Annotated in this window: 47 protein-coding genes and 1 pseudogene; 21 read left to right on the forward strand and 27 right to left on the reverse strand. The window is 71.4% G+C overall.

Annotated elements, in window-relative coordinates; genetic code table 11:
* Positions 1–226: 226 nt before the first annotated feature.
* Both EAO72_RS30935 and EAO72_RS30940 read right to left on the reverse strand, forming a co-directional pair.
* Positions 227–826 (reverse strand): annotated as a pseudogene (locus EAO72_RS30935) (TetR/AcrR family transcriptional regulator); the annotation flags it as partial.
* Positions 827–998: 172 nt separating this feature from the next.
* Entirely contained in the window at positions 999–2,753 is a 1,755-nt protein-coding gene (locus tag EAO72_RS30940) for an acetyl/propionyl/methylcrotonyl-CoA carboxylase subunit alpha (protein WP_148020386.1), read from the reverse strand.
* A gap of 393 nt (positions 2,754–3,146) precedes the next feature.
* Here EAO72_RS30940 and EAO72_RS30945 point away from each other — a divergent pair, with 393 nt between their 5' ends.
* On the forward strand, positions 3,147–3,605 hold the full coding sequence (locus EAO72_RS30945) for a hypothetical protein (RefSeq protein WP_148020387.1): 459 nt from the start codon (positions 3,147–3,149) through the stop codon (positions 3,603–3,605).
* A 10-nt stretch (positions 3,606–3,615) separates the two neighbouring features.
* On the opposite strand, the gene EAO72_RS30950 is transcribed toward EAO72_RS30945, so the two are convergent.
* The 4 genes from EAO72_RS30950 to EAO72_RS30960 form a co-directional block, all read right to left on the reverse strand.
* Positions 3,616–4,233 carry a Maf family protein gene (locus tag EAO72_RS30950; RefSeq protein ID WP_148020388.1) on the reverse strand — a complete coding sequence of 206 codons (618 nt, stop codon included), beginning with the start codon at positions 4,231–4,233 and terminating at the stop codon, positions 3,616–3,618.
* A gap of 33 nt (positions 4,234–4,266) precedes the next feature.
* Positions 4,267–4,395 carry a morphogenic membrane protein MmpB gene (gene mmpB, locus EAO72_RS43435; RefSeq protein ID WP_261991678.1) on the reverse strand — a complete coding sequence of 43 codons (129 nt, stop codon included), beginning with the start codon at positions 4,393–4,395 and terminating at the stop codon, positions 4,267–4,269.
* Between the two features lie 82 nt (positions 4,396–4,477).
* Positions 4,478–4,684, reverse strand: coding sequence for an acyl-CoA carboxylase epsilon subunit (locus EAO72_RS30955; protein WP_148020389.1), 207 nt, complete (start codon positions 4,682–4,684; stop codon positions 4,478–4,480).
* Between the two features lie 14 nt (positions 4,685–4,698).
* Positions 4,699–6,282, reverse strand: coding sequence for an acyl-CoA carboxylase subunit beta (locus EAO72_RS30960; RefSeq protein ID WP_148020390.1), 1,584 nt, complete (start codon positions 6,280–6,282; stop codon positions 4,699–4,701).
* Between the two features lie 157 nt (positions 6,283–6,439).
* Here EAO72_RS30960 and EAO72_RS30965 point away from each other — a divergent pair, with 157 nt between their 5' ends.
* The 5 genes from EAO72_RS30965 to hutH all read left to right on the forward strand — a co-directional run bounded on the left by EAO72_RS30965 (position 6,440) and on the right by hutH (position 12,533).
* Positions 6,440–7,342, forward strand: coding sequence for a biotin--[acetyl-CoA-carboxylase] ligase (locus EAO72_RS30965; RefSeq protein ID WP_148020391.1), 903 nt, complete (start codon positions 6,440–6,442; stop codon positions 7,340–7,342).
* A gap of 142 nt (positions 7,343–7,484) precedes the next feature.
* Entirely contained in the window at positions 7,485–8,654 is a 1,170-nt protein-coding gene (locus EAO72_RS30970; protein ID WP_148020392.1) for an adenylate/guanylate cyclase domain-containing protein, read from the forward strand.
* Positions 8,655–8,808: 154 nt separating this feature from the next.
* Positions 8,809–9,621 carry an enoyl-CoA hydratase/isomerase family protein gene (locus tag EAO72_RS30975; RefSeq protein ID WP_148020393.1) on the forward strand — a complete coding sequence of 271 codons (813 nt, stop codon included), beginning with the start codon at positions 8,809–8,811 and terminating at the stop codon, positions 9,619–9,621.
* A gap of 96 nt (positions 9,622–9,717) precedes the next feature.
* Complete coding sequence (locus tag EAO72_RS30980) at positions 9,718–10,947, forward strand: GGDEF domain-containing protein (RefSeq protein WP_148020394.1); 1,230 nt, start codon at positions 9,718–9,720, stop codon at positions 10,945–10,947.
* Positions 10,948–10,982: 35 nt separating this feature from the next.
* Positions 10,983–12,533, forward strand: a complete 1,551-nt coding sequence (hutH, locus tag EAO72_RS30985; RefSeq protein WP_148020395.1) for a histidine ammonia-lyase — start codon at positions 10,983–10,985, stop codon at positions 12,531–12,533.
* Positions 12,534–12,593: 60 nt separating this feature from the next.
* On the opposite strand, the gene EAO72_RS30990 is transcribed toward hutH, so the two are convergent.
* Positions 12,594–12,881, reverse strand: a complete 288-nt coding sequence (locus tag EAO72_RS30990; protein ID WP_148020396.1) for an LPXTG cell wall anchor domain-containing protein — start codon at positions 12,879–12,881, stop codon at positions 12,594–12,596.
* Positions 12,882–13,064: 183 nt separating this feature from the next.
* Here EAO72_RS30990 and EAO72_RS30995 point away from each other — a divergent pair, with 183 nt between their 5' ends.
* The 4 genes from EAO72_RS30995 to EAO72_RS31010 all read left to right on the forward strand — a co-directional run bounded on the left by EAO72_RS30995 (position 13,065) and on the right by EAO72_RS31010 (position 17,442).
* Positions 13,065–13,469, forward strand: coding sequence for a hypothetical protein (locus EAO72_RS30995; RefSeq protein ID WP_261991679.1), 405 nt, complete (start codon positions 13,065–13,067; stop codon positions 13,467–13,469).
* Between the two features lie 285 nt (positions 13,470–13,754).
* A complete protein-coding gene (locus tag EAO72_RS31000) occupies positions 13,755–15,026 on the forward strand; it encodes a L,D-transpeptidase (RefSeq protein WP_148020398.1) in 1,272 nt (423 codons plus the stop codon).
* A 152-nt stretch (positions 15,027–15,178) separates the two neighbouring features.
* Positions 15,179–16,636: an ABC transporter permease gene (locus tag EAO72_RS31005; protein WP_148020399.1), complete on the forward strand. Its 1,458-nt coding sequence runs from the start codon at positions 15,179–15,181 to the stop codon at positions 16,634–16,636.
* Positions 16,637–16,758: 122 nt separating this feature from the next.
* On the forward strand, positions 16,759–17,442 hold the full coding sequence (locus EAO72_RS31010; RefSeq protein WP_148020400.1) for an ABC transporter ATP-binding protein: 684 nt from the start codon (positions 16,759–16,761) through the stop codon (positions 17,440–17,442).
* A gap of 275 nt (positions 17,443–17,717) precedes the next feature.
* Here EAO72_RS31010 and EAO72_RS31015 read toward each other — a convergent pair whose 3' ends face one another.
* Positions 17,718–18,341 (reverse strand): RDD family protein, encoded by a 624-nt coding sequence (locus tag EAO72_RS31015; RefSeq protein WP_315986318.1) that lies wholly within the window; start codon positions 18,339–18,341, stop codon positions 17,718–17,720.
* A 201-nt stretch (positions 18,342–18,542) separates the two neighbouring features.
* Here EAO72_RS31015 and EAO72_RS42260 point away from each other — a divergent pair, with 201 nt between their 5' ends.
* Both EAO72_RS42260 and gdhA read left to right on the forward strand, forming a co-directional pair.
* Positions 18,543–18,713, forward strand: coding sequence for a hypothetical protein (locus EAO72_RS42260; protein WP_187285287.1), 171 nt, complete (start codon positions 18,543–18,545; stop codon positions 18,711–18,713).
* 339 nt (positions 18,714–19,052) lie between these two features.
* Positions 19,053–20,426 (forward strand): NADP-specific glutamate dehydrogenase, encoded by a 1,374-nt coding sequence (gdhA, locus tag EAO72_RS31020; protein WP_148020401.1) that lies wholly within the window; start codon positions 19,053–19,055, stop codon positions 20,424–20,426.
* A 57-nt stretch (positions 20,427–20,483) separates the two neighbouring features.
* On the opposite strand, the gene EAO72_RS31025 is transcribed toward gdhA, so the two are convergent.
* From EAO72_RS31025 to EAO72_RS31035, 4 genes are all read right to left on the reverse strand, one after another.
* Positions 20,484–20,885, reverse strand: a complete 402-nt coding sequence (locus tag EAO72_RS31025; RefSeq protein ID WP_261991680.1) for a YrdB family protein — start codon at positions 20,883–20,885, stop codon at positions 20,484–20,486.
* Between the two features lie 47 nt (positions 20,886–20,932).
* Positions 20,933–21,598: a peptide-methionine (S)-S-oxide reductase MsrA gene (gene msrA, locus EAO72_RS31030; RefSeq protein ID WP_148020402.1), complete on the reverse strand. Its 666-nt coding sequence runs from the start codon at positions 21,596–21,598 to the stop codon at positions 20,933–20,935.
* 74 nt (positions 21,599–21,672) lie between these two features.
* Complete coding sequence (locus EAO72_RS43440; protein WP_261991681.1) at positions 21,673–21,795, reverse strand: hypothetical protein; 123 nt, start codon at positions 21,793–21,795, stop codon at positions 21,673–21,675.
* Positions 21,796–21,866: 71 nt separating this feature from the next.
* Positions 21,867–22,970 carry a hypothetical protein gene (locus EAO72_RS31035; protein WP_148020403.1) on the reverse strand — a complete coding sequence of 368 codons (1,104 nt, stop codon included), beginning with the start codon at positions 22,968–22,970 and terminating at the stop codon, positions 21,867–21,869.
* Positions 22,971–23,038: 68 nt separating this feature from the next.
* On the opposite strand from EAO72_RS31035, the gene EAO72_RS31040 reads away from it, so the two are divergent.
* Entirely contained in the window at positions 23,039–24,184 is a 1,146-nt protein-coding gene (locus EAO72_RS31040; RefSeq protein WP_148020404.1) for a cystathionine gamma-synthase, read from the forward strand.
* A 92-nt stretch (positions 24,185–24,276) separates the two neighbouring features.
* Here EAO72_RS31040 and EAO72_RS31045 read toward each other — a convergent pair whose 3' ends face one another.
* From EAO72_RS31045 to EAO72_RS31075, 7 genes are all read right to left on the reverse strand, one after another.
* On the reverse strand, positions 24,277–24,468 hold the full coding sequence (locus EAO72_RS31045; RefSeq protein ID WP_148020405.1) for a DUF1059 domain-containing protein: 192 nt from the start codon (positions 24,466–24,468) through the stop codon (positions 24,277–24,279).
* A gap of 86 nt (positions 24,469–24,554) precedes the next feature.
* On the reverse strand, positions 24,555–25,700 hold the full coding sequence (locus tag EAO72_RS31050; RefSeq protein ID WP_148022142.1) for an RNA polymerase sigma factor: 1,146 nt from the start codon (positions 25,698–25,700) through the stop codon (positions 24,555–24,557).
* A gap of 17 nt (positions 25,701–25,717) precedes the next feature.
* Positions 25,718–26,125 carry a YciI family protein gene (locus EAO72_RS31055; RefSeq protein WP_148020406.1) on the reverse strand — a complete coding sequence of 136 codons (408 nt, stop codon included), beginning with the start codon at positions 26,123–26,125 and terminating at the stop codon, positions 25,718–25,720.
* Between the two features lie 158 nt (positions 26,126–26,283).
* Positions 26,284–26,496 (reverse strand): hypothetical protein, encoded by a 213-nt coding sequence (locus EAO72_RS31060; protein ID WP_187285288.1) that lies wholly within the window; start codon positions 26,494–26,496, stop codon positions 26,284–26,286.
* Positions 26,497–26,531: 35 nt separating this feature from the next.
* On the reverse strand, positions 26,532–26,831 hold the full coding sequence (locus EAO72_RS31065; protein ID WP_261991682.1) for a sigma factor-like helix-turn-helix DNA-binding protein: 300 nt from the start codon (positions 26,829–26,831) through the stop codon (positions 26,532–26,534).
* 38 nt (positions 26,832–26,869) lie between these two features.
* A complete protein-coding gene (locus tag EAO72_RS31070) occupies positions 26,870–27,325 on the reverse strand; it encodes a sigma factor-like helix-turn-helix DNA-binding protein (RefSeq protein ID WP_148020408.1) in 456 nt (151 codons plus the stop codon).
* A 60-nt stretch (positions 27,326–27,385) separates the two neighbouring features.
* A complete protein-coding gene (locus EAO72_RS31075) occupies positions 27,386–27,916 on the reverse strand; it encodes a MarR family winged helix-turn-helix transcriptional regulator (protein WP_148020409.1) in 531 nt (176 codons plus the stop codon).
* Between the two features lie 156 nt (positions 27,917–28,072).
* Here EAO72_RS31075 and ilvA point away from each other — a divergent pair, with 156 nt between their 5' ends.
* From ilvA to EAO72_RS31090, 3 genes are all read left to right on the forward strand, one after another.
* The gene (gene ilvA, locus EAO72_RS31080) at positions 28,073–29,302 is read left to right on the forward strand and encodes a threonine ammonia-lyase (RefSeq protein WP_148020410.1); all 1,230 of its coding nucleotides are present in this window, start codon (positions 28,073–28,075) and stop codon (positions 29,300–29,302) included.
* A 151-nt stretch (positions 29,303–29,453) separates the two neighbouring features.
* Positions 29,454–30,458 carry an ATP-binding cassette domain-containing protein gene (locus tag EAO72_RS31085; RefSeq protein ID WP_148020411.1) on the forward strand — a complete coding sequence of 335 codons (1,005 nt, stop codon included), beginning with the start codon at positions 29,454–29,456 and terminating at the stop codon, positions 30,456–30,458.
* On the forward strand, positions 30,455–31,306 hold the full coding sequence (locus tag EAO72_RS31090) for an ABC transporter permease (RefSeq protein ID WP_410090517.1): 852 nt from the start codon (positions 30,455–30,457) through the stop codon (positions 31,304–31,306). The genes EAO72_RS31085 and EAO72_RS31090 overlap by 4 nt, the downstream gene beginning before the upstream one ends.
* 90 nt (positions 31,307–31,396) lie before the next feature.
* Here the strand turns inward: EAO72_RS31090 and greA are convergent, their stop codons facing one another.
* Both greA and EAO72_RS31100 read right to left on the reverse strand, forming a co-directional pair.
* The gene (greA, locus tag EAO72_RS31095; protein WP_148020412.1) at positions 31,397–31,894 is read right to left on the reverse strand and encodes a transcription elongation factor GreA; all 498 of its coding nucleotides are present in this window, start codon (positions 31,892–31,894) and stop codon (positions 31,397–31,399) included.
* A gap of 188 nt (positions 31,895–32,082) precedes the next feature.
* On the reverse strand, positions 32,083–32,493 hold the full coding sequence (locus EAO72_RS31100; RefSeq protein WP_148020413.1) for a DUF4307 domain-containing protein: 411 nt from the start codon (positions 32,491–32,493) through the stop codon (positions 32,083–32,085).
* A 97-nt stretch (positions 32,494–32,590) separates the two neighbouring features.
* Between EAO72_RS31100 and mca the strand changes: the two genes are divergently transcribed.
* Both mca and EAO72_RS31110 read left to right on the forward strand, forming a co-directional pair.
* Positions 32,591–33,472: a mycothiol conjugate amidase Mca gene (gene mca, locus EAO72_RS31105; protein WP_148020414.1), complete on the forward strand. Its 882-nt coding sequence runs from the start codon at positions 32,591–32,593 to the stop codon at positions 33,470–33,472.
* A 1-nt stretch (position 33,473) separates the two neighbouring features.
* Positions 33,474–33,716, forward strand: coding sequence for a hypothetical protein (locus EAO72_RS31110; protein WP_148020415.1), 243 nt, complete (start codon positions 33,474–33,476; stop codon positions 33,714–33,716).
* A gap of 149 nt (positions 33,717–33,865) precedes the next feature.
* Here EAO72_RS31110 and EAO72_RS31115 read toward each other — a convergent pair whose 3' ends face one another.
* Positions 33,866–37,114: a tetratricopeptide repeat protein gene (locus EAO72_RS31115; protein ID WP_148020416.1), complete on the reverse strand. Its 3,249-nt coding sequence runs from the start codon at positions 37,112–37,114 to the stop codon at positions 33,866–33,868.
* 306 nt (positions 37,115–37,420) lie between these two features.
* On the reverse strand, positions 37,421–37,987 hold the full coding sequence (locus tag EAO72_RS31120) for a Uma2 family endonuclease (RefSeq protein ID WP_148020417.1): 567 nt from the start codon (positions 37,985–37,987) through the stop codon (positions 37,421–37,423).
* A 230-nt stretch (positions 37,988–38,217) separates the two neighbouring features.
* Between EAO72_RS31120 and EAO72_RS31125 the strand changes: the two genes are divergently transcribed.
* Positions 38,218–40,260, forward strand: coding sequence for a thioredoxin domain-containing protein (locus tag EAO72_RS31125; protein ID WP_148020418.1), 2,043 nt, complete (start codon positions 38,218–38,220; stop codon positions 40,258–40,260).
* An 18-nt stretch (positions 40,261–40,278) separates the two neighbouring features.
* Here the strand turns inward: EAO72_RS31125 and EAO72_RS31130 are convergent, their stop codons facing one another.
* Together EAO72_RS31130 and trhA are read right to left on the reverse strand one after the other, a co-directional pair.
* Entirely contained in the window at positions 40,279–40,911 is a 633-nt protein-coding gene (locus EAO72_RS31130) for a TetR/AcrR family transcriptional regulator (protein ID WP_148020419.1), read from the reverse strand.
* A 141-nt stretch (positions 40,912–41,052) separates the two neighbouring features.
* Positions 41,053–41,754 (reverse strand): PAQR family membrane homeostasis protein TrhA, encoded by a 702-nt coding sequence (gene trhA / locus EAO72_RS31135; protein WP_148020420.1) that lies wholly within the window; start codon positions 41,752–41,754, stop codon positions 41,053–41,055.
* Between the two features lie 209 nt (positions 41,755–41,963).
* Between trhA and EAO72_RS31140 the strand changes: the two genes are divergently transcribed.
* Both EAO72_RS31140 and EAO72_RS31145 read left to right on the forward strand, forming a co-directional pair.
* On the forward strand, positions 41,964–43,790 hold the full coding sequence (locus EAO72_RS31140; RefSeq protein ID WP_148020421.1) for a phosphoenolpyruvate carboxykinase (GTP): 1,827 nt from the start codon (positions 41,964–41,966) through the stop codon (positions 43,788–43,790).
* A 243-nt stretch (positions 43,791–44,033) separates the two neighbouring features.
* A complete protein-coding gene (locus tag EAO72_RS31145; RefSeq protein WP_261991683.1) occupies positions 44,034–44,555 on the forward strand; it encodes a hypothetical protein in 522 nt (173 codons plus the stop codon).
* Between the two features lie 48 nt (positions 44,556–44,603).
* On the opposite strand, the gene EAO72_RS31150 is transcribed toward EAO72_RS31145, so the two are convergent.
* Together EAO72_RS31150 and EAO72_RS31155 are read right to left on the reverse strand one after the other, a co-directional pair.
* Positions 44,604–45,020, reverse strand: coding sequence for an SCO4983 family protein (locus EAO72_RS31150; protein ID WP_148020422.1), 417 nt, complete (start codon positions 45,018–45,020; stop codon positions 44,604–44,606).
* 83 nt (positions 45,021–45,103) lie between these two features.
* Positions 45,104–46,315, reverse strand: a complete 1,212-nt coding sequence (locus EAO72_RS31155; protein WP_148020423.1) for a pyridoxal phosphate-dependent aminotransferase — start codon at positions 46,313–46,315, stop codon at positions 45,104–45,106.
* Between the last annotated feature and the right edge of the window lie 103 nt (positions 46,316–46,418).

The following is a 46,418-nucleotide window of genomic DNA, read 5'->3' on the forward strand; positions in this document are numbered from 1 at the left end:
CGGTCCCCGCGCCTCAAACGCCGGCGGGGCTGAGAGCGGCCCCACGAGCCGGGATCGAGACGGGCAACACTGAGAGCGGCCCCCAGAGCCCGGATCGAGACGGGCAACGCCGAGGGCGGCACCCGAGCCCGGATGACACCAGGCAACGCCAAGAGCGGCCCCCAAGCCCGGACCAAGACGGGCAACCCCGAGAGCGGCACCCTGGGCCCGGATCGGGACGGGGCAAGGCTGGATGGGCGGGCCGGCCCCGCAACGTCAGCGTCAGCAACCGCTCCGCCAGTGCCGGATCGTCCGGTGACTGCTCCGCGGCCAGCGCGATCGCGTTCGTCAGCTGCATCAGGTCGTCGATGGACACCTCGGCCCGTACCGCCCCGCTCGACTGCGCCCGGGCCAGCAGCACCGAACCCGCCTCGCGCAACGGCACGTTGCACGGCGACAGGGCCGAGGTCTCGTCCCGGCACGTCGACATGAGTGCCTGGGCCAGCCCCCGGTACTCACCCGCATGAGTGATGAGCGCGCCCAGCCACTCCACCAGGCCGGTGCACGGCTGCTCCGCCCCGGCCAGTTCGCGGGAGCGGGCGATCAGGGCGGCCACGGCCTCCTGGAAGACCGCGCTCATCAGCGCGTGACGGGTCGGGAAGTGCCGGTACAGGGTGCCGATGCCGACGCCCGCCCGACGCGCGACGTCCTCCAGGGAGGCGTCCGTGCCGTGCTCGGCGAAGGAGTCGCGGGCCTCGGTGAGCAGCCGGTCGTAGTTGCGGCGCGCGTCGGCGCGCATGGGCCGGTCCGGCGTGCGGACCGCTGTCCCTGCCGTACTGATCGCCATTGCGCAGTCCTCCCTGTGTCCGCCCCGGGGTCCAGGATGCCACCGGCTAACCGGAGGTGCCCTCCGTAACGCTGAACGGGCGGCTCGTTCCCCGCAATGACCGGCGCCCCGGTCACGTCCTACGACATGAGCGGGGCGCCGGTGGAACAGGTGGGAACGGCTGCCGTGCGGGTCAGTCCTTGATCTCGCAGATGACGGCGCCGGAGGAGACCGAGCTGCCGACCTCGGCGGCCAGGCCCTTGATGGTGCCGGCGCGGTGCGCGTTGAGCGGCTGTTCCATCTTCATGGCCTCCAGGACGACGATCAGGTCGCCCTCCTTGACCTCCTGGCCCTCTTCCACCGCGATCTTCACGATGGTGCCCTGCATCGGGGAGGCGAGGGTGTCGCCGGAGACGGCCGAGCCGGACTTCTTCGCCGCGCGGCGCTTGGGCTTGGCGCCCGCCGCGAGTCCCGTGCGGGCCAGGCTCATGCCGAGCGAGGAGGGCAGCGAGACCTCCAGGCGCTTGCCGCCGACCTCGACGACGACCGTCTCGCGGCCGGACTCCTCGTCCGCCTCCGTGTCGGCCGGCGCGGCGAACGGCTTGATCTCGTTGACGAACTCCGTCTCGATCCAGCGGGTGTGGATGCGGAACGGGTCGGACGTGAACGCGGGGTCGACGACGACCGCGCGGTGGAAGGGGATGGCGGTGGCCATGCCCTCGACGTTGAACTCGGCCAGGGCGCGGGCCGCGCGCTGGAGCGCCTGCTCACGTGTCGCGCCGGTCACGATCAGCTTGGCGAGCAGGGAGTCCCAGGCCGGGCCGATGACCGAGCCGGACTCCACGCCCGCGTCGAGGCGGACGCCGGGGCCGGTCGGCGGTGCGAACACGGTGACGGTGCCGGGGGCGGGCAGGAAGCCGCGGCCCGGGTCCTCGCCGTTGATGCGGAACTCGAAGGAGTGACCGCGGACGGCCGGGTCGTCGTAACCGAGCTCCTCGCCGTCGGCGATGCGGAACATCTCGCGTACGAGGTCGAGGCCGGTGACCTCCTCGGTGACCGGGTGCTCGACCTGGAGGCGGGTGTTGACCTCCAGGAAGGAGATCGTGCCGTCCGTGCCGACGAGGAACTCGACCGTGCCGGCGCCGACGTAGCCGGCCTCCTTCAGGATCGCCTTGGACGCCGCGTACAGCTCCGCGTTCTGGGCCTCGGAGAGGAAGGGCGCGGGCGCCTCCTCGACCAGCTTCTGGTGGCGGCGCTGGAGCGAGCAGTCACGGGTGGAGACGACGACCACGTTGCCGTGGGTGTCGGCCAGGCACTGGGTCTCCACGTGCCGCGGCTTGTCGAGGTAGCGCTCCACGAAGCACTCCCCGCGCCCGAACGCGGCGACGGCCTCACGGACGGCGGAGTCGTACAGCTCCGGGATCTCCTCCAGCGTGCGCGCGACCTTCAGCCCGCGTCCGCCACCGCCGAACGCGGCCTTGATCGCGATCGGCAGCCCGTGCTCCTTCGCGAAGGCCACGACCTCGGCGGAACCCTCGACCGGGTCGGGGGTGCCCGCGACGAGCGGGGCGCCGGCGCGCTGGGCGATGTGCCGGGCGGCGACCTTGTCACCGAGGTCCCGGATCGCCTGCGGCGGCGGGCCGATCCACGTGAGACCGGCGTCGAGCACGGCCTGGGCGAACTCGGCGTTCTCCGAGAGGAAGCCGTAACCCGGGTGGATCGCGTCCGCCCCGGAGTCCTTGGCCGCCTGGAGCACCTTGGCCATGTCCAGGTAGCTGGCGGCCGGGGTGTCACCGCCCAGAGCGAATGCCTCGTCGGCCGCACGCACATGCAGAGCGTCGCGGTCCGGGTCCGCGTAGACGGCCACGCTCCCGATTCCCGCGTCCCGGCAGGCACGGGCAACACGGACAGCAATTTCGCCACGGTTGGCGATGAGCACCTTGCGCACGATGGCTCCCTCCTTGAAACAAGCTGAGTTTAGGGACAACCGACACGGTCCTACGACCCGTCCCCACTGGTGAGCTTGCCCACACGGAGTGTGATTCGAGGCTTGCTCGAGTCGCGAAATCCCTTGTGGCACCACGGTACGCCGGGAACCATGACCGCACAGTAGCCACGAGGTGTGGTCCAGGTCTCTGTCGGCACGGGCACCGACTCCCGGTGTTTCTTTGTGGACTTCCTACTAACGGGCGCGTGATTCTTTGCGCGACGCACCTGGGCGCGGACAAGGGGGCGCGAAGTGGGGGCGTACGAGTGCGGGTAGGGGGCCGCCGAACCCCTTGTCCGAAGGATTACCCGTTAGTAGGGTCCGCGCTGTCGGACGTACTGCAGGTAACAGGGGGTGAGCGCCGTGGTGCGCAGGCCGGTGGCTTTCATAGCCGCGCTCGTGCTGTTCGCGGAAGCCGTGGGCATCGTGATCATCAACGTCGTCCTGGGAACGGTCGTGAAGAACCAGGACATGTCCCTGGCCGGCACCGATCCCGGTGTCATGTCCAAGGGGACCTGGGCGCTGGGCGGCGTCTCGGGACTGTTCCTGGTGCTCTGCGGCGTGCTGCTCCTGGTGGCCGGCATCCGCGACCGGGCCCCGGGCCGTGCCGCCCGGATCGTGCTCATCGGCTGCGCGGTCGTGCACGGCGTGCTGGGCGCGCTGACGGTCGGCCTGGTGGGCTGGGCGGCGTTCGCCCTCATGATGGTGGTGCTCGGACTGATCGTGCTGACCCTGGTGGCGTACGGCCCCGCCGACGGTGAACCGGCCGCCGGTGCCGAGCCCGAGCAGCCGGCGGCGCCGGCGCCGGCCTGATCCGGGCCGCTCAGACCCAGAGGTCGGTGACCTGGATCCCCAGCTCGCCCAGCAGCCGGCGCAGCAACGGCAGCGAGAGACCGATGACATTGCCCGGGTCGCCGTCGATGGAGTCGACGAACGGCGCCGAGCGCCCGTCGAGGGTGAAGGCGCCCGCGACGTGCAGCGGTTCGCCGGAGGCCACGTAGGCGGCGATCTCGGCGTCCGAGGGCTCGCCGAAACGGACCGTCGTGGACGCGGTCGCGGAGGCGGTGCGTCCGCTCGCGGTGTCGGTCAGGCAGTGGCCGGTCCGCAGGACCCCGGAGCGCCCTCGCATGGACTTCCAGCGGGCCGTGGCCTCCTCGGCGTCGGCCGGCTTGCCGAGCGCCAGGCCGTCCAGTTCGAGCACCGAGTCGCATCCGATGACCAGGGCCCCGGCGGCCTGCGGCAGCCCGGCCACCACCCCGGCCTTGGCCTCGGCCAGGACGAGCGCGAGCTCCGCCGGGGTCGGGGCGCTCAGCGCGTCCTCGTCGACCCCGCTGACGATCACCTCGGGGGCGAACCCGGCCTGCCGCAGCAGGGCGAGACGGGCGGGCGAGGCGGAGGCGAGTACGAGGCGGCGGGGCGCGGGGTCAGTCATGCGGGCCATCGTACAAATGAGCCGTACCCGCCGGAGACGGTGTCAGCGGGCGCCCAGGACGAACATCGCGATCACCATGGCCAGCGCGAGCACGAGGCCCGCGCGCCGGAGCATGTCCTGGGCGTCGCGCAGTTCCTTCGGCGGTTTGTTCTCGGGATCGGACCACAGCATGATCCGATCCTGCGGTGCGAACGGTGGCGGCGCCTGAGTACGCGTACTCAACCACCGCCCCACGCGTCGCGGAGGTGTCGCCCTACCCGGGCCAGTACGTACGCGCCCAGGCGCGCGGTCCCGGCAGCTGGCGGCCGCGCCGGGCCAGCCGGCCCGGGTCGGACCAGTGCGCGGGCAGTTCCGGCGCGCCGGACGACACGGCGGACGCCGCCGCCGCGCGCGCCTGCACCACCGCCAGAGCGGCGGCCAGCTCCTCCGGGGTCGGGTTGCCCCGTACGACCTTGATCATGGCCAGGACCCTTTCTAGAGGGGGATGTTGCCGTGCTTCTTCGGGGGCAGCGACTCCCGCTTGGTGCGCAGCTGCCGCAGACCCTTGACCACCTGGGCGCGGGTCTCGTGCGGCATGATCACCGCGTCCACGTAGCCGCGCTCGGCCGCCACGTACGGGTTGAGGAGCGCGTCCTCGTAGTCCGCCATCAGCTCGGCACGGGTCGCGTCCTGGTCCTCCGCGGCGGCGATCGTGCGGCGGTGCAGGATGTTGACGGCGCCCTGCGCGCCCATGACCGCGATCTGCGCGGTCGGCCAGGCGACGTTGATGTCGGCGCCCAGGTGCTTGGAGCCCATGACGTCGTAGGCGCCGCCGAACGCCTTGCGGGTGATCACCGTGATCAGCGGGACGGTCGCCTCGGCGTACGCGTAGATCAGCTTGGCGCCCCGGCGGATGATGCCGCCGTACTCCTGGTCGACACCCGGCAGGAAGCCCGGGACGTCGACGAAGGTCAGCACGGGCACGTTGAACGCGTCGCACGTGCGGACGAACCGGGCCGCCTTCTCGCTCGCGTTGATGTCCAGGCAGCCGGCGAACTGCATCGGCTGGTTGGCGACGATGCCGACCGGGTAGCCCTCGACGCGGCCGAAGCCGGTGAGGATGTTCGGCGCGAACAGGGCCTGGGTCTCCAGGAATTCGCCGTCGTCCAGCACGTGCTCGATCGCGGTGTGCATGTCGTACGGCTGGTTCGCCGAGTCCGGGATGAGCGTGTCGAGCTCGCGGTCCTCGTCGCTGACCGCCAGGTCCGCCTCCTCCGGGAAGGCCGGGGCCTCGGAGAGATTGTTCGACGGGAGGTAGGAGAGCAGCGACTTGACGTACTCGATGGCGTCCTTCTCGTCGCCCGCCATGTGGTGCGCCACACCCGAGGTGGTGTTGTGCGTACGGGCGCCGCCGAGCTCCTCGAAGCCGACGTCCTCGCCGGTGACCGTCTTGATGACGTCGGGCCCGGTGATGAACATGTGCGAGGTCTGGTCGACCATGACCGTGAAGTCGGTGATCGCGGGGGAGTAGACCGCGCCGCCCGCGCACGGTCCGACGATCAGCGAGATCTGCGGGATCACACCCGAGGCGTGCACGTTGCGGCGGAAGATCTCCGCGAAGAGGCCCAGCGCCGCGACACCCTCCTGGATGCGGGCGCCGCCGCCGTCGTTGATGCCGATGACCGGACAGCCGGTCTTCAGCGCGAAGTCCATCACCTTGACGATCTTCTCACCGTAGACCTCGCCGAGCGAGCCGCCGAAGATGGTGAAGTCCTGCGAGTACACGCAGACGGGGCGGCCGTCGACCGTGCCGTACCCGGTGACGACACCGTCCCCGTACGGCCGGTTCTTCTCGATGCCGAAGTTCGTCGAGCGGTGCCGGGCGAATTCGTCCAGTTCCACGAAGGAACCCTCGTCGAGCAGGAGGTCGACGCGCTCACGCGCGGTCAGCTTGCCCTTCGCGTGCTGCTTCTCCACCGCGCGCGCGGAACCCGCGTGGGTCGCCTCGTCGATACGGCGCTGCAGGTCCGCGAGCTTGCCCGCGGTGGTGTGGATGTCGATCTCTTCCGGCTCGGACATCGGGTGGCGGCTCCCTGCCTGGTCACGGGGACGACGGTGCTGCTGATCAGCGGATGAACGGCTGACGGCCCGCAGCGCTGTACGGCTACTGATCCGTAGCGTATCGGCGCGGATACCGTTCGGCAGTGCGTCGTTTGACACACCTAGGGTGGCTTGCATGACACCCTCGGATGCGCCACAGAGCCGTTGGTCGGACCTGGACCGGCCGCCCCTGAACGTTCCCGCGCTGCGCCGCGGACTGCTGCGGCCGGACGGGCTGTGGACCTCGCTCGACGTCGTCGACAGCACCGGTTCGACCAACTCCGACCTCGCGGGGCGCGCGGGCTCCCTCACCGAGGGTGCCGTCCTGGTCGCCGAGGAGCAGACCGCCGGGCGCGGCCGGCTGGACCGCACCTGGACCGCCCCGGCCCGCTCCGGCCTGTTCTTCTCGGTCTATCTGACGCCGGGCCCCGTCCCCGTCCAGCGATGGGGCTGGCTGCCGCTCCTGGCGGGGGTCGCCGTGGCGACCGGCCTGGCGCGGTCGGCCGGCGTCGACACGGCACTGAAATGGCCCAACGACCTGCTGGTCACCATCCCCGAGGACTCCGACGAGCTCCGTCCGGGGGAGACCTCATCCGGCCAGGAGCGCAAGACGGGCGGCATCCTCGCCGAGCGGGCCGGTGACGGCGTCGTCATCGGTATCGGCCTCAACGTCTCCCTGCGCGCCGACGAACTGCCCGCCCCCACCGCCGCCTCGCTCGCCCTCGCCGGAGCGGTCTCCACCGACCGGGAAACGCTGCTGCGGGGCGTACTGCGCTCACTGGAGCAGTGGTACGGGCAGTGGCGCGCGGCCGACGGCGACGCGGCGGCCAGCGGCCTCCAGGAGGCCTACGCGGCGGGCTGCGCCACGCTCGGCCGGACGGTACGGGCCCAGCTGCCCGGCGACCGCACGCTCACCGGCGAGGCGGTGGCGATCGACGGGGACGGCCGGCTGGTCCTGTCCTCGGGCGAGGGTCTGCGCGAGCCGGTCTCCGCGGGCGACATCGTGCACCTGCGCGGCGCGGAGGGTGGACTGACCTGAGAGGCGGTCCGAGCGGCACGCACGCCCCGACCCGTCGGGTAACGCCTCGGCGACGTGAGGTAGGGCACACCTGCCGTATCGTTGAGGCGATCCACCGACAGATCGGCAGGGCAGTGCGCAGGGAACGGGCAGGAGGCGGCTGGTGACCGTCGACGACACGACCTCCGGAGCGGGCGATGAGCCCTCGCCGGACTCCTCGGTCCACGCGACACCGCATCACGACGTCGACCACACGGCCGAACCGACCGACGACCCGCTCGCGATCCGGCTGGAACAGCTGATCCTGGGCGCCGACCGGCGCTACACCCCGTTCCAGGCCGCCCGGACCGCGGGCGTCTCCATGGACCTGGCGTCCCGGTTCTGGCGGGCCATGGGGTTCGCCGACATCGGCCAGGCCAAGGCGCTGACCGAGGCCGACGTCCTGGCGCTGCGGCGGCTCTCCGGTCTCGTCGAGGCGGGGCTGCTCAGCGAGCCGATGGCGATCCAGGTGGCCCGGTCGACCGGGCAGACCACCGCCCGGCTGGCGGAATGGCAGATCGATTCGTTCCTGGAGGGCCTCACCGAGCCGCCCGAGCCCGGAATGACCCGCACCGAGGTCACGTACCCCCTGATCGAACTGCTCCTGCCGGAGCTGGAGGAGTTCCTGGTCTACGTGTGGCGGCGCCAGCTCGCCGCCGCCACCGGCCGGGTCGTGCAGGCCGCGGACGACGAGGAGATGGTCGACCGGCGCCTGGCCGTCGGCTTCGCCGACCTCGTCGGGTTCACCCGGCTGACCCGCCGGCTGGAGGAGGAGGAGCTCGGCGAGCTCGTCGAGTCCTTCGAGACCACCTGCGCCGACCTCGTGGCCGCGCACGGCGGCCGGCTCATCAAGACCCTCGGCGACGAGGTGCTCTTCGCCGCCGACGACGCCGGCACGGCCTCCGAGATCGCGCTGCGCCTCATCGAGGCGATGACCCTGGACGAGACGATGCCGGCGCTGCGCGTCGGCATCGCGTTCGGCACCGTCACCACCCGGATGGGCGATGTCTTCGGCACCACGGTGAACCTCGCCAGCCGGCTGACGTCGATAGCGCCGAAGGACGCCGTCCTGGTGGACGGGGCGTTCGCCGAGGAGCTGACCCGGACCGGCGACGCTCCGGTCTCCGAGGCCCGGGCCGCGGAGGAGGCGGCTGCGGCGAAGGAGAGCGCGGACGGCGGGGAACCGGCTCCCGTGCCCAAGTACCGCTACGGGCTGCAGCCGATGTGGCAGCGCCCGGTGCGTGGTCTCGGCATCGTCGAACCGTGGCTGCTGGCCCGTCGCGGCACGTCCTGACCACCGCCCGACCGCTGCCTGGTGTCGCGGCCGGCCCGACCGAGCACTTCCTGACCTTCCGGCCGGCCCGTCCCGGCCGCCCCCTGACCTCCCGCCCCGGGAGAGCTCTAGGATCCCTCCGGTAACGCTCGTTAACCGATACAGGGGTGCAGTCATGACCGTCACGTCCGAGCAGCGGTTCGGGGAGTTCGTCGTCGTACGGGGCCACGAGGGGCTGGACCATGTCGCCGAGCTGGTCCTGGACCGGCCCAGGGCCATGAACGCGGTGTCCACGGACATGGCCCGCTCGATCGCCGCCGCCTGTGCCGCGCTCGCCGCCGACCCGGACGTCCGGGTCACCGTCCTCACCTCCAGCCACGAGCGGGCCTTCTGCGTGGGCGCGGACCTCAAGGAGCGCAACTCCTTCACGGACGCCGACCTGGTGCGCCAGCGGCCCACCGCGCGCGCCGCCTACACCGGGGTGCTGGAACTGCCCATGCCGACGATCGCCGCGGTGCACGGCTTCGCGCTGGGCGGCGGGTTCGAGCTGGCCCTGTCCTGCGATCTGATCGTGGCCGACCGGACCGCCCTGGTCGGTCTGCCGGAGGTGTCGGTCGGGGTCATCCCGGGCGGCGGCGGCACCCAGCTGCTGCCGCGCCGGATCGGGGCCGCGCGCGCCGCGGAGCTGATCTTCACCGCGCGCCGGGTGGAGGCGGCCGAGGCGCGGGAGCTGGGCCTGGTCGACGAGCTGGTCGCGGACGGTCAGGACCGGACCGAGGCGCTGGCGCTCGCCGGCCGGATCGCCGCGAACTCCCCGGTGGGGCTGCGCGCGGCCAAGCGGGCCCTGCGGCTCGGCCACGGGCTCGATCTGCGGGCCGGCCTGGAGGTCGAGGACGCCGCCTGGCGTTCGGTGGCCTTCTCCGGCGACCGGGCGGAGGGCGTGGCCGCGTTCAACGAGAAGCGGAAGCCGAACTGGCCCGGGGAGTGACCGGTGGGTGACTCCGCGCACTCGCGGTGCGACGCACCGTGTCCAAGGAAGGTCGCAAACTGATCAAATCATCGCAAATCTACATAAGCTGGTGCGATGGGTGGTGACGATGCGCGGCTGCGGGCCGTGGTTTCGCTTGCGCAGGCGATGGCGGCGGCGCACACCCCTCGGGGGTGCTGGCGGGCGGCGGCGCTGGGGGCGTGCGAGGCGCTGGGCGGCAGTTTCGCCGCGTTGTCGGTCTGGGAGCGCGGGCGCGGACGGCTGCGGGTCCTGGTCAACGCGGGCGAGCGGGCGGACGGGGAGGAGGAGTTCCCCGACGAGGAGACGTACCCCGTGCACCAGTTCCCGGAGATCACCGAGTTCCTGCACGAGCGGTGGGCCGGGGGCGGTGAGCCGGACGCCTGGGTGGAGACCGCCGACGGTCCGGTGGAGCCGGAGCCCGGGGACGCCGGTGCGGGGGGTGCGGATGTGTCGGGTGCGCATGGTTACCGGCGCGGCTACTGCCATCAGCGGGTGGCCGCGCTGCGCCGGCGCGGGCGTGGCTGCTGTGTCGTCGCGCCGATCGTGCTGCACGGGCGGGCCTGGGGCGAGCTCTATGTGGCGCGGCCGTCGGGGGAGCCGGTGTTCGACCGCCGGGACGCGGACTTCGCCACGGTCCTGGCGGCCGTCGTGGCCGCCGGGATCTCCCAGACGGAGCGCCTGGAGGAGGTGCGCAAGCTCGCCTTCACCGATCCGCTGACCGGCCTCGCCAACCGGCGGGCCGTCGACATGCGGCTGGACGAGGCGGTGGAGCGGCACCGGGAGGACGGCTCGGTGGTGAGCCTGGTGGTCTGCGATCTCAACGGCCTCAAGTGGGTCAACGACACGCACGGGCACGCCGTCGGCGACCGTCTGCTGGAACGTTTCGGCTCCGTGCTGTCACGGTGCGGGGCCATGCTGCCCGGAGCGCTCGCGGCCCGGCTCGGCGGGGACGAGTTCTGTCTGCTGGCCCTGGGTCCCGGGGCGGACGAGGTGATCGCGGTGGCCACGGAGCTCTGCGAGCGCGCCGCCGAGCTGGAGTTCGGCAACGGGGTCGCCTGCGGGATCGCGTCCACGGGGGACCCGATCGGACCGGTGGTCTCCGCCCGGCGGCTCTTCCGGCTCGCGGACGCGGCCCAGTACCGGGCGAAGGCGGCACGCTCCACGAAGCCCGTGGTGGCGGGGCGTGACGGCGAGGTCATCCGGCTGGCCGACTCCCCGCCGAAAGCCGCCCACGACCGCCGCCGGCTGCGGGGAGCGGTCCCCGGAGCGACGGACGAGGTAAGGGGTCACCCCGAGGACCACTAGTGACATGAAGGGTTTCAATCCGTACGCTTCTGAATATGGATATGCATACAGTCGTGGTGGGGACGTCCGGTACCAGCGCTCAGGACGTCATCGCCGTGGCCCGGGGCAACGCCCGTGTCGAGCTCTCCGCCGCCGCGGTGAGCGCCCTGGCCGCCGCCCGCGAGATCGTGGACGCGCTCGCCGCCAAGCCCGAGCCGGTCTACGGCGTCTCCACCGGATTCGGCGCCCTGGCCAGCCGCCACATCAGCCCGGAGCTCCGTGCGCAGCTCCAGCGCAACATCGTCCGCTCGCACGCCGCCGGCATGGGCCCGCGGGTCGAGCGCGAGGTCGTCAGGGCGCTGATGTTCCTGCGGCTGAAGACGGTCGCCTCGGGCCACACGGGCGTGCGGCCCGAGGTCGCGCAGACCATGGCCGACGTACTCAACGCCGGGATCACACCCGTCGTTCACGAGTACGGTTCCCTCGGCTGCTCCGGCGATCTGGCACCGCTCTCGCACTGCGCCCTGACCCTGATGGGTGAAGGTGACGCGGAGGGCCCCGACGGGACGGTCCGCCCGGCCGGCGAGCTCCTCGCCGCCCATGGCATCACTCCGGTCGAGCTGCGCGAGAAGGAGGGCCTCGCCCTCCTCAACGGCACCGACGGCATGCTCGGCATGCTCGTGATGGCCCTCGCCGACCTGCGCAGCCTCTACACCTCGGCCGACATCACCGCGGCCCTCTCCCTGGAGGCGCTGCTCGGTACGGACAAGGTCCTGGCCCCCGAACTGCACGCCATCCGCCCGCACCCCGGCCAGGGCGCAAGCGCCGACAACATGCTGCGGGTGCTGGCCGGTTCGGGTCTGACCGGCCATCACCAGGATGACGCGCCGCGCGTCCAGGACGCCTACTCCGTGCGCTGTGCGCCCCAGGTCAACGGCGCGGGCCGCGACACACTCGCGTACGCCGCGACCGTCGCCGACCGCGAACTGGCGTCCTCGGTCGACAACCCCGTCGTCCTCCCGGACGGTCGGGTCGAGTCCAACGGGAACTTCCACGGGGCACCGGTCGCGTACGTCCTGGACTTCCTGGCGATCGTCGCCGCCGACCTCGGCTCGATCGCCGAGCGCCGCACCGACCGGCTGCTGGACAAGAACCGTTCGCACGGCCTGCCGCCGTTCCTCGCCGACGACGCCGGTGTCGACTCCGGCCTGATGATCGCCCAGTACACGCAGGCCGCCCTGGTCAGCGAGATGAAGCGGCTCGCCGTCCCGGCCTCCGCCGACTCGATCCCGTCCTCCGCGATGCAGGAGGACCACGTCTCGATGGGCTGGTCGGCCGCGCGCAAGCTCCGTACCGCCGTCGACAACCTCGCTCGGATCGTGGCCGTCGAGCTCTACGCGGCGACCCGCGCCGTCGAACTGCGCGCCGCGCAGGGACTGACCCCGGCCCCGGCCTCGCTCGCGGCCATCGAGGCGCTGCGGGCGGCGGGCGTCGAGGGTCCGGGACCGGACCGCTTCCTGTCGCCGGACCTGGCCGCGGCGGACGCCTTCGTCCGGGCGGGCAAGCTCGTCGCGGCGGTCGAGCCGGTCACGGGGCCGCTGGCCTGACCGTACGACCTGCGCCGAGGCGGCCACCGGGTCCGCCCGGTGGCCGCCTCCGCGATCCGGTCACACGGCCGGTCGCGGGCCTCCGCGCCGGCCCGAGTAGGTCACGAAGCCCGCTCCGATCCCCAGGAACGCCATCCCGCCGATGAGGTACGGCGTCGTGTCGATGCCCGTCCCGGTGTCGGCGAGCGAGCCGGTGTCCGTCTGTGGCCCGGTGACGGCGGCGCTGCGGCCCGCCGAGCCCGGGGCCGTGGCCGCGTCGCCCGCGTTGGCGGACGGCACGAACCACAGGGCGCAGAGCAGCGTTCCCGCAGCGGTGGCGGTCAGGAGCGGGCGGCGGGTGATAGCCACGGAATCGATCCCCCTCGGGGCAGCCGTACGTACGAGGGCTTCCCGAATGCCGGGTCCCCTCAGGCCTGTTGCACCGATGCTAATGAACGCAGCGGGTCGCGGGAAAGCCATGGCGGCAGGCGGCTTACGCTCCGCCTCATGAGTACTTCTGAGTCATCACGATTCGTTCGCCTTCGTGTCGAAATGGTGTTGGAGATCACGGACCCCGAAGCCCTGAGCGGAACCGCCCTGGAAAGCCTCGCCGCGGAGTACGGCGAGCCCGGCGGGGAGTCCGCCGAAGAACGCACGCATGCCGAGGCCGCCGTACGGGAAGACGGTGCGGAGGCCCTTGCCTCGCTGATCGACCCGTTCGACCTGGTCAGCGAGGTTCCCGGGGTCGAGCTGACCCAGGCCTCCTGGAGCAGCGAGACCATCGACTACGACCCGGAGGACCCGGACGGATGGGACCTCGACGACGGCCAGGACGAGGACGGGGACGACTACGCCGACGAGGAAGCGGAAGAGGGCGACGGCGACCGGAGCACTTCCGGCGTCCCGCACAATGGGGAGAAGGACGACAAGCGCGGCAGCACGGAGCGGCGGGCCTAGCAGGTGGGAACACCGGCCCCGGCCCGCTTCGGCGGACCGGGGCCGGTGCGCGTGAGCGGCCGGTGGATCCGGATCGCGGACGTGCGGTACAACCGGGTCGTGCACCGGCTGGTACCCAGGTGACGAACAGCGGGAACCACCGCTGCCGCCACCGCGTCGATGAGTGGTGTTCCCCACATCCGAACCGGATATGGAACGGGACACCTGTTCAAGGTGTTCTTGGAGCATTGACGGGGATTGCCGGCCGACGGGCCGGCGCGGGGTTTTTCGGGGATTTCGGCAACGATGGAGAAGCGTGTGATGACGGACAGCAAACGGCGCAAGGGCCTCATGGCCGCGTCCGCACTGCTCGGCGGCGTGCTGGTGCTTTCGGCCTGCAGCGACGGCGGCGACAAGGGCGGCCCCAGCCCCGACAGCTCGAAGAAGTCACAGGCGGCCGAGGTCGACAAGGCGGCGGCCGAGGAGGCCTCCGAGGCGCAGATAGCGATCTCGCCGAAGAACGGCGCGACCAACGCGAGCATCAACAACGCCGCCAAGGTCACCGTCACCCAGGGCAAGCTGACCGTCGTCACGATGACCACGGCGGCCGGTGAGAGCGTCAAGGGCACCCTGTCCGCCGACGGCACCAGCTGGAAGCCGGACGCGCAGCTGGAGCGTTCGACCACCTACAAGATCAACGCGACGGCGCAGGACTCGAAGGGCCGCGAGGCGCACGAGAACTCCTCGTTCACCACCGTGTCGCCCGCCAACAGCTTCATCGGGAACTTCACCCCCGAGGACGGCTCCACCGTCGGCGTCGGCATGCCCGTCTCGATCAACTTCAACAAGCCGATCACGGACCAGAAGGCCGTCCAGGCCGGCATCACCGTGACGTCCAGCAGCGGCCAGCAGGTCGCCGGCCACTGGTTCAACTCCCAGCGGCTGGACCTGCGCCCCGAGGACTACTGGACGGGCGGCTCCACCGTCACGCTGAAGCTGGCGCTGGACGGCGTCGAGGGCGCGGACGGCGTCTACGGCGTGCAGCAGAAGACGGTCACCTTCAAGATCGGCCGCAACCAGGTGTCGACGGTGGACGCCAAGACGCACACGATGACCGTCACCCAGAACGGCAAGACGATCAAGACCATCCCGATCTCGGCCGGTTCGTCGGACAACCCGACGTACAACGGCCAGATGGTGATCTCCGAGAAGTTCAAGGAGACCCGGATGGACGGTTCGACGGTCGGCTTCACCGACGACGACGGCAAGGGTGAGTACGACATCAAGGACGTGCCGCACGCCATGCGGCTGTCCACGTCGGGCACCTTCATCCACGGCAACTACTGGGGCGCCAAGTCGATCTTCGGCTCCGCCAACACCAGCCACGGCTGCGTCGGCCTCGCCGACGCCAAGGGCGCAGGCGACCCCAACGCCCCCGGCGCCTGGTTCTACAACAACTCCATGATCGGCGACGTGGTCATCGTCAAGAACTCCCCGGACGCGACCATCAAGCCCGACAACGGCCTCAACGGCTGGAACATGAGCTGGGCCGAGTGGACGGCGGGCTCCCAGGCCTGAGCCGGCCGCACCCCCGCCCCGTACGCCGCAGGCGGCGGCTCCGCGATCCCCACGGATCCCGGAGCCGCCGCCCGCGGCGTTTCCGGACCGTTCTCATCCCGCTCTCATCGTGGCCTTAACCCACCATCACAAGCGGTCCCTAGCCTCGCGCCATGTTCTTCACCTACCTCCGGCGCGAGCTGCGCCGCCGCAGAAAGGCGGCGCTCGTCGTCGCCTCGGGGCTCGCCCTCGGCATTGCGCTCGTCATCATCGTCAGCTCGGTCTCCTCGGGCATGAGCAAGGCCCAGGACAAGGTCCTTCAATCGCTGTACGGCCTCGGCACGGACATGACCGTCACCAAGGCCGCCGCGGCCCCGGGCTCCGGCACGGAGCGCCCCAGGTTCGAGTTCGACGCCAAGGACGGCGACGACGACGCGACGCAGAGCACCGACCGGGTCATGGTCCAGGGCTTCCAGAGCCTGGCCGCCACCACGGTCGACAAGGTGGGCAAGCAGACCGGCGTCGCCGACGCCGTCGGCGGGCTGAGCCTGACCGTCATGAAGGTGGACGGCCAGTTCAAGCGCGGCGAGTTCAAGCAGGACGAGAGCGCCACGGCCGGAGGCGGCGGACGCGGCGGCCCCGGCGGCGGCAGCACCCAGCCGCAGGGCGAGGTGCAGGGCGGCGGAGCCTCCTTCGACGTCAACTCCTACACCGTGTACGGCACCGACGTCACCAAGCAGGACCTCGGCCCGCTCACCTCGTCGAAGATCACCACCGGACGTACGTTCAAGACGACCGAGACCAACGCGAAGGTGGCGGTCGTCGACGCCGCGTACGCGAAGGAGAAGGAACTCTCGACCGGCAAGACGGTCACGATCCACGGGACCAAGTTCTCGATCGTCGGCGTCTCGACGGCCGAGAGCGGTGACGCGGCCGCGAACCTCTACATCCCGCTCCAGCAGGCGCAGACCCTCGCCGACTCGAAGGACAAGGTCACCACGGTCTACGTCAAGGCCGCCGACTCGCAGCAGATCGACAGCGTCAAGGCCACGATCCAGAAGAACATCACGGGCACCACGGTCACCACCTCCGCCGACCTCGCGGACACCGTGTCCGGCTCCCTGTCCACCGCGTCCGACCTGGCCTCCAGCGTCGGCAAGTGGCTCTCCATCGCCGTGCTCATCGCCGCCTTCCTGGTGGCCGGACTCCTCACGTCCTCCGCGGTCAGCCGCCGCGTACGGGAGTTCGGCACGCTCAAGGCACTCGGCTGGAAGAGCGGCCGGGTCACCCGTCAGGTCATCGGCGAGGCCCTCGTCAACGGCCTGATGGGCGGCGTCCTCGGCATCGCGATCGGCCTGGCCGGCGCCTACGCCGTCACCGCCGTCAGCCCCACCCTCACCGCTCAGCTCGGCTCCACGGGCGGCGGCGCGGGACGCGGCGGCGGCATGGGCGGCCCCGGCCGGCAGACCGCGTCCAAGGCGCTCGACATCGCGCTGACCGCACCCGTCTCCCTCTCCGTCATCCTGATGGCCGTCGGCCTGGCCGTGGCGGGCGGGCTGATCGCGGGCGCCTTCGGCGGCTGGCGCGCGTCCCGGCTGCGCCCCGCCGACGCACTGCGCCGCGTCGAGTAGCCCGCACGGGATGACCGGCGACCGGGCATCCCGTACCCCGTCCCCCAGCGATCCCCGGTCCACGGGCGCCCCCCGAGGCGGTCGCCCGGGATCCGCGATCACCGCCCAGCAGGAGCTGACCCATGTACACGCTTCAAGGCGTCACCAAGCAGTACACACGCGGCAAGTCCACCGTCCACGCGCTCGCCGGCGTCGACCTGACCATCGAGGACGGCGGCCGCCTGGTCATCCAGGGCCCGACCGGCGGCGGCAAGTCCACGCTGCTGCAGATGCTCGGCGGCCTGGACCGCCCCACCGCCGGCAGCGTCGAGCTCGACGGGGTGGACCTCGCGAAGCTCAGCGAGGCCAAGCTCACCAAGGTGCGCGCCGAGAACATCGGCTTCGTCTTCCAGAGCTTCAACCTCATCCCCACGCTCACCGCCCAGGAGAACGTCGAGACCGCTCTCGTCCCGCTCGGCGTCAAGACGTCCGAGCGCCGCAGAAGAGCGGCCGAGGCACTCGACTCGGTCGGGCTCGGCGAACGCCTCGCCCACCTCCCCAGCGAGATGTCCGGCGGCCAGCAGCAGCGCGTCGCGATCGCCAGGGCCCTGGTCAAGCAGCCCAAGGTGCTGCTCGCCGACGAGCCCACCGGCAACCTCGACGAGTCCATGCGCGACGAGATCATGGAGGTGCTGGAGACCCTGTGGAAGGAGCACGGGCTGACCTTCATCATGGTCACCCACGACAGCGCGATCGCCCGCAGGGCCCCGCGCCTGGCGACCATCCGCAAGGGCAAGGTCACCATCACGGAGAACGCCGCGGCCTGACCCGGCGACACTGGGGCCCGGCGACCCACGGGCCCGGCGACCCACGGGCCCGGCGACCCACGGGCCCGGCGGCCCGGCGGCCCGGCGGCCCAGCGACCCAAGGGCCGCCGGGCCGGCCGGTTCGCGGGGTCCGGGGGCCACACGCTGTCCGGCGGCCGGTTCGCGGGGCCGGGACCCACGTGCCGCCCGGCGGGCCAGTTCGCCCGGGCCAGGTCCCCCACGCCGTCCGGCAGCCAGTCAGCAGGACCGAGGTTCCCTACGCCGTCCGGCGGCCCTCAGCCGGCCGCCCGCCCGGCCGCCACGGCCCTGCGGTGCGCCACCAGATCGGAGCGGCGGACCTGGCGGAGGCCGGCCAGGTCGCTGTACGCGGCGCCTTCCTCGCAGGCCGTTCTCGGAGCCGGACCGCTTCCGGCCGGCCGGGCGCGCAGCCCGTACCAGGGCTGCAGCGGCAGCCAGCACAGCCCGTACAGCCAGCGCCGCACCAGCCGTACGGGGCCCGGCCGCCCCACGTCCGGCACGCTCACCACCCGTATCCCCATGATCAGCTTTCCCGCTCCCGCACCCGCGATTGCGGTGAGCACCACCTGGTTGAGGAACGAGACGACGAGCACCGGCCCGATCAGCAGCCCGACGACCCGGGGAACGGCCGCCGAGTCCACGTACGGCCGGACGAGTAAGCCGCTGGTGAGCAGGCAGAGGTAGCAGTCGAGCCCCACGGCGAGATACCGGCGCATCTCACCCGCCCGGGGCGGTGTCCCCGGCGCGGGCCGCTCCGCCCGCCCGGGGACGTACGAGGGCCCAGGCTGCCCGTAACCGAGCAGTGGCCCGGCGCCCAACGGCGGTTGTCTGTACGGAGTATGGGGATCGCGGCCCTTGCGGTACCCCCGTGATGTCGTCATGACGGAATCATGTCTGATAGCCCGTCACCGCGGGCCCGGACCGCACACCTGCGGGCATCGTGGCCGCCTGCGCCGTGGTGCAGCCTGCTACACCACCGGTCCGGGAGCCCGGTCCCTCGTGCCCGGGTCCGTGCGCCGGAAGGATGGGGGACACAGCCGGGCAGGGGCCCGGCACAGCCGCCCGACCTCCTGGAGGAACCCGTGAAGCCGCTGCTCTGGACCATGCTCCTCGTCGCACTCGTCGCGAACGTCTCGCTGAACTTCATGGTGGAACAGGAAGGGCTGCACATTGCCCTGAGTGTCGTCTCGGGCGTGGTCGTGCTCGCGTCGGCGGCGGGCCTGTGGATGCTGCGCGGCCCGCGCGAGAACTGAGGGCGGACCTCACAGTCATCCGTGCGCCCTTGTGAGGTTCACCACTTCGAATGACACGCGACCTCGCCGCAAGCCCGCCGATTCTGCCCGGAACCGGCCTGGGGCGGGGCAGCGGCGGCCCTTCCGTACGCGGCACGCGGGGATCATCATGTGGATGCCCGTGGAGCATCCTGCCGCCCCACTGGGACACTCGATACGCCACAACGGTCCTGTACGTCGCTTTCGTGAGCACGGTATGCGTGATGTCGGGCGACGCCCTCAACGGCGAGGGGGGACCTGGTGCCCCTCGGGACGGGGGCGCCTTCGCGCATGAGCCGACCCATGGAAGGTCTTGATCAGATGACGGCCACCCCTGACTCCGCAACGCCGCCCGCCGCCCACCGCGTCATCGAGCCGCTGTACGCGGAGATCCTCCGCCGCAACCAGGGCGAGAAGGAGTTCCACCAGGCCGTACGCGAGGTCCTGGAGACGCTCGGCCCGGTGCTGACCCAGCGGCCGGAGTTCGTGGACGCCCGGATCATCGAGCGCATATGCGAGCCGGAGCGCCAGCTCATCTTCCGTGTGCCGTGGTCGGACGACTCCGGCGACATCCACGTCAACCGCGGCTTCCGGGTCGAGTTCTCCAGCTCGCTGGGCCCGTACAAGGGCGGGCTGCGCTTCCACCCCTCGGTCAACCTCGGCATCGTGAAGTTCCTCGGCTTCGAGCAGATCTTCAAGAACGCCCTCACCGGCATGCCCATCGGCGGCGGCAAGGGCGGCTCCGACTTCGACCCGAAGGGCCGCTCGGACGCCGAGATCATGCGGTTCTGCCAGTCGTTCATGACGGAGCTCCACCGCCACCTCGGCGAGTACACCGACGTGCCCGCCGGCGACATCGGCGTGGGCGGCCGCGAGATCGGCTACCTCTTCGGCCAGTACAAGCGGATCACCAACCGCTACGAGTCCGGCGTCCTCACCGGGAAGGGCCTCGGCTGGGGCGGCGCCCTGGTGCGTACGGAGGCGACCGGCTACGGCTGCGTCCTGTTCACCGCCGAAATGCTCCGCAGCCAGGGCGACAGCCTCGACGGCCGGCGCATCGCCGTCTCCGGCTCGGGCAACGTCGCGATCTACGCCATCGAGAAGGCCCAGCAGCTCGGCGCCACGGTGGTGACCTGCTCGGACTCCGACGGCTACGTCGTGGACGAGAAGGGCATCGACCTCGCCCTGCTCAAGGAGATCAAGGAGGCCGGCCGCGGTCGCGTCTCCGAGTACGCCGAACGCCGGCCCGAGGCCGTCTTCGTGCCCGGCACCGGCGTCTGGAACGTGCCCTGCGATGTGGCGCTTCCCTGCGCCACGCAGAACGAACTCCACGAGGCCGACGCGCTGACCCTCGTACGCAACGGTGTGAAGGCGGTCGCCGAGGGCGCCAACATGCCCACCACCCCCGAGGCCGTCCGCGTGTTCCAGGAGGCCGGGGTGGCCTTCGCCCCCGGCAAGGCGGCCAACGCGGGCGGCGTGGCCACCAGCGCTTTGGAGATGCAGCAGAACGCCTCGCGCGACTCCTGGACCTTCGCCCACACGGAGGAGCGGCTCGCGCAGATCATGCGCCACATCCACGACTCCTGCTACACCACGGCGGAGCGCTACGGCAGCCCCGGCAACTACGTGGTCGGCGCGAACATCGCCGGCTTCGAGCTGGTGGCGGACGCGATGCTGGCACAGGGCCTGATCTGACGGGAGATCCGGCGCATAGACACCGGCCCGGGACGCGGACGCGTCCCGGGCCGGTGTCTATGCCGCGGGCCGCGGACGGCGCCGGAACGTCTCCGCCAGCCCCGTGTTCACCACGACCACGACGGCCATGACCAGCGCCGCCACCGGGTGTCCCACCGCGAACAGGCCGAAGGCGCCGCCGCCCAGTACCACGGCTTTCACCGCGAGCACTCCGGCCAGCGGCGGGCGGAAGCGAGCGCGGGGTGCTGCGAACAGCCCCCACAGGGTGACGGCGATCGCCAACAGTGCGGTGCCCAGGAGCAGTTGGACGGCCAAGCCGTCCCCGAGGCTGTACCCCCACCAGAACAGGCAGGCCAGCGCCGCCAGTTCGACGAGGAACGCCAGAACCTCGTTGGCGGCCCACCAGGGCCGGCCGTTCAGTGAAGGTATCGCCGGTCCGCCCGTGCCGTTGTCATGCATGGTGCCCCCCACCCTCGGCGTTCACGTCCGGGGTGAGGGTAACCGGCTCAGCTCCCGGCCGGGGCCACGCCGATCGGGCAGGAGACCCCCGTGCCGCCGATCCCGCAGTAGCCCGCCGGGTTCTTGTCGAGGTACTGCTGGTGCGCGGGCTCCGCGGGCCAGAAGGTGCGGCCTTCGGCGGGCAGGATCTCCGTGCTGATCTCGCCGTACCCGGAGCCCGTGAGGACCTTCTGGTACGCCTCGCGGGAGGCGGCCACGGCCGCCGCCTGCTCGGGGGAGTGGGTGTAGACGGCGGAGCGGTACTGGGTGCCCACGTCATTGCCCTGGCGGAAGCCCTGGGTCGGGTCGTGGGACTCCCAGAAGACCTTCAGGAGCTGGGCGTACGTGACGGTCTTCGGGTCGTAGACCACGCGGACCGCCTCCGTGTGCCCGGTCAGGCCCGAGCAGACCTCCTCGTACGCGGGATTCTCCGTATAGCCGCCCTGGTAGCCGACGAGCGTCGTCCAGACCCCGTCGGTCTCCCAGAACTTCCGCTCGGCGCCCCAGAAACAGCCCATCGCGAAGTCCGCGACCTCCAGGCCCTCCGGGTAGGGGCCCAGCAGGGCGTTGCCCAGGACCGTGTGCCGGGACGGGACGGTGAATTCCGGGGTGGCGCGGCCGCGCAGGGCCTCCTCCGGGGTGGGGAGCTGCGGGGTGCGGCGGTGCAGGAACATGCGGGGGCTCCTCCTGGGTCGGTGTGCTGTCCGTACAACGTCCCGGGAGCGCCGCGGATTCCGCGCGCCCGCGGTCAGCGCCGGGGCGTGCCGTCCTCGGACTCGAAGGTCTCGGCGTAGTCGACGGCCCGCTTGCGGGCCCTGAGCCAGAAGTACACGCCGAGGCCGATCAGGATCAGGGGTATCAGTCGGGCCACGGGAACACCGGTCCTTGTCGTGAGGTCGGCCGCTGCTGCGCGGTATCGGTGTCTCCACGGTCGCACACCGGCTACCGGAGCAGCGTCGCCGGGCTGCCGCCGTTCGCCTCGTAGCCGGCCACCGCCAGGGCCCGGTACACGGTGTACTCGGCGGCCGGGTCGGAGTTCTCCGTCCACGGCAGCGCGCCCACGTGCCCGTCGATGTGGACCAGCTGGTTCATCGCCTCGGACCAGCGCTCCATCCGGACCAGGAACAGCACCAGGAGATGGCGGACGTGCGCGAGCATCGGGTCGTCGGCGCGGGCCGCGTGGACCGCGAACATCGCACCCTCGACCGCCCTGGTCACCACCTGGCTCCGGTAGAACCCCTGCACCAGATTGACCTCGGGCAGATGCTCGTACACCGCGAACAGCGGCAGCGCCGCCAGCAGCGAGCCCTGCGGGGCGCGGGCGGCCGCCGCGGTCGCGAAGCGGTCGGCCTCCTCGCGCGATCCGTGCCACTTCTCGCACCAGAAGTGCAGCGCCGCGATGTGCGCGCCCATGTGGGCCGGCGCCCGGTCGATGATCTTCGCCCAGAGCTGGTCGAACTCCTCGTGGGAGTAGCCCAGTCCACGGGCCACGGCCAGCTCCACGAGATACGGCACCGGGTCGCCCGGCGCCAGCAGGGCCGCCTCGCCGACCACCGTACGGGCCTCCTCCAGGATGATCCGGAAGTCGTCCGTACCGGCCGTCGACGAACGCCACGCCTGCTGGACCAGGAACTCCGCGTGCACGGCCGCGCCGCCCGCGTCCTTCGGCGCCTCGGCCCGCCACTTGCGCAGCCAGGCCCCGCCGACGCCCGGCCGCCGCATCAGCTCCAGCGAGGCGGCCCCGGCGAACGCCTGCACCCGCTGCCACCGCACCTCGCCGTCCTTCGGCGTACCGGACAGCAGCTGGGAAGCCGCCCGCCACTCCTGGGTGTGCTGGACGACATCGAGCACGTCGAGGAGATCCTGGTCGGGGCCCGGCATCCGGATGTCCAGCTCCTCCTGCCGTACGAAGCCGTACGTGTCCGGGTCGGCGGCGTCCGGGGAGCCCGGTGCCACCTGACGGATACCGCCGCGACGCCGCAGCACGAAGGGGCCGATGACCGCGGCGAGCATGCACAGCGCGAGCAGGAACCACAGAATCTCCATGCCCCCATTGTCACCGGACGGCCCGGTGCTCCGTGAGCGGCCTCGGCGGCGGACTACGCTCGGGCCCCATGAGCGACCAGCACAGCTTCGAAACTCTCGCGATCCACGCGGGGAACACCGCCGATCCCCTCACCGGCGCCGTTGTTCCGCCCATTTACCAGGTGTCCACGTACAAGCAGGACGGCGTGGGCGGGCTGCGCGGCGGCTACGAGTACAGCCGCAGCGCCAACCCGACGCGCACCGCGCTGGAGGAGAACCTCGCGGCCCTGGAGGGCGGCCGCAGGGGACTCGCCTTCGCGTCCGGCCTCGCCGCCGAGGACTGCCTGCTCCGTACGCTGCTGACCCCCGGCGACCACGTGGTCATCCCGAACGACGCCTACGGCGGCACGTTCCGGCTGTTCGCGAAGGTCGCCTCGCGCTGGGGCGTGGAGTTCTCCGTGGCCGACACCTCGGACGTGGCGGCGGTACGGGCCGCGATCACCCCGCGTACCAAGGCGATCTGGGTGGAGACCCCGTCCAACCCGCTGCTCGGCATCACCGACATCGCGGCCGTCGCTGGGGTCGCCCGCGCCGCCGGCGCACGCCTGGTCGTCGACAACACCTTCGCGAGCCCCTACCTCCAGCAGCCCCTCGCCCTCGGCGCCGATGTCGTGGTCCACTCCACCACCAAGTACATGGGCGGCCACTCGGACGTCGTCGGCGGCGCACTGATCGTCAACGACCCCGACCTGTCCGAGGAGTTGGCGTACCACCAGAACGCGATGGGCGCCGTCGCCGGGCCGTTCGACGCCTGGCTGGTGCTGCGCGGCATCAAGACGCTGGCCGTCCGGATGGACCGGCACAGCGAGAACGCCACCAAGGTCGCCGACCTGCTGACCCGCCACCCCAAGGTCACCCAGGTCCTCTACCCCGGCCTGCCCGAGCACCAGGGCCACGAGATCGCCGCCAAGCAGATGAAGGCCTTCGGCGGGATGGTGTCGTTCCGCGTCGCGGGCGGCGAGGAAGCGGCCGTCGAGGTCTGCAACCGCGCGAAGCTCTTCACGCTCGGTGAGTCGCTCGGCGGCGTCGAGTCGCTGCTGGAGCACCCGGGCCGGATGACGCACGCCTCCGCCGCCGGATCCCCGCTGGAGGTCCCGGCCGATCTGGTGCGGCTCTCCGTCGGCATCGAGAACCGCGACGACCTGCTGGCCGACCTGACGCAGGCGCTCGGCTAGTCCGCTGGTCCGTGTACGTGTGGGCGGGGCCGGCTCTGCCGGCCCCGCCCCTGGTGTGCCTGTGTTCCCTGGTGTGTCTGGTGCGGCCGCCCTCAGGCCGTGACCTTCTCGTCCTCGAGCGAGGCCCTGACCTGCTCCCGCAGCTCGGGGCTGTCGGTGTGCTCATGGACGGAGACCGCGTGCTCGGTCGCGGCCCGCACGACTTCCTCCTCCTCGCCGGAGATGGTCAGCGAGCAGTTCGACACACTCGGATACTTACGGCAGTCGGCGATCTTCCTGGTCATCACAGCCTCCTCGGCCGATGCCCTTCCAGGATAGACCGGGCCGCCCCGCGCGCCCCGGCCCGTCAGCGGCCCCGGCGGCCCTGCGGTCACTGGCCCCGGCGGGCGTTGAGCCGGGCGGCCCGGCGGGTCAGGTGGTCGCGCTCCGCGAGGTTCGGGGCCCGGTGGGCCGCCTCCGCGTACAGCAGCGCCGCCTTCTCCAGGTCACCGTCGCGCTCGTGGAGGTAGGCCGCCACCGCGGTGTGGCGGGGGAGCGAGGCGTCCAGCGCCGCGAGCGCCGCCAGACCGGCGCGCGGCCCGTCGGCCTCCCCGACCGCGACCGCGCGGTTGAGCCGGACGACCGGGCTGTCGGTCAGGCGCGCGAGCTCGTCGTACCACTCGACGATCTGCACCCAGTCGGTCTCCTCGGCGGCGGGCGCGTCCGCATGGAGCGCCGCGATGGCGGCCTGGGCCTGGAACTCGCCCAGCCGGTCGCGGGCGAGGGCCGCCTGAAGGATCCCGACGCCCTCGGCGATCGACGCCGTGTCCCACCGGCCGCGGTCCTGCTCGGCCAGCGGGACCAGGCTGCCGTCGGACGCCGTCCGGGCGGCACGCCGGGCATGGTGGAGCAGCATGAGGGCGAGCAGCCCCGCCACCTCCGGGTGGTCGACGGCGGCCGCGACCTGCCGGGTGAGCCGGATGGCCTCGGCGGCCAGGTCGACATCGCCGGAATAGCCCTCGTTGAAGACCAGGTACAGGACGCGCAGCACCGTGGCGACATCGCCCGGCCGGTCGAAACGCACACCGGAGACCGTGCGTTTGGCCCGGCTGATGCGCTGCGCCATGGTCGCCTCGGGCACCAGATACGCCGCGGCGATCTGGCGGGTGGTGAGCCCGCCGACCGCCCGCAGCGTGAGCGCGACCGCCGACGCCGGGGTCAGCGACGGGTGCGCGCACAGGAAGTACAGCTGGAGCGTGTCGTCCCCCGCGGGCGCCGGCCCGGGCACCGGCTCCTCCTCGACCCGGTCCTCACGGCGGCGGCGTGCGGTGTCGGCGCGCGTGGCGTCGAGGAACTTGCGCCAGGCCACGGTGATCAGCCAGCCCCTGGCATCCCGCGGCGGGTCGGCCTCCCAGACCCGGAGCGCCTCGACCAGGGCGTCCTGCACCGCGTCCTCGGCCGCCGCGAAGTCGGCTCCGCGGCGGACGAGGACGGTGAGCACGCCCGGGGTGAGGGTCCTGAGCAGGGCCTCGTCGATCCGGTTCATCCGGGAGATCACTCCGTGATGGTCGGGGCCTCGGTCAGGAACGGACGCAGCTCAAGCCACTCGTGGATCGGCCTGCCACCCGCGCCGGGGGCGGCCGACAGCTCCCCGGTCAGCTCGACGGCACGCTCGTAGCTGTCGACGTCGATGATCATCCAGCCGGCGATGAGGTCCTTGGTCTCGGCGAACGGTCCGTCGGTGACCGGCGGGCGCCCCTCGCCGTCGTAGCGGACCCACGCGCCCTCGGGGGCGAGCGCCTGCCCGTCGACGAACTCGCCGGTCTTCTCCAGGCGGGCCGCGAAGTCGTTCATGTACTGCACGTGGGCCGAGATCTCCTCGGGCGTCCACTGGTCCATGGACACGTCGTTGACCGGAGCCGGGGCGCCGCGGTAGTGCTTCAGCAGCAGGTACTTGGCCATGATCATTCTCCTTGGTGTTCGCTCTCGGCGACCCGTTCCGGTCGCTCTCACCCCGGGGACGGAGCCGCTCACGGGTTCTCGACATCCACGGACGAACCTTTTTCCCGGCTCCCGAACGAGCGTAGGTGAGCCGTCCCGCGCATCCCGGTTCCGCCGCCCTACCAGCCGTCCAGTGGCGGTGTCGTCCCGGCGGGCGGCGCCTGCCAGGGCTGAACCAGCACCGCCCACACCGTGAACGCCACGACCACCGCTCCCGCCGCCACCAGCCACAGCCGGCGTAGCACCCGCCGGCGGCTCACCAGCCGGGCGCCGCGCCGCGCCGCCCGCGCCGGCAGGTCCGCGGGCACCAGCGGACGGGAGGCCTCCAGCATCCGCCGAACCTCGTCATCGTTGCGCCGGACACCGTTCACGGCGCGGCCCGCGACCGCCGGATGCGCCCCCACCGCGCCGTCGGGCCCCGGGTGCCGCGCATCGTGGCCACCGAGCGGTCGCAGACCGTACGGATCCGCTCCACCGCGATCCCGAGCAGCGCCGACGCCTGCTCCTCCGGGACACCTTCGTACAGCCGAAGCACCAGAACCAGCCGCTCCTGCGGGGTCAGCCGGTCCAGCAGACCGCCGCGCGGTCGGCGGTGCCGCCACGCCTGACGGGCGAACCGGACGGAAAGGTCCTGCCGGGTGCGGACGTACGGATCCTCGCCGTGCAACTGGTCCCAGTCCGCGTAGGTCCGGGCCAGCGCGGCCGTCAGCAGCCGCTGCGCGCGCTCCTCGGTCCCGGGCGGGTGCGGTCGCAGACCGTACGGATCCGCTCCACCGCGATCCCGAGCAGCGCCGACGCCTGCTCCTCCGGGACACCTTCGTACAGCCGAAGCACCAGAACCAGCCGCTCCTGCGGGGTCAGCCGGTCCAGCAGACCGCCGCGCGGTCGGCGGTGCCGCCACGCCTGACGGGCGAACCGGACGGAAAGGTCCTGCCGGGTGCGGACGTACGGATCCTCGCCGTGCAACTGGTCCCAGTCCGCGTAGGTCCGGGCCAGCGCGGCCGTCAGCAGCCGCTGCGCGCGCTCCTCGGTCCCGGGCGGGTCCACCGGTTCAGCCGTGAGCAGGGCCGCGACGTGCAGCAGCCGGCCCGTCGCGCCCGCCGCGAAGGCCTCGAACTCCTGGGCGCGGCGCCGCTGCCGGCCCGCGTGACGCTCTCGCACGAGGTCAATCGGAGCGCTCCGCCGGTCCCGGGTCAACCCCCGGGAGCCCGGCGGTCCGCGCTATCCCGCAGGCGGGGCCTGGTGCGCCGCCTGCCGGGCCGCCAGGGCCGCGTTGAAGCGGGTGAGGAGGGCGCAGAACGTGTCCCGCTCGTCCTCGGACCACTCGTCCGTCACCTGCGACATCAGTTCGCGCCGCGAGGAGCGCACCTCGTCCAGCCGGGCCTGCCCGCGCGGGGACAGCTGGAGCACGACCGCACGGCCGTCCTCCGGATGCGAAGTGCGCTTGACCAGACCGGTGTCCACCAGCGGCGCGACCTGCCGGGTCACGGTCGAGGAGTCGATCCCCATCCCGGCGGCCAGCGCCTTGACGCCCATGGGGCCTTCCCGGTCCAGCCGGTTGAGCAGCAGATACGCGGCGCGGTCCATGGAGTTGCGCACCTGTCCGACGCCGCCGAGGCGGGTCTGCTCGGCGCGCCGGGCGAAGACCGCCACCTGGTGCTGCAGAGCGTCGAGAAGGTGGTCGTGACCCGGGTTCTCCGGGGTGGCGCCCCCGGAAGGAGACGCGGCAGTCGTCATGTCCTGAGGGGGCATGGCCGGGGGCTCTCTTCGTACGGTGTCGGATGGGTGGGGGACAGAGTACGCGGCCCCGGGGCAACGCGTACCAGTGCCGCACAAACCTGCGGACATCGGCGCATGAGGGGGCCGCCGGCAGCGGCCGCAAGCCTTTTCACCTGCAAGACTTGCGGTATGAACTTCCCGCCGCCCGGCCGATTTCCCCCGCTGATCCTCGATGACGTCCGGGGTGCGCAGAAGATGCTTTCCGGCGTCTCCCGGGTCACGCCGCTGGAAGGCAGCCGGCATCTGTCCGCGCTGGTGGGCGCACCCGTCCAGTTCAAGTGCGAGAACCTGCAGCGGACCGGCTCGTTCAAACTGCGGGGCGCGTACGTACGGATCTCGGGCCTCTCCCCCGTCGAACGGGCCGCCGGTGTCGTCGCCGCGAGCGCCGGAAACCATGCGCAGGGTGTAGCGCTCGCGTCTGCGCTGCTCGGCGTACGGTCAACGGTCTTCATGCCGGTCGGCGCGCCACTGCCCAAGATCGCCGCGACCCGTGAGTACGGAGCCGAGGTGCGGCTGCACGGCCATGTCGTCGACGAGACGCTCGCCGCGGCGCAGGAGTACGCACAGGAGACCGGCGCGGTCTTCATCCACCCCTTCGACCACCCGGACATCATCGCGGGCCAGGGCACGGTGGGCCTGGAGATCCTGGACCAGTGTCCCGAGGTACGCACGATCGTCGTCGGCATCGGCGGCGGCGGTCTCGCGGCGGGCATCGCCGTGGCGGTGAAGGCGATCCGGCCCGACGTGCGGATCGTCGGCGTGCAGGCCGCCGGCGCGGCCTGCTACCCGCCGTCGCTGGCCGCCGGCCACCCCGTGTCGATCGGCTCGCTCCAGACGATGGCGGACGGCATCAAGGTGGGACGCCCCGGCGACGTGCCGTTCGGGCTGGTCCGGGAGCTGGTCGACGAAGTCCGTACGGTCTCCGAGGACGAGCTGTCCAGCGCCCTGCTGCTCTGCCTGGAACGGGCGAAGATGGTGGTGGAACCGGCCGGTGCGAGCCCGGTGGCCGCGCTGCTCAGCGACCCGGAGTCGTTCCGCGGGCCGGTGGTGGCGCTGCTGTCCGGCGGCAACGTGGACCCGCTGCTGATGCAGCGCATCCTGACCCACGGCATGTCCGCGGCCGGCCGCTATCTGAGCCTGCGGCTGCGCCTGACGGACCGCCCCGGCGCGCTGGCGACCATGCTGGGCGTGCTCACCGTGGCCGACGCCAACGTCCTGGACGTCAGCCATGTGCGGACCGACCCCCGGCTCGGACTCACCGAGGCCGAGGTGGAACTGCACCTGGAGACCAAGGGCCCCGAACACTGCGAGGAGGTCGCGGCGGCGCTGCGCGGGGCGGGCTATCTCGTGATGGGCTGAACCGCTTGTCGGTCGCGATGTATCGCGTTACTGTGCCTGCGCCCGGCCTGTTGGCGTGCGCGCGTTCGTCTCGTGTGTTCACCGGGCGCGGCAACCCGGGCAAATCTAGGATCTGTGAGGAAGTCACCCAAACGCACTGGGGGAATCCCGTATGCCAGGCGCGATCTACGCCGAAGGTCTGGTGAAGACCTTCGGCGACGTCACCGCACTCGGCGGCGTCGACCTCGACGTGCCGCAAGGCACCGTCCTCGGACTTCTCGGCCCCAACGGAGCCGGCAAGACGACCGCCGTACGCGTCCTCACGACGCTGCTCAGGCCCGACAGCGGCAGCGCCTTCGTCGCGGGCATCGATGTACTGAAGAATCCCAACGACGTGCGGCGCTCGATCGGGCTCTCCGGCCAGTTCGCCGCGGTCGACGAGTACCTGACCGGCCGCGAGAACCTGCACATGGTCGGCCAGCTCTACCAGATGTCCTCCCGCGACGCGAAGGCCCGGGCCGGGGAGCTGCTGGATCGCTTCAACCTCGCCGACGCGGCCGACCGCACCGCGAAGACCTACTCCGGCGGCATGCGGCGCCGGCTCGACCTCGCGGCGGCGCTCGTCGTCTCCCCGCCGGTCATGTTCATGGACGAGCCGACCACGGGCCTCGACCCGCGCAACCGGCAGCAGCTCTGGGACGTCATCGAGGAACTCGTCGCCGGCGGCACGACGCTGCTGCTGACCACGCAGTACCTGGAGGAGGCCGACCGCCTCGCCCACGACATCTGCGTGATCGACCACGGCCTCGTCATCGCCCGCGGCACCTCCGACCAGCTCAAGGCCCGCACCGGCGGCGAACGCGTCGAGGTCGTCGTCCAGCAGCCCGACCAGATCGGCCCGGCCCGCGAGGTCCTCGCCCACCTGGGCAAGGGCGACGTCGCCGTCGTCCCGCACATGCGCAAACTGACCGTCCCGGTCGACGGCGGCGCCAAACTCCTGGCCGAGGTCATCCGTGACCTCGACGCCCGCGGCGTGGAAATCGACGACATCGGCATGCGCCGCCCCACCCTCGACGACGTGTTCATCTCCCTCACCGGCCACGCGGCCGAGCAGGAGAAGAACGACGAGAACGCGACGGAAGCCCCGGACACCGCCCGGACGGAGGCAGAGAAGTGAGTGCCGTAACCGAGGCGACCCCGGGTCGCGCGCCCCGAGGCAGCGGTGGAATCGGTCAGTCCGCCCGCGACTCACTGGTCATGGCCCGCCGGAATCTGATTCGGATGACCCGGATTCCAGAAGTGGTGCTTTTCGGGCTCATCCAGCCGATCATGTTCGTGGTGCTGTTCAGCTACGTGTTCGGCGGCTCCATGAACATCGGCGGGTCGACAGACCCCGTCGTCTACCGGAACTTCCTGATGGCCGGCATCTTCGCCCAGACCGTCACCTTCGCCACGGCCGGCGCGGGCGCGGGCATCGCCGACGACATGCACAAGGGCCTCGTCGACCGGTTCCGCTCGCTGCCCATGGCACGCGGCGCGGTGCTCACCGGCCGGACGCTGGCCGACCTCGTCCAGACCATGTTCACCGTGCTGGTGCTCACGATCGTCGCGCTGCTCGTCGGCTGGCGCATCCACGAGGGCGTCCCCAAGGCGCTGGGCGCCTTCGGGCTGCTCCTCCTGCTCGGATACGCCTTCTCCTGGATCGGCGCTCTGATCGGCCTGTCCGTCCGCACCCCGGAGGCGGCCACGTCGGGCGGGCTGATCTGGCTGTTCCCGGTGACGTTCATCTCCAACGCCTTCGTGGACTCCAGCCAGATGGCGGGCTGGCTCCAGCCCATCGCCGACTGGAACCCCTTCAGCGCGACCGTCCAGGCGTGCCGGGTGCTCTTCGGAAACCCGGGTGTCTCGACCTCAGATGCCTGGCCGATGCAGCATCCCGTCTGGGCCTCGCTGATCTGGTCCGTAGTGATCATCGTGGTGTTCCGGACCCTCGCGGTCCGCAAGTACCGCTCGGTCGCCGTCTGAGCGGAACAGCAGACAGCGGAACAGCAGACAGCGGAAAGCCCCGGCCGTCGCATCCGGCCGGGGCTTCCTGCTGTCTGCGGGGTGTGCGGGTCAGCCGGAGTACGGCTTCGCCGAAAGGATCTTCACCGTGGCGGTCTTGCCGTTCGGCAGCTCGTACTCGGCGCTCTCGCCCATCCGCTTGCCGTTCACGCCCACGCCGAGCGGGGACTGCGGGGAGTACGTCTCGATGTCCGAGCTCGCGTACTCGCGGGAGGCGAGAAGGAAGGTCGTCGTGTCGTCGTCATCGCCGTCGAAGGCGATCGTCACGACCATGCCGGGCTCGACCACGCCGTCGTCGGCAGGTGCCTCGCCGACCTTCGCGTGTTCCAGGAGCTGGGTCAGCTGGCGCACCCGGAGCTCCATCTTGCCCTGCTCCTCCTTGGCCGCGTGGTACCCGCCGTTCTCGCGCAGGTCGCCCTCCTCACGGGCCGCCGCGATCTTGACGGCGATCTCCGTGCGCGCGGGACCAGACAGGTACTCCAGCTCGGCCTTGAGCTGGTTGTACGCCTCCGGCGTGAGCCAGGTGACGTTTTCGCTGGTCTGGGTCACAGGGTGCTCCTCGTCGGTACTGGGAATACAAAGCATCGCCCTACCCCGAAGCATGCGCTTCCACGGGTGGGCGAAACCACGAGCCTAACAATTCGGCGGGGAAAGGGGGAGGAGGTAAACGGCTGAGAGTGTTGAGCCGCAGGTCAGGGGGTCAGGAGTCGCTCAGGTCACCCGTGCGGCGGTCAACGCTACGCCCCGCCGTCGTCCGTGCACCCCAGGAGCTCGACGGCGGTCGCCCGGGACGTCGTACGCAGGGTGAGGACCTGGTCGATCCGGTCGGTGTCCGCGTCGAAGCGGAAGTCCTTGCGGGCGACCTCCGTACCGTCCTCGCTCAGCGAGCGGAGCGTGCAGTAGCCCTTGGCGTCCCGGCCCTTCCGGACTTCCAGATGCACCTCGACGTGGTCGTCCGAGGCGACCTTGAACTTGATCATCTCGGCGCTGAGGCCCTGGCCGCCCACATAGCCGTAACCGATCCAGCCGATCACACCCAGGAGCGCGACGCCGAGGACGGAGCCGATGATCTTGAGCTTGCGGTCCGCGCGCTGGTCCGCGGAGCGGCCGTAGCGGTTCTCGGGAAGCGCCTCGCGCACCGCCGTCATGATCGTTCCTCCCGTACCGGGTATCGAGGAATTTTCCACCCCCCGGTTCGGTCACTATAGAAGTTGCACTCCGCGACCAATCACTGAGGATCGAGTCTTGACTGAGCAGCTTCGACTGATGGCCGTACACGCCCACCCCGACGACGAGTCGAGCAAGGGCGCGGCCACCATGGCCAAGTATGTGTCCGAGGGGGTGGACGTGCTGGTCGTGACCTGCACGGGAGGCGAGCGCGGCTCCATCCTCAACCCGAAACTCCAGGGGGACGCGTACATCGAGGAGCACATCCACGAGGTACGCAAGAAGGAGATGGACGAGGCCCGGGAGATCCTTGGCGTCAAGCAGGAGTGGCTCGGCTTCGTCGACTCGGGCCTGCCCGAGGGCGACCCGCTGCCCCCGCTGCCCGACGGCTGCTTCGCGCTGGAGGACGAGACCGTGGCGGCGGGGCGCCTCGTCGCGAAGATCCGCGCCTTCCGGCCGCAGGTCATCACCACGTACGACGAGAACGGGGGCTACCCGCACCCCGACCACATCATGACCCACACCATCTCGATGATCGCCTTCGAGGGCGCGGCGGACACCGAGAAGTTCCCGGAGGCCGAGTTCGGTCCCGCCTGGACGCCGCAGAAGCTCTACTACAACCAGGGCTTCAACAAGCCGCGCACGGTCGCGCTGCACGAGGCGCTGCTGGCGCGCGGCCTGGAGTCGCCCTACGGCGACTGGCTGGAGCGCTGGAAGGAGTTCGAGCGCGCCGAACGCACGCTGACCACGCACGTTCCGTGCGCGGACTTCTTCGAGATCCGCGACAAGGCGCTGATCGCGCACGCGACGCAGATCGACCCGGACGGCGGCTGGTTCCGCGTTCCGATGGACATCCAGCGGGAGGTCTGGCCGACCGAGGAGTACGAGCTGGCGAAGTCTCTCGTCGATACCTCCCTCCCCGAGAGCGACCTCTTCGCGGGCATCCGCGACAATGCCTGATATGTACGCGACTCAGGCACTGACGCACCTCGTCCCGCTCGCCGAGGAACTCGACAAGAACAAGGTGACCCCCGGGGTCCTCGGCTTCATCGTCTTCGCAGCGCTCGCCGTGGGCGTGTGGCTGCTGATGAAGTCCATGAACCGGCACATGGGGAAGGTCGACTTCGACGAAGCGCCGGACCCGGCCGCGGCGGAGGGCGTGACGGAGCCGGCGGTCTCCGCCGGCTCCGCGAAGCGGAAGTAGTGCGGTGGCGGGGCGGGGCGGAACCGGGGTGACCGGTGGCTCCCCGCCCCTGTGGGCGGCCGAGCGTGTCCTCAGCGCCGGGTGAGCCGACGGATGCCCGCGCGGGGTAGGCCGACGGCTACCCGCGCGGGGTGAGCCGTCGGATGCCCTCAAACGCCGGGCGGGCTCGACGGGGCCGGGATCGCCACGCCCATGATCTCGCGGGCATGGCGGGTCGGGATCAGTCCCAGGCGCCAGGCCTGCCAGCCGTCCTCCAGATCCACGCCGCGGTTCAGAACCACCCGGTACGCCTCCGCACAGTCCTCCAGCTTCGTGTCCCGGGTGGGGTGGCCGGCCTCGGTCAGGTCGGCCAGTTCCTGCTGGGCCACCACCGTGCCCACCTCGATGCCGCCCGGTGAGGCGTACGGCAGCAGCGTGCAGCGCAGGAAGCGGGCCCAGTCCGCGCCCCGGGCGTCGCCGTACGAGTCGAACAGCGCGGCCGCCTCGCCGCACAGCTCCAGGGCCTGCGGCGCGCGCTGGTTGCCCGCGTCGATCAGGGCCAGCTCCAGAGCCGTCCAGGCCTCCCCGTGGGCGACCCCGATGCGGCGGAAGTCGGCCCGCGCGTCGACCAGCAGCTGCCGGGCGAACCCCGAATTGCGCAGGTTGCCCGTCTGGGCGGCCCGCTGGTCGCGGGTCACGCGCCCCGAGTGATGGCGGGCGCACGCCAGCCCGTACACGTCCCGCATCCGGGAGAACATCGTGCGGGCCCGCTCCAGCTGCCGTACCGCCTGATCGGTGTCGCCGGTCTCCTCCAGGGCCTGGCCCAGGTAGTACAGCGTCCACGCCTCGCCCCGGGCGTCCTCGCTGTCGCGGTGACGGGCCAGGGCCGCGTTCAGCTGCTCGACCGCGGGCGCCGGATCGCCGTCCATCAGCCGGGCCCGGGCCAGCTGGGTCAGCGCCCATGCCTCGCCCCGCTCGTCCCGCGTCCGCCCGTACAGATCCAGGGCCGTACGCAGCGCGGTCTCGGCCCGCTCCACATCGCCGGTCCGCAGGCGCACCTGACCCAGCTGGAACTGCGTCCACGCCTCCCCGTGCAGCGACTCGCCCTCGCGATGCAGGACCAGCGCCGTGTCCAGAAGCTCCAGCGCCTCGGCCAGGTGCGCCCGGTCGCGCTCCACCGCGGCCAGCGCGTGCAGCGACCAGGCCCGGTCCTCCGCCTGGGCCGCCGACGACTGCAGCTCGATCGCCTCGCGCAGCCGCGCCGCGGCCTCCGTCAGGTTGCCCTGGTGGTGCAGGGTGATGCCGAGCGAACACAGCGCCAGCGCCGTACCCGAGTCGTTCTGCGCCTCGCGGTACAGGCCGACGACGGACGACAGCGTGGTGCGGGCCTTGTCCAGCTCGCCGAGCTGGCGGGCCGCGATCCCGGTCCGCCACTGCACCGAACGCTCCAGCAGCCCCTGGTCGACGGCCTGCGTCAACTCGCTGATCTCGCCCAGCCGGTAGAGGTCCCCGCGCAGCAGGCAGTAGTCGCACAGCGCGCCCAGGAGATCGAGTACCGCGCCCTGGTCGACGCCCTCGCTGTGCCGCAGCGCGGACGTGATGAAGCTCGACTCGTCGTCCAGCCAGCGCAGCGCCGCGTCGAGCGAGGCGAACCCGTGCGGTCCGAACTGCCCGGCCCGGGTGGACATCTTGCCGTCGACCATCCGGATGACCGCGCCCGCCAGCTCGGCGTAGTTGGCGATGAGCCGCTCCTGCGCGGCCGTCCGCTCCGCGGCCTCCTCCTCGTCGTTCAGCCGGGCCAGGGCGAAGCCCCGTACGAGATCGTGCAGCCGGTAGCGCGAGCCCCGCACATGGTCCAGCAGCCCGGCCTCCGACAGGGCGGTCAGCAGCCGTCCGGCCTCCTGCTCGTCGGCCGACAGCAGCGCGGCGGCCGCCGCGGCGCCGAGGCTGGCACGACCGGCCAGCGCGAGCCGGCGCAGCAGTCGCCGCGCCTGCTCGGACTGGTCGGTGTAGCGCAGCCACAGCGCCCGCTCGACCGGCGGGACCGGTCCGTACGCGGCCAGGTCGGCCGCCAGCGCGCCCGGGGTACGCGCCCCGAGCGAGGAGCCCGCGACCCGCAGCGCCAGCGGCAGCCCGCCGCACAGCTCGGTGATCGCCTCGCCGGCCGGGTAGTCGTACAGCCCCTCCCCGTCCTCCTGGGACACCTCCCGCAGCAGCTCCTCCGCGCCCGCCGGGTCGAGCGCCCCGACCTCCAGCTGATGGACCCGGGCCGGCAGGGACTCCGGCAGTCCGAGCGGTTCACGCGCGGTGACCAGGACGAGGCTGTCCGAGCGTTCCGGTATCAGGGTACGGACCTGCTCGGCATCGCTCGCGTCGTCGAGCACGACCGTCACCGGGGTGCCGGTCAGGTGCTGGTGGTACAGCTCGCTGAGCCGGCGCACCTGCTGCTCGGCGGAGGAGCTGTCGCGGAACAGCAACTGCTCGCGGGGGGCGCCGAGCCGGTTCAGCAGGTGCAGCAGCGCGTCCCGGGTCGGCAGTGGCGGCTCGTCGTCGGCGCCGCCCCGCAGATCGACCACGCACGCGCCCCGGAACTGGTCTTTCAGGCTGTGCGCCGCCCGCACGGCCAAAGCGGTGCGCCCGGACCCCGGCGGTCCGTGCAGGACGACGACGGTCGGCTTCGTCTCCGTCGAGGCGCGGGCCGCGTGCACCCACTGGGCGATCTGCGCCAGTTCGGCCCGGCGTCCCGCGAACCCGCCCTCGGACGCGGGCAGATGACTGAACGACTGCTCGAGGAGCGCACGCATGCGGGCGGCCGCGCTCCGGTCCCCGCCGCGCAGCTGGGGCGCGGTCCGTTCCGCTGCGGCCTTCTTCTTCGCCGGGGTGCGGGACGAGGCGGTCAGCATCCGCTGCTGGTCGATGAACGGGCGGATGCCCCGTACCTCCAGCGCCGTCAGCCACTGCAGCCGCAGTTGTTCCGTCCCACCAGGCTGCCCGAGGGCTCCGGCGCGGCGGTGCGCGGCCGGCCAGTGCGAGGCGGTGACCTTGGCGACGGTGGCGGTGGCGCCGGCGACCGCGACGACGGCGCCCGCACCGAGCGCCAGGCCCGACGCCGTGCCGAGCGCCACATCCGCGCCGAAGGCTGCGGCGGCGGCAACTCCCGTGACCAGCAACGGCGTTCCGAGCGTGGCCCGGTTGAACCGTTGCGCCAGCGGCTGCTGCCCGGCCGTCTCGACGTCGAGCGCCTGGGTGTACGTGACGTACTCCTCGCCCGCCCCGGCCGCCAGCGAGTCGAGCGCGGCGCGGCCGCGTGCCATCAGCGTGCCGGGGTCGGTCCGGCCGCCGGAACGGCGCACCTCTTCCTCCACGGCCCGTGCCAACAGCCGTTCGGCTTCCGCCCGATGGCTGTCCCGCATCCGCATAAGTCCCCCTCGGTCCCTGCCCTTTCGGCCGGTATCGCGCCCGGCCGCACGAGGTACCAGTCTCCTGCCTGGGACGGGCGCGCGACAGGGAGTCTGCGAGACTGCGCGGCCGGTCCCGTGGTGGGCGGGAGCCTTCTGCCATGCGGCCGGCTCCTCCCGGTACTCCCGAGCGTCCCCGGCCGCTCGACGTCGGTCACGCCGGAACTCCAGCCACCGCTGAGTGGCCGAGAGCGTCCCGTTGGGTCCGGGAAGAGCGTGATGCGGGCACCTCGGGCAAACGTCGAAAGCGAGACGGCTTTCGGTTCTCTACATGTCTCCAAGATCGACTGTGAGGGAGAAGGGCGCGGTGGCCTTCACCGTGCCGGTGAACATCTCGCCGTCCCGGTAAGCCTTGGTGGCGGGGTCGAGGACGTAGGTGTATGTGATCGGGACGCCGGTGGCGGCCTGCTCGACCCGCCAGGAGAAGGGGATGCCGGACTTGGCGTACTGGTCGGCCTTCACGATCCGGTCTGTGGTCTCCGAACCGGGCGACACGACCTCGACGACCAGCAGCACGTGCTCGGGGCGGGGCGGCGTGAGGTCGATGGTCTCCGCCCGGTAGACGGTGACGTCCGGGCGGCGGTTGGTCAGGGGAACGTCCTGCAGACGGAGATCGAAGTCGGTGTCGGCGTTCCAGTCCGGGCCGGCGGCGGCATCCAGGGCATTGGCCAGGATTCGGGCGAGCCGGTTGTGCCGCTTGGAGGCGCTCGGGCTCACGACGACCATCCCGTCCACGATCTCGATCCCTGCGCACTGTTCCTCGGACCAGGAGTCGTACTGCTCCGCGCTGATCTGCGTGTGCATCCACGCGGGCGCCACCATTTCGGCGGTCATGGTGTACCTCCTTCGAGGAGCCTCGGCAGGTCCGGCACTGCTGCGCCCAGCCTATTGTTCCGAGGTGTCCCGGCCGCCCGACCCGGAGGAACGCCGGGAGAAGTCCGGCACCGGCCCTCAGCGCGAGGAGCCGCCCGCCACGGGATGGCGCACACGTGTGATTCGGCCGAGCGAGGAGGGCCCGTGAGGGTTTCGGCTCTCACGCCAGGTGCCGTGAGAGGCTGGTTCGCATGAACCGGCTGGCTGGTGTGACCTCGCCCTATCTGCTTCAGCACGCGGACAATCCCGTCGACTGGTGGCCATGGGAGCCGGAGGCGTTCGAGGAGGCCCGGCGGCGCGACGTTCCCGTTCTGCTGTCGGTCGGCTACTCGGCGTGCCACTGGTGCCATGTGATGGCGCACGAGTCCTTCGAGGACGCCGAACTCGCCGAGTACCTGAACGCACACTTCGTGCCGGTCAAGGTCGACCGCGAGGAGCGCCCCGACGTCGACGCCGTGTACATGGAGGCGGTGCAGGCCGCGACGGGGCAGGGCGGCTGGCCGATGACCGTGTTCCTCACCGCCGACGCCGAACCGTTCTACTTCGGTACATACTTCCCGCCCGAGTCACGGCACGGCCTGCCGTCGTTCCGGCAGGTGCTCGAAGGGGTGACGGCGGCCTGGACCGACCGCCGTGACGAGGTCGGAGAGGTCGCCGGGCGCATCGTCCATGACCTGTCCGAGCGCACCCTCGACCACGGCGGCGAGGGGCTGCCCGGTGAGGCGGAGCTCGCGCAGGCGCTGCTCGGACTGACCCGGGAGTACGACGCGAAGTACGGCGGCTTCGGTGGCGCGCCCAAGTTCCCGCCGTCGATGGCCATCGAGTTCCTGTTGCGCCACCATGCCCGCACCGGGGCGGACGGCGCCCTCCAGATGGCGGCCGACACCTGCGAGGCGATGGCCAGGGGCGGGATCTACGACCAGCTCGGCGGCGGCTTCGCCCGCTACGCGGTGGACCGCGAGTGGGTCGTTCCCCACTTCGAGAAGATGCTCTACGACAACGCGCTGCTCTGCCGCGTGTACGCCCATCTCTGGCGTTCCACCGGATCCGAGTCCGCCCGCCGGATCGCCCTGGAGACCGCCGACTTCATGGTCCGCGAGCTGCGCACGGCCGAGGGCGGCTTCGCCTCCGCGCTGGATGCCGACAGTGAGGACGCGGACGGCAAGCACGTCGAGGGCGCCTACTACGTCTGGACGCCCGCGCAGCTGCGTGAGGTGCTGGGCGAGGAGGACGCCGTGTTCGCCGCGGAGCTCTTCGGGGTGACCGAGGAGGGCACGTTCGAGGAGGGCTCCTCGGTGCTCCAGCTCCCGCGGGGCGACGCGGCGGACGCAGCGGACGAGGCGCGCGCCGCCGATGTGCGGGCCCGGCTGCTCGCCGCGCGGGAGCTGCGGGCGCGGCCGGGCCGGGACGACAAGGTCGTCGCGGCGTGGAACGGGCTGGCCATCGCCGCGCTCGCCGAGACCGGGGCCTACTTCGGCCGGCCGGACCTGATCGAGCGCGCCACCGAGGCCGCGGACCTGCTGGTGCGGCTCCACATGGGGCCGGTCGCCCGGCTGGTCCGTACCTCGAAGGACGGGCGCGCCGGTACGCACGCCGGGGTGCTGGAGGACTACGGCGATGTCGCGGAGGGCTTCCTGGCCCTGGCCGCCGTCACCGGCGAGGGGACCTGGCTGGAGTTCGCGGGCTTCCTGACCGACATCGTGCTCCAGCACTTCACCGGTGAGGGCGGGCAGTTGTACGACACGGCGGACGACGCCGAGCAGCTGATCCGCCGCCCGCAGGACCCCACCGACAGCGCGACCCCGGCGGGCTGGACCGCGGCGGCCGGTGCGCTGCTTTCGTACGCCGCCTACACCGGATCCGAGCCCCACCGCACCGCCGCGGAAGGCGCGTTGGGTGTCGTGAAGGCGCTGGGTCCGCGGGCTCCGCGGTTCATCGGCTGGGGGCTCGCGGTGGCCGAGGCGCTGCTCGACGGGCCGCGTGAGGTGGCGGTCGCCGGACCGGTCGGCGGCGCGCTGCACCGTGCGGCCCTGCTGGGGCAGGCGCCCGGCGCGGTCGTCGCGGCGGGGGAGACGGCGGGGTCCGAGTTCCCGCTGCTGGCGGAACGGCCGATGCTGGGCGGTGCGCCGACGGCGTACGTGTGCAGGCACTTCGTCTGTGACGCGCCGACGACGGACCCGGAGGCGCTGGCGCAAGCCCTCAGCGGCGCCGGAGGCCGAGAGGCCGCCGGATGACCCGATGGCCGCGGAGGCTCACAGCCGCAGGCCGCCCTCCAGCGCGGTCAGCGCCTCGTCGACCATCGTGATCAGGTCGCCCTCCTGGCCGTGCTCGCCCCAGTACAGCGTGGCCTCGCGCAGCGCACCCAGCACCGCCGCGATGAAGACCCGGATCCGCAGGTCGTCCGCGCTGCGGCCGGTGCGGTCGGCGAGCGCCTGGGAGAGCATCTTCGCCGTGTCCGACATGGTCTCCGTCATCCGGGAGCGGATGGCGGGGATCTCCACCATCAGCCGGGTGCGCCGGCGCAGTTCCTCGTCCTCCGCGGCGGCAACCGACGTCAGCGCCTCGCGCATCATCAGCCGCAGGGACTCCAGCGGAGGTTCGTCCAGCGGGCGGCTGCGGAGCGCGGCCTCCATGACCGTGTCGTACTCGTCGGTGAGGACGATGTCCTCCTTGGTCGCGAAGTACCGGAAGACCGTGCTCGGTGACACCTCGGCCGCTTCCGCGATCTGCTCGATGGTCGTCGCCTCGTAGCCCTGCTCCTGGATGAGGCGGTACGTCGCCTTCCGGATCGCGACCCGTGTCCTGAGCTTCTTGCGCTCGCGCAGCCCCATGGGGGGCTTGCCCTCGGTTGCGGTGAGGGAGGGGGTAGGGGAGGTGGCGGCCATGGTTGCCATTGTCAGGCATCGACGGGGGTGGCGGCCCCACACGGAAGCCGGACATGGCATCCGGACATGGGTACCGGACGTGGCAACGGGGCATGCGAAAGGGCCACGGCTCGAAAGCCGCGGCCCTTCGTGTGCGGGAGCTCAGTTGTGGTTGTAGGCCACCAGCGAGATGCCGACGTAGTGGACGACGAACGCCGCGAGGGTCAGCGAGTGGAAGACCTCGTGGAACCCGAAGAAGCGGGGTGACGGGTTCGGCCGCTTGATGCCGTAGATGACGCCGCCGGCGCTGTAGAGAAGCCCGCCGACCACGACGAGCACCAGCACCGCGATCCCGCCGGTCCGCATGAAGTCCGGCAGGAAGAAGACCGCCGCCCAGCCCATCGCGATGTAGCAGGGCGTGTACAGCCAGCGCGGGGCGCCGACCCAGAAGACCCGGAAGGCGATGCCGGCGACCGCCGCCGCCCAGACCGCCCACAGCAGCGGCGTCCCGGTGGACTCGGGCAGCAGGAGCAGGGTCAGCGGGGTGTAGGTGCCCGCGATGATCAGGAAGATGTTGGCGTGGTCGAGCCTGCGCAGCACGGCCTCGCCGCGCGGCCCCCACGTACCGCGGTGGTAGACCGCGCTCACGCCGAAGAGCAGGCAAGCGGTCGCGATGTAGATCGCGCAGGCGATCCGGCCGCGGGTGCTGTCCGCCAGGGCGATGAGCACGATGCCCGCGATCAGGACGGCGGGGAACATGCCGGCGTGCAGCCAGCCACGCATACGTGGCTTGACCTCCGCGGCGATGGTTCCGGCTGGTTCCAGCCCGGTGGGTTCGGGCGCGGCGGCGGGGGCGGCAGTCATTCCCGCATCGTACCTACGCTTCCGTAGGTATCGGATCCGAGTGGTGATGCTCACGTGGGCGGCCCCCTGGACATATGGGCGGATCGGTCGGATGATCAAATGAGTGCGGTCGGCACCGGATGAGCGCCAGGGAATTCGAAAGGGTAGAAGCATCCGGGTCGCAGCCCCCACGGGGCCTACCAAACACACACCCTCATCAAGGAGCGATCGTGGCGCGAGACATCGCGGCTCCCCTCACTGTTCCCACCAACCACCAGGAGCTCGTCGCCTGGGTCGACGAGATCGCAGCCCTGACCGAGCCGGACCGAGTGGTCTGGTGCGACGGTTCCGAGGCCGAGTACGAGCGCCTGTGCGGGGAGCTCGTCGCCAAGGGCACGTTCACCAAGCTCGACGAGATCAAGCGCCCGAACTCGTACTACGCCGCCTCGGACCCGAGCGATGTCGCCCGCGTCGAGACCCGGACGTTCATCTGCTCCGCGAAGGAGGAGGACGCCGGTCCGACGAACCACTGGAAGGACCCCGCCGAGATGCGGGAGATCTTCGTGGGGGACAAGGGCGTCTTCCGCGGCTCCATGCGGGGTCGCACCATGTACGTCGTGCCCTTCTGCATGGGCCCCGTGGGCTCGCCGCTCTCCGCCATCGGCGTCGAGATCACCGACTCCGCGTACGTCGCCGTCTCCATGCGCACCATGACCCGCATGGGACAGGCCGTCCTCGACGAGCTCGGCACCGACGGCTTCTTCGTCAAGGCCGTCCACACGCTCGGCGCGCCCCTGGAGGAGGGCCAGGAGGACGTTCCGTGGCCCTGCAACTCCACCAAGTACATCTCGCACTTCCCCGAGGACCGCGAGATCTGGTCCTACGGCTCCGGCTACGGCGGCAACGCCCTGCTCGGCAAGAAGTGCTACGCGCTGCGCATCGCCTCCGTCATGGCGCGCGACGAGGGCTGGCTCGCCGAGCACATGCTGATCCTGAAGCTCACGCCGCCGCGCGGTGAGTCGAAGTACGTGGCCGCCGCCTTCCCCTCCGCCTGCGGCAAGACCAACCTCGCCATGCTGGAGCCCACGATCTCCGGCTGGACCGTCGAGACCATCGGCGACGACATCGCCTGGATGCGGTTCGGCGAGGACGGCCGCCTCTACGCGATCAACCCCGAGGCCGGCTTCTTCGGCGTCGCGCCCGGCACCGGCGAGCACACCAACGCCAACGCCATGAAGACCATGTGGGGCAACTCCGTCTTCACCAACGTCGCGCTCACCGACGACGGCGACGTCTGGTGGGAGGGCATGACCGAGGAGCTCCCGAAGCACCTCACGGACTGGAAGGGCAACGACTGGACGCCCGAGTCCGGTACGCCCGCCGCCCACCCCAACGCCCGTTTCACCGTCCCGGCCGGCCAGTGCCCGATCATCGCGCCCGAGTGGGAGGACCCGAAGGGCGTGCCGATCTCGGCCATCCTCTTCGGCGGCCGCCGCGCCTCCGCCGTCCCGCTGGTCACCGAGTCCTTCAACTGGCAGCACGGCGTCTTCCTCGGAGCCAACGTCGCCTCCGAGAAGACGGCCGCCGCCGAGGGCAAGGTCGGCGAGCTGCGCCGCGACCCGTTCGCCATGCTGCCGTTCTGCGGCTACAACATGGGCGACTACATGAACCACTGGCTGAAGGTCGGCGCGGACAAGCCGGACCAGTCGAAGCTCCCGAAGATCTACTACGTGAACTGGTTCCGCAAGAACGAGGCGGGCAAGTTCGTCTGGCCCGGCTTCGGCGAGAACAGCCGCGTCCTCAAGTGGATCGTCGAGCGCCTGGAGGGCAAGGCCGAGGGCGTCGAGACCCCGATCGGCATCCTGCCGGCCAAGGGCTCGATCGACACCGAGGGCCTGGACCTCTCCGAGTCCGACCTGGACTTCCTGCTCAAGGTGGACAAGGAGGTCTGGCGCGAGGAGGCGGCGCTGGTCCCCGAGCACCTCAACACCTTCGGTGACCACACGCCGAAGGAACTGTGGGACGAGTACCGGGCCCTGGTGCAGCGCCTGGGCTGACGGCCCCTTCGAACTCCGCGGTCGGGCTCCCGACATCCGCCCTGACCTGTGGGGTCAACGGCTCGCCGCGGTAGGGACGTGCACGAACACGGCCCTGGCCCCCGGAACCGGCAGCGGTTCCGGGGGCCGCTCCCGTTTGCTTGTTCGTCGTCGGGTCGTGACCGGCCGGAGCTGTCGCGGGGGTGTGCCCCGGCCTACGTTGGACCTTGGCCGCGCCGGGGGGTGCGGGGGCTGTGGGGGGCCATGACGTTGTCCGGCATACCGCCGTATCCGGACCAGCACACCGGCATGCCCTACCGGCCCAGGCGGTTCCCGCGCGGGGTAATGGTCCTGATCGTGGTGGTCGTCTCGCTGCTGGTGCTGTCCCCGGTCGCCCTCGTGGTGGGCTTCTTCTACGTCTGGGGAAGGAACCACGAGGACATGCGCTTCCCCTCGGAGGACGTGAGCGTTTCCTCCTGCCGGAAGGACGCGGTGACCGGTGGCCCGGTGGCGGTCGTGCGCGTGGCGAGCCGGGCGGCGCGGCCCGGAACCTTCACGGTTCGTCTCGGCTTCCGTGACCTGCGGGGCAAGGACGGGGGCGAGGGCCGGAGCGAGCCGGCCGGGAGGCGCACCGTGGTCTTCGAGGACCTGGCGGTGGGGGCGACGGCGACCGGAGAGATCGCCGGGCCGGTCCCGGTGCGGGGCCGGCCGCAGTGCGTGGTCGCCGATGTGACGTTCCTGTCGACCGCCCTGGCCGCACGGGCGTCCGCGTCCGCCACGCCCTGAAGGGTGGCACCCGGTCCACACGCCTCGACGGCACGTGGACCGGGGCCGTCAGAGGGCGCCGACCAGCCGCGGCGGGGCGGCGGACTCGGCGGGGGCAGCGGCGGCGACCGCTGCGGTGTGGGCGTCCATACGTTCGGCCGAGAGGATCGCGACGACCGTGTCGGCGCGGGACGCCGCCACCACCAGGGCCCGGCCCGCGAGGGCGTGGGCGCGGCGGTGGAGGCTGGTCGCGGACGCGTCGCTCAGGCCGGCGTGCCGGGCGGGCGGTGCGCCGCGCAAGCGGGCGACCTGTTCGGCGATGCGGTCGCCCGCCTCGCCCAGCCCCAGCTCGTCGGTGACCGCGAGCAGGGCGGCCAGGTGTCCGGCGAGCTGGATGTCCAACTCCTCCTCGCGGGTGCGGTGCGGGAAGTCGTCGGCATGGTCGGCCGGTGTGTGGACCGATTTGGTGCGGATCGGTTCGTACATGGATGGCCTCCTGGTGGTGCTGTGGGGACCATCTTAGCTTGGATTCAGTCTAAAGTTATTCAAGTTCGATTGTCTGTTGGCGGTCACACCTGCCCGTACCCGTCCAGGAAGCGGGCGATCCGGCCGATCGCGTCCGTGAGGTCCTTCGTCGAGGGCAGCGTCACGACCCGGAAGTGATCGGGATCCGGCCAGTTGAACCCCGTCCCCTGCACCACCATGATCTTCTCGGCCCGCAGCAGGTCGAGGACCATCTGCCGGTCGTCCTTGATCTTGTAGACCTTGGGGTCGAGCCGGGGGAAGAGGTACAGCGCCCCCTTCGGCTTCACACAGGTCACGCCCGGAATCTGGGTCAGCAGGTCGTACGCCACGTCCCGCTGCTCCAGGATCCGCCCGCCCGGCAGCACCAGGTCGTTGATCGACTGCCGGCCGCCGAGCGCGGTGGCCACCGCGTGCTGCGAGGGCATGTTGGCGCACAGCCGCATGTTGGCCAGGATCGTCAGCCCCTCGATGTACGAGGAGGCGTGCGCCTTCGGCCCGCAGACGGCCATCCAGCCGGAGCGGTAACCGGCCACCCGGTAGTTCTTGGACAGCCCGTTGAAGGTGAGCACCATCAGATCGGGTGCGATCGCCGCCGTCGGCGTGTGCGTCGCACCGTCGTACAGGATCCGGTCGTAGATCTCGTCGGAGCAGACCACCAGGTTGTGCCGCCGGGCGATCTCCGTCAGCCCGCGCAGCATCTCGTCGTCGTAGACGGCGCCCGTCGGGTTGTTCGGATTGATGATCACCATCGCCTTGGTGCGGTCGGTGATCTTCCGCTCGATGTCGGCCAGGTCCGGCATCCAGTCCGCCTGCTCGTCGCACCGGTAGTGCACGGCCGTGCCGCCCGCCAGTGAGACGGACGCCGTCCACAGCGGATAGTCCGGAGCCGGTACGAGCACCTCGTCACCGTCGTCGAGCAGCGCCTGCATCGACATCTGGATCAGTTCGGAGACGCCGTTGCCCAGGTAGACGTCCTCGACATCGAGGTCGATCCCCTTGGTCTGGTAGTGCTGCATCACCGCGCGCCGCGCGGACAGCAGTCCCTTCGCATCGCCGTAGCCGTGCGCCCCGGACAGGTTGCGCAGGATGTCTTCGAGGATCTCGGGCGGGCACTCGAAACCGAACGCGGCAGGGTTGCCGGTGTTCAGCTTGAGGATGCGGTGACCTGCTGCTTCCAGCCGCATCGCCTCCTCGAGCACGGGGCCCCGGATTTCGTAACAGACGTTGGCGAGCTTCGTGGACTGGATGACCTGCATGTCTGCGAGCTTACGACTGTGTTTCGCGGGCCGCCGTGTCCCGCTCCACCGGGATCCACAACTGCGCGTCCGCACGCGCCCCTTCGGGCGAGACGTGCACACG

Source organism: Streptomyces sp. OR43, from assembly GCF_008042275.1.
In the GTDB taxonomy this organism is placed as follows: domain Bacteria; phylum Actinomycetota; class Actinomycetes; order Streptomycetales; family Streptomycetaceae; genus Streptomyces.

Coding starts and splice junctions, on each gene's coding strand:
- EAO72_RS30955 (WP_148020389.1), bottom strand. CDS start 4,684: ATGATCAAGGTCGTACGGGGCAACCCGACCCCGGAGGAGCTGGCCGCC.
- EAO72_RS31060 (WP_187285288.1), bottom strand. CDS start 26,496: ATGCTGGAGGCCTCCCGTCCGCTGGTGCCCGCGGACCTGCCGGCGCGG.
- EAO72_RS31110 (WP_148020415.1), top strand. CDS start 33,474: ATGTACGCGACTCAGGCACTGACGCACCTCGTCCCGCTCGCCGAGGAA.
- EAO72_RS31075 (WP_148020409.1), bottom strand. CDS start 27,916: ATGCCCCCTCAGGACATGACGACTGCCGCGTCTCCTTCCGGGGGCGCC.
- EAO72_RS31005 (WP_148020399.1), top strand. CDS start 15,179: ATGTTCTTCACCTACCTCCGGCGCGAGCTGCGCCGCCGCAGAAAGGCG.
- EAO72_RS31045 (WP_148020405.1), bottom strand. CDS start 24,468: ATGACCAGGAAGATCGCCGACTGCCGTAAGTATCCGAGTGTGTCGAAC.
- gdhA (WP_148020401.1), top strand. CDS start 19,053: ATGACGGCCACCCCTGACTCCGCAACGCCGCCCGCCGCCCACCGCGTC.
- EAO72_RS31015 (WP_315986318.1), bottom strand. CDS start 18,341: ATGACGACATCACGGGGGTACCGCAAGGGCCGCGATCCCCATACTCCG.
- EAO72_RS31035 (WP_148020403.1), bottom strand. CDS start 22,970: ATGGAGATTCTGTGGTTCCTGCTCGCGCTGTGCATGCTCGCCGCGGTC.
- EAO72_RS31130 (WP_148020419.1), bottom strand. CDS start 40,911: ATGGCCGCCACCTCCCCTACCCCCTCCCTCACCGCAACCGAGGGCAAG.
- EAO72_RS31125 (WP_148020418.1), top strand. CDS start 38,218: ATGAACCGGCTGGCTGGTGTGACCTCGCCCTATCTGCTTCAGCACGCG.
- EAO72_RS31025 (WP_261991680.1), bottom strand. CDS start 20,885: ATGCATGACAACGGCACGGGCGGACCGGCGATACCTTCACTGAACGGC.
- EAO72_RS30975 (WP_148020393.1), top strand. CDS start 8,809: ATGACCGTCACGTCCGAGCAGCGGTTCGGGGAGTTCGTCGTCGTACGG.
- msrA (WP_148020402.1), bottom strand. CDS start 21,598: ATGTTCCTGCACCGCCGCACCCCGCAGCTCCCCACCCCGGAGGAGGCC.
- EAO72_RS31040 (WP_148020404.1), top strand. CDS start 23,039: ATGAGCGACCAGCACAGCTTCGAAACTCTCGCGATCCACGCGGGGAAC.
- EAO72_RS31145 (WP_261991683.1), top strand. CDS start 44,034: ATGACGTTGTCCGGCATACCGCCGTATCCGGACCAGCACACCGGCATG.
- EAO72_RS31115 (WP_148020416.1), bottom strand. CDS start 37,114: ATGCGGATGCGGGACAGCCATCGGGCGGAAGCCGAACGGCTGTTGGCA.
- EAO72_RS31010 (WP_148020400.1), top strand. CDS start 16,759: ATGTACACGCTTCAAGGCGTCACCAAGCAGTACACACGCGGCAAGTCC.
- EAO72_RS30965 (WP_148020391.1), top strand. CDS start 6,440: ATGACACCCTCGGATGCGCCACAGAGCCGTTGGTCGGACCTGGACCGG.
- EAO72_RS31155 (WP_148020423.1), bottom strand. CDS start 46,315: ATGCAGGTCATCCAGTCCACGAAGCTCGCCAACGTCTGTTACGAAATC.
- EAO72_RS30980 (WP_148020394.1), top strand. CDS start 9,718: ATGGGTGGTGACGATGCGCGGCTGCGGGCCGTGGTTTCGCTTGCGCAG.
- trhA (WP_148020420.1), bottom strand. CDS start 41,754: ATGACTGCCGCCCCCGCCGCCGCGCCCGAACCCACCGGGCTGGAACCA.
- EAO72_RS31100 (WP_148020413.1), bottom strand. CDS start 32,493: ATGACGGCGGTGCGCGAGGCGCTTCCCGAGAACCGCTACGGCCGCTCC.
- EAO72_RS30950 (WP_148020388.1), bottom strand. CDS start 4,233: ATGGCCCGCATGACTGACCCCGCGCCCCGCCGCCTCGTACTCGCCTCC.
- EAO72_RS31000 (WP_148020398.1), top strand. CDS start 13,755: ATGGAGAAGCGTGTGATGACGGACAGCAAACGGCGCAAGGGCCTCATG.
- EAO72_RS31085 (WP_148020411.1), top strand. CDS start 29,454: ATGCCAGGCGCGATCTACGCCGAAGGTCTGGTGAAGACCTTCGGCGAC.
- ilvA (WP_148020410.1), top strand. CDS start 28,073: ATGAACTTCCCGCCGCCCGGCCGATTTCCCCCGCTGATCCTCGATGAC.
- EAO72_RS31055 (WP_148020406.1), bottom strand. CDS start 26,125: ATGGCCAAGTACCTGCTGCTGAAGCACTACCGCGGCGCCCCGGCTCCG.
- EAO72_RS31120 (WP_148020417.1), bottom strand. CDS start 37,987: ATGACCGCCGAAATGGTGGCGCCCGCGTGGATGCACACGCAGATCAGC.
- hutH (WP_148020395.1), top strand. CDS start 10,983: ATGGATATGCATACAGTCGTGGTGGGGACGTCCGGTACCAGCGCTCAG.
- EAO72_RS31150 (WP_148020422.1), bottom strand. CDS start 45,020: ATGTACGAACCGATCCGCACCAAATCGGTCCACACACCGGCCGACCAT.
- EAO72_RS30995 (WP_261991679.1), top strand. CDS start 13,065: ATGGTGTTGGAGATCACGGACCCCGAAGCCCTGAGCGGAACCGCCCTG.
- mmpB (WP_261991678.1), bottom strand. CDS start 4,395: ATGCTGTGGTCCGATCCCGAGAACAAACCGCCGAAGGAACTGCGCGAC.
- EAO72_RS30960 (WP_148020390.1), bottom strand. CDS start 6,282: ATGTCCGAGCCGGAAGAGATCGACATCCACACCACCGCGGGCAAGCTC.